The organism is Bradyrhizobium sp. HKCCYLS3070, from assembly GCF_051167575.1.
In the GTDB taxonomy this organism is placed as follows: Bacteria; Pseudomonadota; Alphaproteobacteria; order Rhizobiales; family Xanthobacteraceae; genus Bradyrhizobium.
Map to the genome: position 1 here is coordinate 112,877 of NZ_JBNPTI010000014.1, position 44,477 is coordinate 157,353.

General features: G+C 66.4%; 35 protein-coding genes and 1 pseudogene (1 of these 36 cut by a window edge). 7 read left to right on the top strand and 29 right to left on the bottom strand.

The window, feature by feature from the left end:
• Together ACQR03_RS29370 and ACQR03_RS29375 are read right to left on the bottom strand one after the other, a co-directional pair.
• Positions 1-204 carry the beginning of an alpha/beta fold hydrolase gene (locus tag ACQR03_RS29370; RefSeq protein WP_316175136.1) on the bottom strand. It extends 684 nt beyond the left edge of the window, so the window shows 204 of its 888 coding nt (coding positions 1-204); the start codon lies at positions 202-204; its stop codon lies off the left edge, out of view.
• A gap of 413 nt (positions 205-617) precedes the next feature.
• Positions 618-1,541 (bottom strand): division plane positioning ATPase MipZ, encoded by a 924-nt coding sequence (locus tag ACQR03_RS29375; protein WP_315718368.1) that lies wholly within the window; start codon positions 1,539-1,541, stop codon positions 618-620.
• A 262-nt stretch (positions 1,542-1,803) separates the two neighbouring features.
• On the opposite strand from ACQR03_RS29375, the gene panC reads away from it, so the two are divergent.
• On the top strand, positions 1,804-2,655 hold the full coding sequence (gene panC / locus ACQR03_RS29380) for a pantoate--beta-alanine ligase (protein ID WP_434842103.1): 852 nt from the start codon (positions 1,804-1,806) through the stop codon (positions 2,653-2,655).
• A gap of 146 nt (positions 2,656-2,801) precedes the next feature.
• Here panC and ACQR03_RS29385 read toward each other — a convergent pair whose 3' ends face one another.
• The 8 genes from ACQR03_RS29385 to mgtE form a co-directional block, all read right to left on the bottom strand.
• Positions 2,802-3,242, bottom strand: a complete 441-nt coding sequence (locus ACQR03_RS29385) for a DUF1489 family protein (protein WP_316171451.1) — start codon at positions 3,240-3,242, stop codon at positions 2,802-2,804.
• Positions 3,243-3,265: 23 nt separating this feature from the next.
• Entirely contained in the window at positions 3,266-4,258 is a 993-nt protein-coding gene (locus tag ACQR03_RS29390) for a hypothetical protein (protein ID WP_315827277.1), read from the bottom strand.
• A gap of 298 nt (positions 4,259-4,556) precedes the next feature.
• Complete coding sequence (locus tag ACQR03_RS29395) at positions 4,557-4,748, bottom strand: hypothetical protein (protein WP_315718364.1); 192 nt, start codon at positions 4,746-4,748, stop codon at positions 4,557-4,559.
• A gap of 239 nt (positions 4,749-4,987) precedes the next feature.
• Entirely contained in the window at positions 4,988-5,647 is a 660-nt protein-coding gene (locus tag ACQR03_RS29400) for a glutathione S-transferase family protein (protein ID WP_316171452.1), read from the bottom strand.
• Between the two features lie 163 nt (positions 5,648-5,810).
• Positions 5,811-6,683 (bottom strand): hypothetical protein, encoded by an 873-nt coding sequence (locus tag ACQR03_RS29405; protein ID WP_315753004.1) that lies wholly within the window; start codon positions 6,681-6,683, stop codon positions 5,811-5,813.
• Between the two features lie 146 nt (positions 6,684-6,829).
• Positions 6,830-7,648 carry an aldo/keto reductase gene (locus tag ACQR03_RS29410; RefSeq protein WP_315753005.1) on the bottom strand — a complete coding sequence of 273 codons (819 nt, stop codon included), beginning with the start codon at positions 7,646-7,648 and terminating at the stop codon, positions 6,830-6,832.
• Positions 7,649-7,724: 76 nt separating this feature from the next.
• Positions 7,725-8,000, bottom strand: coding sequence for a helix-turn-helix domain-containing protein (locus ACQR03_RS29415; protein WP_315718360.1), 276 nt, complete (start codon positions 7,998-8,000; stop codon positions 7,725-7,727).
• A gap of 81 nt (positions 8,001-8,081) precedes the next feature.
• Entirely contained in the window at positions 8,082-9,500 is a 1,419-nt protein-coding gene (gene mgtE / locus ACQR03_RS29420) for a magnesium transporter (protein WP_315718359.1), read from the bottom strand.
• 110 nt (positions 9,501-9,610) lie between these two features.
• On the opposite strand from mgtE, the gene ACQR03_RS29425 reads away from it, so the two are divergent.
• Together ACQR03_RS29425 and ACQR03_RS29430 are read left to right on the top strand one after the other, a co-directional pair.
• Positions 9,611-10,447 (top strand): polysaccharide deacetylase family protein, encoded by an 837-nt coding sequence (locus ACQR03_RS29425; RefSeq protein WP_434842102.1) that lies wholly within the window; start codon positions 9,611-9,613, stop codon positions 10,445-10,447.
• Positions 10,448-10,687: 240 nt separating this feature from the next.
• Positions 10,688-11,881: a polysaccharide deacetylase family protein gene (locus tag ACQR03_RS29430; protein WP_316171455.1), complete on the top strand. Its 1,194-nt coding sequence runs from the start codon at positions 10,688-10,690 to the stop codon at positions 11,879-11,881.
• A 56-nt stretch (positions 11,882-11,937) separates the two neighbouring features.
• On the opposite strand, the gene ACQR03_RS29435 is transcribed toward ACQR03_RS29430, so the two are convergent.
• The 4 genes from ACQR03_RS29435 to ACQR03_RS29450 form a co-directional block, all read right to left on the bottom strand.
• The gene (locus tag ACQR03_RS29435; RefSeq protein ID WP_315718356.1) at positions 11,938-12,312 is read right to left on the bottom strand and encodes a hypothetical protein; all 375 of its coding nucleotides are present in this window, start codon (positions 12,310-12,312) and stop codon (positions 11,938-11,940) included.
• Between the two features lie 233 nt (positions 12,313-12,545).
• The gene (locus ACQR03_RS29440) at positions 12,546-13,784 is read right to left on the bottom strand and encodes an NAD(P)/FAD-dependent oxidoreductase (RefSeq protein WP_316171456.1); all 1,239 of its coding nucleotides are present in this window, start codon (positions 13,782-13,784) and stop codon (positions 12,546-12,548) included.
• A 15-nt stretch (positions 13,785-13,799) separates the two neighbouring features.
• A complete protein-coding gene (locus ACQR03_RS29445; protein ID WP_315753009.1) occupies positions 13,800-14,150 on the bottom strand; it encodes a RidA family protein in 351 nt (116 codons plus the stop codon).
• 39 nt (positions 14,151-14,189) lie between these two features.
• Positions 14,190-15,686 (bottom strand): amidase, encoded by a 1,497-nt coding sequence (locus tag ACQR03_RS29450; protein ID WP_315827280.1) that lies wholly within the window; start codon positions 15,684-15,686, stop codon positions 14,190-14,192.
• Positions 15,687-15,892: 206 nt separating this feature from the next.
• Here ACQR03_RS29450 and ACQR03_RS29455 point away from each other — a divergent pair, with 206 nt between their 5' ends.
• A complete protein-coding gene (locus ACQR03_RS29455; protein ID WP_316194844.1) occupies positions 15,893-16,558 on the top strand; it encodes a helix-turn-helix domain-containing protein in 666 nt (221 codons plus the stop codon).
• A gap of 1,075 nt (positions 16,559-17,633) precedes the next feature.
• Here ACQR03_RS29455 and ACQR03_RS29460 read toward each other — a convergent pair.
• From ACQR03_RS29460 to ACQR03_RS29510, 11 genes are all read right to left on the bottom strand, one after another.
• Complete coding sequence (locus ACQR03_RS29460; protein WP_434842101.1) at positions 17,634-20,222, bottom strand: ATP-binding protein; 2,589 nt, start codon at positions 20,220-20,222, stop codon at positions 17,634-17,636.
• 213 nt (positions 20,223-20,435) lie between these two features.
• The gene (locus ACQR03_RS29465) at positions 20,436-21,944 is read right to left on the bottom strand and encodes a glycerol-3-phosphate dehydrogenase (protein ID WP_315827283.1); all 1,509 of its coding nucleotides are present in this window, start codon (positions 21,942-21,944) and stop codon (positions 20,436-20,438) included.
• Positions 21,941-22,687, bottom strand: coding sequence for a class II aldolase/adducin family protein (locus ACQR03_RS29470; RefSeq protein WP_315827284.1), 747 nt, complete (start codon positions 22,685-22,687; stop codon positions 21,941-21,943). Before ACQR03_RS29470 ends, ACQR03_RS29465 begins: the two co-directional genes overlap by 4 nt.
• A gap of 18 nt (positions 22,688-22,705) precedes the next feature.
• Positions 22,706-23,746 (bottom strand): 2-hydroxyacid dehydrogenase, encoded by a 1,041-nt coding sequence (locus ACQR03_RS29475; protein WP_315718348.1) that lies wholly within the window; start codon positions 23,744-23,746, stop codon positions 22,706-22,708.
• The gene (locus tag ACQR03_RS29480) at positions 23,739-25,319 is read right to left on the bottom strand and encodes an FGGY-family carbohydrate kinase (RefSeq protein ID WP_316202712.1); all 1,581 of its coding nucleotides are present in this window, start codon (positions 25,317-25,319) and stop codon (positions 23,739-23,741) included. The genes ACQR03_RS29475 and ACQR03_RS29480 overlap by 8 nt, the downstream gene beginning before the upstream one ends.
• 2 nt (positions 25,320-25,321) lie before the next feature.
• Positions 25,322-26,431 carry an ABC transporter ATP-binding protein gene (locus ACQR03_RS29485; protein WP_315718400.1) on the bottom strand — a complete coding sequence of 370 codons (1,110 nt, stop codon included), beginning with the start codon at positions 26,429-26,431 and terminating at the stop codon, positions 25,322-25,324.
• A 15-nt stretch (positions 26,432-26,446) separates the two neighbouring features.
• Positions 26,447-27,550, bottom strand: coding sequence for an ABC transporter ATP-binding protein (locus tag ACQR03_RS29490; RefSeq protein WP_316202713.1), 1,104 nt, complete (start codon positions 27,548-27,550; stop codon positions 26,447-26,449).
• Positions 27,551-27,556: 6 nt separating this feature from the next.
• The gene (locus ACQR03_RS29495; RefSeq protein ID WP_315718345.1) at positions 27,557-28,414 is read right to left on the bottom strand and encodes a carbohydrate ABC transporter permease; all 858 of its coding nucleotides are present in this window, start codon (positions 28,412-28,414) and stop codon (positions 27,557-27,559) included.
• A 12-nt stretch (positions 28,415-28,426) separates the two neighbouring features.
• A complete protein-coding gene (locus ACQR03_RS29500) occupies positions 28,427-29,353 on the bottom strand; it encodes a carbohydrate ABC transporter permease (protein ID WP_315753025.1) in 927 nt (308 codons plus the stop codon).
• Positions 29,354-29,458: 105 nt separating this feature from the next.
• Positions 29,459-30,898, bottom strand: a complete 1,440-nt coding sequence (locus ACQR03_RS29505) for an extracellular solute-binding protein (protein WP_315718344.1) — start codon at positions 30,896-30,898, stop codon at positions 29,459-29,461.
• 38 nt (positions 30,899-30,936) lie between these two features.
• Positions 30,937-31,926 (bottom strand): sugar-binding transcriptional regulator, encoded by a 990-nt coding sequence (locus ACQR03_RS29510; RefSeq protein WP_315718398.1) that lies wholly within the window; start codon positions 31,924-31,926, stop codon positions 30,937-30,939.
• Positions 31,927-32,106: 180 nt separating this feature from the next.
• Between ACQR03_RS29510 and ACQR03_RS29515 the strand changes: the two genes are divergently transcribed.
• The 3 genes from ACQR03_RS29515 to ACQR03_RS29525 are packed head-to-tail and all read left to right on the top strand — an operon-like array spanning position 32,107 to position 35,296.
• Positions 32,107-33,381: an FGGY-family carbohydrate kinase gene (locus ACQR03_RS29515; protein ID WP_434842100.1), complete on the top strand. Its 1,275-nt coding sequence runs from the start codon at positions 32,107-32,109 to the stop codon at positions 33,379-33,381.
• Positions 33,378-34,247 carry a TIGR01459 family HAD-type hydrolase gene (locus tag ACQR03_RS29520; protein ID WP_315718342.1) on the top strand — a complete coding sequence of 290 codons (870 nt, stop codon included), beginning with the start codon at positions 33,378-33,380 and terminating at the stop codon, positions 34,245-34,247. Before ACQR03_RS29515 ends, ACQR03_RS29520 begins: the two co-directional genes overlap by 4 nt.
• A gap of 14 nt (positions 34,248-34,261) precedes the next feature.
• Positions 34,262-35,296 carry a class II aldolase/adducin family protein gene (locus tag ACQR03_RS29525; RefSeq protein WP_315718341.1) on the top strand — a complete coding sequence of 345 codons (1,035 nt, stop codon included), beginning with the start codon at positions 34,262-34,264 and terminating at the stop codon, positions 35,294-35,296.
• Between the two features lie 12 nt (positions 35,297-35,308).
• On the opposite strand, the gene ACQR03_RS29530 is transcribed toward ACQR03_RS29525, so the two are convergent.
• The 4 genes and pseudogenes from ACQR03_RS29530 to ACQR03_RS29545 form a co-directional block, all read right to left on the bottom strand.
• Complete coding sequence (locus ACQR03_RS29530) at positions 35,309-37,165, bottom strand: tetratricopeptide repeat protein (RefSeq protein ID WP_434842099.1); 1,857 nt, start codon at positions 37,163-37,165, stop codon at positions 35,309-35,311.
• 558 nt (positions 37,166-37,723) lie between these two features.
• Positions 37,724-39,001, bottom strand: a complete 1,278-nt coding sequence (gene hemA, locus ACQR03_RS29535) for a 5-aminolevulinate synthase (RefSeq protein WP_315827292.1) — start codon at positions 38,999-39,001, stop codon at positions 37,724-37,726.
• Between the two features lie 20 nt (positions 39,002-39,021).
• Positions 39,022-42,288, bottom strand: coding sequence for a hypothetical protein (locus tag ACQR03_RS29540; protein ID WP_434842098.1), 3,267 nt, complete (start codon positions 42,286-42,288; stop codon positions 39,022-39,024).
• Positions 42,288-44,477: pseudogene (locus ACQR03_RS29545) on the bottom strand (hypothetical protein); the annotation flags it as partial. The gene ACQR03_RS29540 and the pseudogene ACQR03_RS29545, both read right to left, overlap by 1 nt.

Sequence of the window (44,477 nt, forward strand, 5' to 3'; positions counted from 1 at the left end):
CGCGACCGGCAGCTTGATCATGCCGGCTTCGGCCTGCATCTCCTTGTCGCGCCGGACGGCCACGGCGACCTCGACCAGCCGGTTGTCGCGCGAGGCGTCATAGAACCTGATGGTCTCGTGCCGGATAGCCCACTTGCTCGCGGTGAAGTAGCCGACCGCCGCCAGCACGCTGACAGACACAAGAACGGTTATTCCACGCTTCATGTTCGTCCCTCGGGAGCACAATCAAAGGTAGTTTTGAACCTGTAAGACTCTCGCGACCCGTTCTGTTTAATATATGTAACGGCGCTGTGACAGGAAGACCAAATGTTGTGTATCCGTCGCCCGTTCGTTGTGCGCCGCACCTAGTTGCTGTGCAGCATAGCTGGGTTCCGCCGCCCGTCTCTTGCGATTTGAGCCCTGAACGTCAGGTTCAAATCAGTCATGAATTTGACGGTAATCTAGCGAAATTGGCGGCTGCGGCGTTGACCTGAGACAAATCTTCCTCCGTCCGCCCCCAAAACAGGCCGGATGCGCCGTTACCCGCCACCGCTGTCCGCAGATTGTTTAACCAAGCCGGGCGCACGTTCAACGCGCACAATGTCTCAGGCGAGGTCTCACCCGAATGCGGACGGTATTCAGGCGCTGATGATGTCGTGCAGGTCGAGTGGCTTGTCGACCTGGGCGAACCATTCGGCGCGGTTCGCGGCGCGGCGGCGGCCGCGCTCGTCCAGCGGCAGCTTGAGCTGGCGCAGCAGGCTGGTGACCTCCTCCCGGGCCGTGACGTGGCCGAGATTGGGGCGGGTGCCCAGGGTCGCCTCGTCGATGTCGTCGAGCGCGGTCAGTCCGCGCGGGAAGAACTCACGGTAGACGACGCGTTCGGCAAAGCCGTCGATGGCGCGAAAGCCGAGCCGCAGCGACAGGTCCTTGAGGCCGTCGGCGACCAGTTGCTTATTGCGGGAGCCGAGCATCGACAGCCGGTTGCGGACCACGATCCAGTCGGTCATCGCACCGTCCACCTGGCGGCGCTTGCGCCGGACGTCACGCACCATCTCCGCATAGTGGCTCTCGCCGGTCACGGCATAGGTCGCGGGATCGACCGTTCCCAGCACGTCGAAGTCGAGGAAGCTGTCGTTGATCGGCGTGACCAGCGTATCCGCCATCGAATGCGCCAGGCGCATCAGGTAGCTGTCGTTGCCGGGCGTATCGATGACGATGAAATCGAACGAGCGTTCGACGGCGCTCACGGCCTCCATGAACTGCTGGAACTCGGTGTTCTCGTTCTCGTCGATCTGCAACGTCCGGCCGAGCTGGATGCAGTAGTGCGTCGGCAGTTCGAGGCGCAGGCCGGTGCGGCGCGCCCAGGCGCTCCGGTTGTTGATGTAATGGGTGAAGCTCTGCTGGCGGCAATCGAGATCGATCGTGGCGACACGCTGGCCGGCCTTCAGGAGTGCCACGGCAATGTGCAGGGCGGTGGTCGACTTGCCCGACCCGCCCTTCTCGTTTCCAAGCACAACCACGTGGGCCGAGCCCGATTGTCCTTGGCTAGTTTGCACCAGCATGTTGTCGACCTCTTACGATCATCTTCGAGTCACGGTCGTCTGCGGTCAAGTGAAATGCATCGTCATCGTGAATCCCACGGGGGACGCATCCTCCGCTACTACTTGACGCGCGCGTTTACCAACTCCGCATCGGACGCGGAGACGTGCTAACAGGCGTATTCAAGTATGCTGAGCGGCGTGTCGCGTTCTTGTTAAGGGCAGTCGCCCGAGCGTCAAGGCCGAACAGTGCAACCGCAATTTTTCGCTGTGAGATCGAGCAAAAATGTCACGAAGCCCGCGCGTCGCCCGCACCGTTTCCGCCCTCCGCCGCGAGCTCGACAGCTTGCGCGCGAGAAAAGCCAGCATCGCGCTCGTGCCGACCATGGGCGCCCTGCATGAAGGGCACATCTCGCTGGTCCGGCTGGCGAAGCGCCGCGCCCACAAGGTGGTCGTCTCGATCTTCGTCAACCCGACTCAGTTCGCGCCGACGGAGGATTTCGGGTCCTACCCCCGGACCTGGAAGGAGGATGTTGCGAAACTCGCGGCCGAGCGCGTCGATCTGATCTGGCATCCCGACGCGAAGGCGATGTATCCGGACGGCTTCGCGACGCGGATCGTGCCGGAGGGCGCGGCATTGGCCGGGCTGGAGGATCGCTTCCGTCCGCATTTCTTCGGCGGGGTCGCGACCGTGGTCGCCAAGCTGTTCACGCAATGCCGGCCGGACGTCGCGATCTTCGGCGAGAAGGACTATCAGCAGCTCCGCGTCGTCGCCCAGATGGCGCGCGACCTCGATCTCGGCGTCCGTGTCGTCGGATCCCGTACGGTGCGCGAACGCGACGGACTCGCGATGTCGTCGCGCAATGTCTACCTCACGGCAGACGAGCGGCGGGCGGCGCCGACGCTGCACCGTGTCCTGAAGGAGCTGGCGGCCCGGCTGCGCGCCGGCGACGACATGCAGGCGGCCATTGGGGATGGCGCCGCCGCGATCACCGAAGCCGGCTTTGCCTTGGACTATCTCGAGGTCCGCGACGCCGAGACGCTGGCGCCCATCGCCCCGAACGAGTCAGGACCGAAACGCATCCTGGTCGCGGCCAAGATCGGAACCACGCGACTGATCGACAATATCGCCGCGTGAGCCGCCGGGAGACCAGCCGTCCGCCAACACCGTGAGCGCGCCCTCGCCCGCAAGGCAGAGGCAAGGACAACTGACGCCGCGTCGAGCGTACGCCCGGCCCTTGCGAGCGAGGCTGACTTCCGCCTCGCGTGAGGCTCATCGAAGTCCTACAGCAGGCCGAGATCGCGCAGCTCGCGGCGCAGCGGCTCGGGCATGGCTTCGACGCCCGCCGCACTGGACTTGCCGAGATCGGCCGGCGCATCCTCGGCCGTCAGATAGCGCCAGCCCTGGAACGGACGCATCGGCCGCGGCGACACCGCGATCACCTTCGGCTGCATGATGATGCGGCACCGCCCGATGCCGTCGCCGTCGCGGAACGGCTCGATGCCGACGATCTTCTCGCGCGCGGCGACCTCACCGCGAATCACCCAATACAGCGAGCCGCCGGCGAGGATGTCCTCGACCCGTTTCGGCGTCATCCGCGTGACATGGACGTGCTGCTGCGGCAGGCCCTTCTTCTTGGCCGCGAGCATGCGCTCGGCGATCCACTCCTTCAGCTCTTTCACGGACTCGCAGCCGACGGCGAGCTTGATCAGGTGCAGAGGCATGATGGCGGTTCGACCAGCGGGATCTATTCGTTGTTGGCGGCCGGCTCGGCGGCCTCAGGCGCCGCTTGAGGCGCCGCAGCGGCCGGCTTCGGCTTCGGCGCGGCCTTCTTGGCCGCCGGCGGCGCCTGGGCGTGGCTGGCAGCCACGGTCGGTGGGGCTGCGGGCGGCGCAAGCTGCGTCGGCGGTTTCGGCGCGGCGGCTGCCGGGGCGACCGAGCGCGTCGAGGCCGTCGGCTCGGGATTCATGATGCTGACCGGCGGGGTGTTCGCCGAGCTGGGAAATTCGGCGGTCGTCGGCTTGCCGTTCGGCGCCGACGGCGCCAGCCCTGGAGGCGCCAATCCCGCAAAGGTTCCAGCGGCCGGTTGGCCCGGCGCCGCATTCCACTGCGAGGCGTAGCGCGTCACCAGCCCCTCATAGGTCCGCCCTTCCATGTTGTTCATCAGTTGCTGGCGATCACCCACGGCACGGAACATCACGCAATCGCTAGGCGTACAGCGGTCGCGTGTCAGCAGCACATAGGCCATCAGGCCATAACGATCGCGCTCGACGGCGCGGCGCAGCGCCAGCAGCTCCGCGGTCATCACCTTGTTCGCGCTGGCGACGTCGCCCACCTGGGACAGCCGGCTCAGCATGCCCGCCGCATAACTGACGGCCGCGGCGGTCATCTCGGCCGATCCGAACAGGCTCTTCTCGCAATTCGCGAGCACCAGATCGCCGGCGAGATCATCCACGCAGGCCAGCGCGGGTGCCGAGAGGCCGACGGAGGCGGTCACCGCAGGATCGCCATTGGCGCCACGCGGGGTCGCATCCTGGCTCCGCATCATCGACGCCACCGCAATCCCGACCGCCAGCAGCGTGATCACCGTCAGCGCGCCGTTGGCGACCGATTTCTCGGCCCTGAGCAGCGTCATCAGCACGACCAGTGCAAAGAAACCCGCCGCGGCAACGGTGAGCCACATCGGGAACGCCGGTGAGTTCAAGAGCTGATCCAACGAGGAAGGCCAGGTCGAGTTCATGCGCGCTTGTTCCTGACGCGGGCCAGCGAAAACGGCCCCGATGGCGTCCCTACATGGGACGGCCGTGAAACGATCATCAAATTCAAATGATCACCCGATCGATTGCGGCCCCACCAAGACAATAAGACGATTCCATACGCCTGCGGGCGCCGGATGGTGTGGAGCTACCCGCTATCCCCAAAGGGATCGCGCAGCAATCGTCATCGCCTCGCGCCACGGCTCCCGAACGCGTGGCAACTCCCCCTCTCGCTTCGGCCATGTCTCCGGCGGCCGCGTCCGCCGACGCGGCACGTCATCTTCAAGACAAGGCCAATTGGCTCTCTCTGGCAACCCGCTCGAAGGCTTCCGTCGAGCTTTTGATCCGATACTGGCAGTCGTCGTCTTCCGTCGGAAGCTGGCGGATGATCTCGTAGGTGCCTGTGGCGGCCGGACGCGAGACGTTGCTCGCGGTGAAATAGACGGTCGCCCCAATGGGGAACTTGTGTTTCAACGCCCTCTCCTGCTCGCATGCCGGCAAGAGCCCCTGGTCCCGCTGCCCGGGCCGGCGTGTCTTTATAAATATCGCGCTTATATCACGCCGCCGCCCGCCCTGACCAGCGACCTCACGACATGGCAAACGCGGAGATTGCGAGAGTCTTCAACGGGATGGGCCCGCAAACGGTATTCTTGGACGAGCGGGTCGGGGTTCGCTCGTCCACCACGGACCAAATCGCGAACGGACGAGACCGCTCAGATGTTCTCGACCCGCTCGATGACCCAGTCCTCCGCCAGGCCGTCCTTCACCCAGGCCGCGAAGGCCGGCATCGCCATCATCATGTCCATGTAGGCGCGGGTTTCGGCGGCGACCGGAATGGCGAAACTGTGGAAGCGCGTGACCACCGGCGCGAACATGGCGTCGGCGGCGCCGAAGCGGCCGAACAGGAACGGCCCGCCATGGCCGTAGCGGGCACGGCAGTCGCGCCAGATGTCCTCGATCCGGGCGATGTTGGCCTTGGCATCGGCAGACAGCTCCACCGGCCGCACCGGCCGGTGCAGGTTCATCGGGCATTCGTTGCGCAAGGCCGGAAAGCCGGAGTGCATCTCCGCGCAGACGGATCGGGCATGGGCGCGCGCAGCGGCATCGGCGGGCCACAGCCCCGCCTGCGGGAAGCGCTCGGCGAGATATTCGATGATCGCGAGCGAATCCCACACGCTGATCGCGCCATCGATCAGGATCGGCACCTTGCCGGCCGGGGAATGCTCAAGGATGCGCGCCTTGTCGGCGGGATCGGCGGTGTAGAGCGGGATCACGATCTCATCGAAGGCGATGTCGCAGCCGCGCAGCGCCAGCCACGGCCGCATCGACCATGAGGAATAGTTCTTGTTGCCGATCACCAGCTTCAGCGTCATGTCGCACCGTCTCCGTGTTGGGCGTGGACGGCCCGCGCAGCCGCGCCGTCGACGCTCATGCTATGGGCGACGCATACAGGATGATCGGCCGCTGCGTCGACACACAAGCGCTACGCCCCAGACCACGCGCCCGTCACCGTGCCGTCGCCGGCCGCAGGGTAGATCAGCGGGCGAAATCCTGCGGCGTGAACGACATCTCGATCACCTTCCACTCGTTGTAGCGATCGGGAGGCAACATCGCGTAGGGCTGGCAGGCATTCAACGCCTGGACCGCGCTCTCCTTGAGCTGGATCGCCTTGGAGGCTGCGACGACCTCTATGACCTCCGGCTCCGTCGCCAGCCGTCCATCCGGTGTCATGCCAAAGCGCAGCCTGATGAGCACGTTGTCCGACAGCGACAGCGACGCCGGCAGCCGCGCGCAGCTCCTGACCTTCTGCCTCAGGGCCGCTTCCAGATTGGCGGCGAGGTTCGTCGTCGCGGTCGGCCCGGCGTCCTTGCCGTCCTCCGGGCGGCCGGGACGCGGCAACGGTGACAGCGGCTCGGGTAGACCGAGCATGACCCCATACTTCACCGTGAGATCCGGTTCGGGAGGCACATAGGTCGACGCGGGTGCCGGCACGGGTGGCGGCGCCGGCTTGACGGCGGATTTGCTCTCCGCCTTTGCGGCCGTCTTCACCGCCTTGGGCGATGCAGCCTGCGCCGGCTGTTTTGCCGCCGGCGCAGGCTGCATCGGAGGATTGGGGGCCTCCCTGGCGTCCTGCGGGGGACTGGGCGGTGGCGGTGCGGCGGCCGCGGGCAAGGCGCTCGGGTCCGGCTGCGGCAGCACCAGATCCGGCGTCGGGGATGGCGATGGCGTGGCGACGGGCTCGGGCGTCTTCTGCGGCTCGTCAGCGTCGACGATGTTGACCTCGATCTCGTCGCTCTTGGGCAGCTCGTAAGGCCGGACCGAGGTCGAGACCACGACCCCACCGGCGATCAGGAGATGCGCGAGCACGGACGCGGCGATGCCCCAACGGATGAACTGCCAACGTTCCATGCTGCTTCACTACGCCCGCGCATGAGCGAAGGCGCGGGCGCGCCATCGCTCTGATCATCGGCAGGGAATGCGGCAGCCGCCGTCGTGCGGCCCGCCGGCCGCTCCCTGTCATGTCAGGCTGTAGCACAAATGCGCGGGCGCCGCCCTCAATCCCATTTCGGCGCAAAGGCGAAGTTGGTCATCCGTCCTTCGGGGCTGCCCATCGCGAAGATGTCGGCCATGTCCTGCTCCGAGAGCTCGAAATCGAACACGTCGAGGTTCTCGGACAGCCGTTCGATCTTGGAGGTCCGCGGGATCGGCACGACGTTCTGCTGCACCAGCCAGCGCAGGCAGATCTGCGCCGGGCTCTTGCCATGGGCGCGGCCGATCCGCGTCAAGGTCGGATCGTTCTTGATCCTGCCCTTGGCGATCGGGCTATAGGCGACGAGCGCGATGCCATGGCGCGCGCAGGCCTCGCGGACCTTGGTCTGATCGAGATAGGGATGATACTCGACCTGATTGCACACCAGCGGCTCCGGCGATGCCGCCACCGCCTCGTCGAGCAGACCGACCGTGAAATTGGACACGCCGATATGGCGTGCGAGCCCGAGCGTCTTGGCATGGGCCAGCGCGCCGAGCGTCTCGGTCAGCGGCACGTGCGGATTGGGCCAGTGCAGCAGCAACAGGTCGACCTCGGAGACGCGCAGCCGGACCAGGCTCTCCTTGGCCGAGCGCTCGAGATCGTGCGGCGCAAAATGCGTGGTCCATACCTTGGTCGTCAGGAACACCTCGTTGCGCCGGACGCGGGACGCACGCAGGCCCTCGCCGACCTCGTGCTCGTTCTCATAGACCTGCGCGGTGTCGATGTGCCGGTAGCCGAGAGTGAGCGCCTGCTCGACGATGCGGCTGCAGGTGCGGCCACGCAGCTCCCAGGTTCCGAGACCCAAGGCGGGAATCCTGGCACCATTGGCCTCGATCATCAGCATGGCCGTGCACTCCAGAGCGCGTGCAACATTATGTAGGCACACGCTGGGCGTTGCCAACGCACGATCCGTGGTGGGCTTAAGTCTTGGCTAAAGCCGCGAAGACCGTCTCGGGCGCGTGCGCGATGACGGTGAGCAGCGCGCGCGCCGGGCCGCGCGGCATGCGCTTGCCCTGCTCCCAATTGCGGATGGTCTCGACGGGCACACCGAGCTTGGCGGCGAATTCCTGTTGGGTCAGATGCACCCGCCGCCTGAGATCGCGCACTTCGAGCGGAGCCGCGGGCGCCAGCGGAATCTCCTCCCCGTCGCGCAGCTCCACGATCCGTCCATCTGCCTTCAGCCGCAAGCGTTGCATCGTCCGACTCCGTGTCGAGCGACAGTCTCGCCGAACCACGTTAAGGCCGGATTAACGATATAAGTCGTTCAGGCGCCGGGGTTATTTCAGGCCGAACCAGAGCGTGGCGATGCCGAGAAACGAGAAGAAACCGACCACATCGGTCACCGTCGTGACGAAGGTTCCGGAGGCGACGGCGGGGTCGGCGCGGACCCGTTCGAGCACCATCGGGATCAGAATGCCGCCCAGCGCACCCGCGACGAGATTCGAGATCATTGCAAGCCCGATGACGATGCCGAGCCCGGGCATCTTGAACCACGCCACGGCGGCGATGCCGGTGACGAGCGCAAAGGCCAGGCCATTGACGAGCCCGACCAGCCCCTCGCGCATCACCACCCGCATCGCATTGTTCGCCCCGAGCTCCCGCGTCGCCAGCGCGCGCACCGCCACCGTCATGGTCTGGGTCGCGGCATTGCCGCCCTGACTGGCGACGATCGGCGCGAGCACGGCGAGCGCCACCATCTGCTGCAACTGGTCCTCGAACAGGCCGAGCACCGATGACGCCAGGAACGCGGTGGCGAGATTGATCAGCAGCCAGTTGAAGCGGCCCTTGGCGATGGTCCAGACGCTGTCGGACAGTTCCTCGTCGCCCGACACGCCGCCGAGCGCCTTGAAATCCTCGTCGGCCTCCTCCTCGATGACATCGACCACGTCGTCGATGGTGATGACGCCGGCCAGCCGGTTCTCGGCATCGACCACGGGGGCCGCGACCAGATTGTACTTGCCGAACAGCCGCGCCACCTCGGCCAGATCGTCGGTGACGGTGACGCGACGGCGGTCCTCGTCGATCAGATCGGCCAGCGGAACCGGACGGCGGGCGCGCAGCAGCGTATCGAGCGACACCGCACCCTGCCAATGCCGTGCGTCGTCGACCGCATAGATCTCGTAGAACCGCTCGGGCAGATCCCGCGTCTCGCGCATGTAGTCGATGGCCTCGCCGACCGTCCAACCCAGCGGAACCGCGATGAACTCCCTCTGCATGCGGCGGCCGGCCGAGCCCTCGGGATAGTCGAGGCTGCGCGCGAGCGCGTCGCGCTCGGACGGCGGCAGGCGTTCGAGGATCTCCTCCTTGTCCTCCTCGTCGAGGCTTTCCAACAGCTCGACGGCGTCATCGGATTCGAGCTCCCGCACGCCCTCCGCGACGGTCGCGGGCTCGAGCTCCTCGAGGATCTCCTCGCGGACCGCGTCATCGACCTCGTTCAGCGCGGAGAAGTCGAAATCGGTGCCGGTCAGCTCGACCAGCCGGACACGGTCGTCCGGTGCGAGCGCCGCGATCAGGTCGCCGAGGTCGGCCTCGTGCAGCTCGGCGACCTCGGCGCGCAGGAACGCCTCGTCCTCGGCGGCGATGGCCGCCGTGATGGCCGCGATGAATTCGGCGCGAATCTCGCCGGATTCCGTGCGCATCGGCGCGCGATCGCGTAGAGTTGCATCAGCATGGGCAACGTCCGATGTCTCGTTCATGACGTGCCTCACGCGCTTGATTTCAGAGCAAATGGTCTGATTTGTGCTTTCACGCATTACATAATCGGCAACAGCGAGCGCAACGGGAAAAGATGCGGCCTTGGCGATCGATGACAGGATGGGTAAACGCGGCCGGCGTCGTGGCGGCGCTGCTCGCGGCTGACGTCACCGCGGCCGCGCCTGCCGCATGCCCGCACGAAGGTACGCTCGGCACGTCGCGCATTCTCACCGTCGACGCCGCGACACATCCGCGCGTCGGACTGAAGAGCTTCCCGGACACGCTGCCGCTGCATGACGGCGAAGTGGTTCTGACCTTCGACGACGGCCCGTCGCCGCCGATGACCGACAAGGTGCTGGCCGCGCTCGCCAGGGAATGCGTGCGCGCGACCTTCTTCCTGGTCGGCGAGCCTGCGTCGCGCCGCGCCGCGTGGGTGCGGAAGATCGCGGCCGAAGGCCACACCATAGGCCATCACAGCTTCACGCATGCGAATCTCGCGCACATCACGCCGGAACAGGCCGTCGATGAGATCGATCGCGGCATCGCCGCCGACGAGAAGGCGCTCAACGGCGCGGAGACGACCACGCCGTCGACGCCATTCTTCCGCTTCCCCTATTTCGAATCGACACCGGCGACGCTCGACCTGCTGCAGTCGCGCGGCATCGTCGTGTTCGGGGCCGATCTCTGGGCCAGCGACTGGAACCCGATGTCACCGCAGCAGACGCTGAAGCTGCTGACCGCCCGGCTGAGCCAGGCGCGCAAGGGCATCATCCTGCTGCACGATCCGCAGCCGCGCACGGTCGCCATGTTGCCCGCGTTCCTGCGCTACCTGAAGAACCACGGCTATCGCGTGGTCCATGTGGTTCCGAAGCAGCCGGCGGATGTGCATCATGAGCAGCGTAGCGAGCGCCCTTCAGCTGCGCCGACGCCGCCGCACGAAGGTGGTTAATCCGTCGTTCAGGGCCGCTGTCTACGCTCGACGGCAGTGATCGCGGCGATTTCTGCCGCTTGCAATCCGGCAACAGCCGCGCGCAAACCGGAACCCGGAACGATGTCATCTCGCGACAGCCGAACATCCCTGCTATGTCTTGGCGGTCGCTTGCGCCTTCCGCGCGGCTGCGACACATCATCGAGCGTCGAAGACCCTGGCCGAAGGCGTCGGGACGGTGAAGGGAATGTGAGCAGCGTGATGCGTGATCGTCGGTGGGCTTGCGTCGGACGGCCAACATGGCTCGCAGTGCTGTTGGGCACCGTCGCCTGCTTCGCCTCCAGTGTCGGATCATCGGCGGCATCGGCAGCCGATTGCCCCGGACATCCCAACGCGCTCGGCACGTCGCGCGTCCTGGTGGTCGATCCGCGCGAGCATCCGCGCATCGGCGCGATGCAGTACAAGGAGACGCTGCCGCTGAAAGATCACGAGGTCGTCATCACCTTCGACGACGGCCCGCTGCCGAAATACAGCAATCAGGTGCTGCAGATCCTTGCCGATCAATGCGTCAAGGCGACGTTCTTCACCATCGGCCGCCAGGCCAAGGCCGATCCCGAGGGCGTGAGGAAGCTTGCGGCCGCCGGCCACACCATCGGCACCCACAGCCAGAACCATCCGCTGAGCTTCAACAAGATGACGCTCGACCAGGTCAAGCCCGAGGTCGACCAGGGGATCGCCTGGACGACCGCGGCGCTCACCGATCCGTCGGCGCTGTCGCCATTCTTCCGCGTGCCCGGCCTGCTGCGCGGCGACGCCGTGGAGAGCTACGCCGCCTCGCTCGGCCTGCAGGTCTGGAGCGCCGATTTCCTCGCCGACGACTGGCGCAACATCTCCGGCGCCAAGGTCTACGAGCTCGCGATGAAGCGGCTGGAGGCGCGCGGCAAGGGCATCCTGCTGCTGCACGACATCCATGCGCGCACCGCCACGGCGCTGCCGAAGATCCTCGCCGAGCTCAAGGCCAAGAACTACCGCATCGTCCACGTCGTGGCGGCGACACCGGACCGGCCGGCGACGCCGACCGAGCCCGAGGACTGGCTGGTGCACCGCCCGTCGGACGAGACCCCGGTGGCGCATTGGCCCAAGATCGCGCCCGTCGATCTCGCTGGCGCCGATACGGGGGCCCGCGCCAGGCTGGACGATTTCGGGATTCTCAACGTGCCGGCGGCCGTCGCGCGTGTCGCGCAGAAGCCGGCATGGCCGCGTCCGCCGCTCGCGCGGGGGCTTGCGGCGCCGGCCTTGGCAGCGCCGGCGTCCGATCTGTTCGCATGGCCGCCTGTCGCGCCGCTGTCGGCGCAGCGGCGCCAGCTGGCCCGGCTCGAGAGCCCGGCCCCGAAGGCTGTGGCCGCCAAGCCGGCGCCGCGCCCGGTGCGCCTCGCCAGCCTCAGGCGGCGCTGAACATTCGCAGATGTTGCAGGTGAGGACGCGGGACAATTCGCCCGCGCCGCGCGCGATCAGCTCGAGACCAGCTTGCTGACGCAGAGGATGACGGTGGCCGCCAGGAAGAACAGGTCCATGTAGGACTTCTTCTCGCCGTCCTTGCGCAGCGATCCGACGTCGGACACCACCTGCCTAGAGACCACCTGCCCCACCGGCCCGTCGCCCAGCATGCCGGCCAGACGGCGAACGTCCGACTCCATCTTCTCGATCCGTCCGAAGAAGTGGAAGGTGCGCACCACCGTGACGGCGCGCATGCCGGCATAGATCAGCACCACCAGCGCCAGGACGGCGCGGTTCTGGTACTTCTCGACGTAGTTCAGGCTGAGATAGACGGCCGCGAGAAATACGAAATTCGAGATGAAGCGGTACATGAGGCCCGTGAAGTTCATCTGCTCCCCCACATGATGTTCGGATCACTGGCCGACGACAGAACTCACGAAACGCGTTTCGCCCCCGCGTCCTGGTCCAACCGGCGTCACCCTAGGAGAGCGGGCTTGCGAATTCGTGAAGTGGAAATTTTGCAGCGCCAGAACGGCCCAGAACAGCCACGCTTGGTAAACAAGGGACTGCCCGGCGGGCGCCGCTGCAGCCTGCAATTGCAGGGCTGCAACGGCGCTCGCAGCTATGCGCCGAAACGCGCCGGCGCGCAGGCGGCGACGTCGACGCTCGGCGCTTCGCCGCTCATCAGCTCGGCGAGGATGCGTCCCGTCGCAGGCCCCAGCGTGAAGCCCTGGTGGCCGTGGCCGAAATGCAGCCACATGCCCTTGTGACGCGCCGCCTGGCCGACGACCGGCAGCATGTCGGGCATGCACGGCCGCGTGCCGATCCACGGCTCGGGCTCCACCGGCCTGCCGAGATCGATGAGCTGGCGCGCGGCAGCCTCGGCCTTGCCGAGCTGAACCGGGGTCGATTTCGCATTCGGCGATGACAGCTCGGCACCGGTCGTGATGCGCACGCCGAGCGCCATCGGGTTCATCAGATAGCCGCGCGCCGCATCGCGCAGCGGCAAATCGAGCGGCGCGCCGCCGGTGTAGTGACGGTGATAGCCGCGCTTGCGCACCATCGGGATGTCGTAGCCGAACCGCGTCAGGAACTCCGGCGACCACGGCCCGAGCGCGACCACCACGGCCTCGGCCTCGATGCGTCCCTCCGCGGTGGTGACGGCCCAGCCGCTGCCCGCCTGCGCCAGCGTGGTCGCATCGCCGCGCAGCAGCTTGCCGCCGCGGCGCGTGAACAGCTCGGCATAGGAGGCGACCAGGCTGCCGGGATCCGACACGGTCCACGGCTCCTGCCAGTGCAGGCCGCCGATGCCGCTGTCGATCAGCGCGGGCTCGGCCTGCTTGAGCTGCTGGGCGCTGAGCAGCTTGAACTTGACGCCGAACGCCTTGCCGACGGCTTCGGCCTCCCTCGCCTCCTTGTCGAACTGCGCCTGCGTCCGGTGCAGCACGCGAAAGCCGTCGCGGCGCACGAGATTGCCGGCGCCGGCCGCGAGGATCAGCGGCTCGTGCTCGGGCGCGGCGCGCGCGATCAGTTGCGCATAGGTGCGCGTCAGCACCTCGTGGCGCGCCGGGAACGAATTCCACCAGTATTGCAGCAGCGGCCGCACGTGATAGGGCAGCGCCGCGAGGCTGTAGTGCACGTCGTTGGTGCGCGCGAGCGCGATGTCGAGCACGCCGGCGATATCATAGGGCATCGCGTAGGGCCTGACGGCCTCGCTCTGGATGATGCCGGCATTGCCGTAGCTGGTCTCGCGTCCAGGCTCCCTGCGGTCGACCAGCGCCACTGACCAGCCACGGCTCTGCAGGTGCAGCGCCGTGCCGACGCCGACCATGCCGCCACCGAGAACGATCGCGCTTTGCATCGTCATCACTCCTGCTTAGGTCCGCGCCGCCGCGACGACGGTGACCTCGATCTTCACATCCGCGATCATCTGCGCCTGCACCGTGGTGCGGACCGGCATCGGGTCCTTGAAGTGCCTGCGATAGGCCTCGTTGTAGGCGGCGAAATCCGCCTTGTCGGCGAGGTGCACCATGCAGGACACGATATCGTCGAGCGTCAGCCCCTCGCCGGCCAGCGTTTCCGCGATGTGCTTGAAGACGAGGTCGGTCTGCGCCGCGATGCCCTCGGGGATGCTGCCGTCATCGGCGACCGGAATCTCGCCGGACAGGAACACCAGGCCGCCGGCGCGGCGCACCAGCGAGAACGGCCATGAAGGGGCGTCGGACATCGTTAGTCGCTCCAAGATGTAGTGATCATGAGTGCCGCCTCAATCCCACGCCAAGAAGCCGGGCGTCTGCGCCAGCGGCGGCAGCGACGCGAGCCTTTCGAGATCGGGCCGGGGACGGCGCAGCTCGGCATCGTCGGCGAACGCGGCCTCCAGCGCCGCGGCAACGCCGAGCACCAGCGCGTCGCCGCCGCGGGGACCGACGATCTGCAGGCCGAACGGCAGGCCGTTGTCGTCGAGGCCGAGCGGCAGGCTCAGCGCGGGATGTCCGGCGAGGGTCACCGCGTAGGCGAGCGCCAACCAGTGGAAGTACGACCGCGTCGGCACGCCGTCGATCTCCGCCGGATACAGCTCCGCCCACGGCCGCGGGCTCAAGGTGATGGTCGGGCTGATCAGCACGTCGTGGCGTGCGAAGAAGCCCTGATAGGCGCGATAGATGCGGGTCTGGTTGGCGCTCGCACGCGAAAAATCCTCAAGGCTGTAGCCGAGCCCCTCCTCGACATTGGCGCGCACGTTCGGCCCGAGCATGTCGGGCCGCTCGCGAAAATTCTTGCCGTGCTGGGTGAGGAACAGCGAGGCGCGCAGCACCGCAAAGGTCTCGTCGGCGCCGCTGCAATCCGGTGCGCCTTCCTGCGCGTCGGCAAACAGCGGCGCGATGCGCGACACCCGCGCGCGGAAGGCGCGGCGGATCAGTTGTTCGGTCGGCGCAAAGCCGAAATCCTCGGTGAAGGCGAGCCTGAGCTTGTTGAGTTCGACCGCCGGCGGCACGGCCCAGCGCGATGGCGCGCCGCGCACGGCCTCGCCCGGCAGGGTGTAGGCGAGCGGATCGCGCGCATCGTCGCTCGCCATCACCGACAGCATCAGCGCGGTGTCGGCGACATCGCGCGCCATCGGCCCGTCGGTCGACAGGCACGACCAGCCATGGGCGCGCTTCTCGCTGGCGACGAGGCCGTAGGAGGGGCGCATGCCGACGATGCCGGAAAAGCCGGCCGGATTGCGCAAGCTGCCGCCAGTGTCTGACCCCGAGGCGAGCGGGGCCATGCCGCAGGCGAGCGCGACCGCCGAGCCGCCGGAGGAGCCGGCGGCCGAGCGCGCGGGATCGAACGGGTTGCCGGTGGCGCCGAACACGGGATTGCGGGTGTTGCCGCCCGCCGCCCATTCCGGCGTGTTGGTCTTGCCGAAGATGATTGCGCCGGCGGCGCGCAGCCGGCCCACCGAGGCCTGGTCGACGGCCGGGACGTTGTCGGCCAGGATCGGGCTGCCATAGGTGGAGCGCATCCCGGCGGTGTCCTGGGTATCCTTGATCAGCACCGGCAGGCCGTGCAGCGCCCCCCGGTCCTCGCCCCTCACGATCTCGGCCTCGGCGACCTTGGCTGTAGCGCGGGCGGCCGGCTCGTCCAGGGTCACCACCGCGTTGACGGCCGGGTTCACCGCCGCAATCCGCTCCAGGCACGAGTCGAGCAGCGCGACCGGCGAAATCGCCTTTGTTTTCAACAGCTTGACTAGCTCGACGGCGGTCTTGTCGCAAATCGATTCCACGGGGCTTCTCTTTTCCGTTTCGGAAAACTATTTAGCATATAGGAAATCGAATGCACGACCCGAAAACGCATTGTTCCACCGCTGTCCACGCATGACCTTCGGACATTGGAGCACCCGATTGAATTTCCTGCTCTATGGGCCGAGATTGTCCGGGCTGCTCGGCTCTCGACACGCCTGATCCGCTAACGGATTTTCCGGAGATCGCTTTGACAGACACCGCCATCAGCGCGTCGACCGAAGGCCCCCACTCCCAGCTCGGCCAGTGCCTGAAGGCCGCCCGGCAGGCGCGCGGGCTGACCCTGAAGCAGGTCGCCGAAAAGACCGGCATGGCGCTGTCAACGCTGTCCAAGGTCGAGAACGGCCTGATGTCGCTGACCTATGACAAGCTGCTGCAGCTCACCTCGGGCCTGCAGATGGACATCGCCGAGCTATTCAGCCCGGCTTCGCCGCGTCCCGAGGCGGGTCGCCCGGTGACCGCCCGCCGCAGCGTCAGCCGCGCCGGCCAGGGCCAGATCGTCAACACCAGGTTCTACACCTACACCTATCAATGCACCGACCTGATCGGAAAGCGCATGGTGCCGATGATCGCCGAGGTGCGCGCCCGCACGCTCGAGGAGTTCGGCCCCCTGCTCCGCCACAGCGGCGAGGAGTATTTCCTCGTCACCCGCGGCACCATCGCCGTGCACACCGAATTCTACGCCCCGGAGATCCTGCACGAGGGCGACGGCATGTATCTCGACAGCACCATGGGCCACGCCTACCTCAACGCCGGCGATGCCGACTCCGCGCAGGGTGTGTGTCTCTGTACGAGTGAGCAGGCCGATCTGTTCGAGCAGCTGCACCGGATTGCGAAGAAGGATGCGGTGGAGTGAGGTGAAGCCTCCGGCGTAACCCAGCGCACTCGCTGGGGCCCACAACTGAAAGTGCCCTCAGCAGCAGAGCGACTTCCGCAAGCTCACGACAGACGGCTGATGCTTCTCCACTCCCACCGAGCAGCGGAGGTGCGAAAGACCACAGCTACTAAGCCGGTCGGCACCGGCTCGTTCGCGGGACCTGTCATTGGGTCCAAACGATCGCGAGTGGCTCGCGAGCCTGCCAGAAACCGTTCGCACCACAACCGGTGCGCCGATCTCTTTCCACAAGCGACTGATGCGCGCCTTGTCAGCGCCCGGCTCGACATCGACCCGCACGTAGAACGCGCCCGTCTCGTCTCTCGATATACCGACGGACTCGACCTCCGAAGCGCTGCAATCATCCGATGGACGACTGTCTCAAGCCCAAGTCCCGACCCGACGGGCGACTCGGCCCTTGCCTCCCCACGCCCTGGGCCCCCAATCATGGGCCAAGGTCGATGCGCGGAGATTCTCATTTCACGAGACGCCTCAAGCACATCACCCCTGTCCAGTCCGTCCGGCGAAAATATTCCGCTTTCTCATTTTCAGAAATCATGATTGAGTGCAGCCGTCCCGCCTCGGCACGAGGGGCGTATCGCGATCGTCACGGCACGCGGGGTGGGATGCGGTGGGCGCGGCGGTTCGCAGCATGACGAAGGTCATGCGGACGAACGAAGCCGTTGCGCCGGCGAAATCGTAGGGTCCTGGCCTCCCGATGCTGAGGCCAAGCTCGCGACAACGCGTTCGCGTTGCGCGGGTGACGGGGGCAAGACAGCCGGTCCCCGGGGAGAGGACGTATAAGCCGGAAAACCATCGCGCGGGGAATGCCGGGATGTCTCGGCTGAACCTGTGGTTCCTGCCGCCTGCATTCTTGTTCGCAGGCGGTCCATGGGTGCGGCCAGCACCCGGCATTCCCCGCGCCCTCGTCGTCGAGAGGGCGAAACGACCGGCACAGCTCGGGCGCCCTGCGCGCCGCGAGGCGGAAAGGACTTGCCCGGACGGCGCTGTCGATCGGGGCGAACACGGGATCGCTCACCGCATGATCGCTGAGGGCTCACGTCGCCTTCCTGCCGGCCAGGGCCGAGACGATCGCCTCCGACAATTGGCCGAGCCGGAACGGCTTGGCGAGCAGCCTGCTCGTCGCGCGGAAATCTTCCGGCACCAGCGAGGGGTCGGCGAAGCCGGACATGAAGACGATCGGCAGCTCAGGCCATCGGCGGCGCACCTCGCGCGCCAGGTCGATGCCGGTCATGGCATCCGGCAGCAGAATGTCGGTCAGCAGCAGCGCGAACGGGTCCGACCGCTCCAGCGCGGCGATCGCGGCTGCCGCATGGGTGACGACGACCGGGCTGTAGCCCATCGACGTCAGCATGGTCGATGCCATCGCGCCGACCAGCGGATTGTCCTCGACCACCAGGATCCGCTCGCCGGTCTGCGGCCGCGCCAGCCGCGCCGCACCGGCGCGCGCGCGGCCCGTGGCGCCCGGCCCCGCGCTCGGCAGATACAGCGTGACGCAGGTGCCTTCCGCCACCCGGCTGTCGATCAGCACCGTGCCGCCCGATTGCCGCGCAAAGCCATAGACCATGCTGAGGCCGAGGCCGCTGCCCTTGCCGAATTCCTTGGTGGTGAAGAACGGCTCGAAGGCGCGGCGCGCGATCTCGGGCGGCATGCCGGCCCCCAGGTCCGACACCGCGATGGTCACGTAGTCGCCGGGCATGATGCGCTCGTCGCCGTCGTCGAGCGGCTGGTCGAGCACGGCATTCGTCGTCGCGATCGTCAGGCGCCCGCCGCCGTCCATCGCGTCCCGCGCATTGAGCGCCAAATTGAGCAGCGCGTTCTGCAACTGCGTCGGATCGATCAGGCAGTGCCACAGCATCGGGTCCTGCGCCAATTCGATCTCGATGTTCTCGCCGAGCGTCCGCTGCAGGATGGTCGTCATGCCGTTGACGAGCTGGTTCACGTCGGTGACCTGCGGCTGCAGCGCCTGCTTGCGGGCGAAGGCGAGCAGCCGACGGTTGAGATCGGCGACCCGCTCCGCCGCCTCGATCGCCCGCTCGACCATGCTGCGACGGTAGCTTTCGCCGGGCGTGAGCGCGTCGAGCAGCAGATCGAGATTGCCGAGCGTCGCCGCCAGCATGTTGTTGGAGTCGTGCGCGATGCCTCCCGCCAACTGGCCGATGGCCTCCATCTTCTGCGCCTGACGCAGTTCGTCCTCGATGCGCTTGCGCTCGGTGATGTCGACCGACAGCACGAAATAGCCGCGCACCGTGCCATCCTGGCTGCGATCCGGCACGCGAATGGTCTCGCACCAGCGTTCACGGCCGTCGGGAAACGCGATCTTCTCCTCACCGCCCGCGGTTCGGCCGGCCAGCGCGGCCTCGATCTTCGGCCTCACCTCGTCTCGCCGCGCGGGGTCGATGTAGTCGTCGATCCGCCGGCTGCGACCGACCCCGCTGGACGGCTGCGCATACCATTCGCGCGCGACGCGGTTGGCATAGCGGATGTCACCATCGGCGCCGACCTGGACGATCAGCGCGGGCACGTTCTCCGTGACCAGCAGATGCTGCTCGAAACTGTCGCGCAGCGCCTGCTCGGAGGCCGCGCGCAGCCGCCATTGCCGCGCCAGGACGAGGCCGAATCCGGCGATCAGCAGATTGAGGCCGGCGGCGATGGCGCTGTAGTACAGCGCATTGTTCTTCCAGCCGGCCAGATACTCGACCGGGTCGCGCGCCACGGTCACCACCAGCGGCAGGCCGGCGACGCGCCGATAGCTGATGCTCCGCGACGTCCCGTCCGTCATGCCGCTGCCCTCGAAGCTGCCGTGAGGCGCCTGCGGGAGATAGAGGCTGAACAGGCGATTGGACCCGACGTTGCGGCCGGCGAAATCGTCGGCATGCGGCGAGCGCAGCAGGATCGTGCCGTCGTCGCGATAGAGCGTCACCGTTCCGCGCTGCCCCACGTTCAGCGACAGGAAGAACTGCCGCAGATTCTCGTAGTCCACCGCCACGACGATCACGCCGGCAAATCGTCCGTCCGGCATCATCAAGGCGCGGCTGACCGCGATGAACCGACCCCTGTTCACGCGCGAGGCCACCGGCACGTCGATGAAGAGACCGCGGCCGGGGTCATCGCGCTGGACCTTGTAATAGGCCCGATCGGCGAAATTGTTCTCACGGCCGGGAACTCCGTTGCCGGCGCTGTCGCCGAGCAGATTGCCGTCCGCATCCAGCACGACGATGCCGCCCGCGGCGGGGTACGGCACCACCCTGCGCTTCAACTCGCCGATCAGGGCCGGGTTGCCGGCAGTGAGCAGCGATGGGTCCTGCTTGAGACTGTCGATCGTCGTGTTCAAGAGCACGTCGACGCCCTGGATGTTGCGCAACATGTATTCTTCGAGCGCGCGGGCGAGATCTCCGTTGGCCGCCTCGGTGGTCCGATAGGTCTCCCGATAGTTGACGGAAAGCATGTGGGCCACGAAGGCATCACACAGCAGCGCCAGCACGAGGCCACTCAGCACGATGATCCACGGAGTCCAGCGCCGGTCCATCCAGGAGCCGGACGCGAACCTCGTCCAGGCGTCGACGATGCCTTCCTGCCGCGGACCGCGCCGATGGTCGGCTCTCGCTTTGATCTGGTCCGGCATGGCGTCGAATTCAGGAGGTCGTCGGGCGGTTTGATTGTGAATCGATCGGCGCAGGGGGCATCGGCGAAGGTCCGGATTGTGCCGAATTCCGCGTCTCCTGGCGCGTCGCGATCCATATCGCGGGCGCTCGATAGCACGGTTTGCCGGGGCGTGTCATCGGCGCCCGCCAAGCGCTGCGGCGGTCGCGGAGGGGCTCGACGCGTCAAGGCGCGATCAAAGCTGGTGCTCGAACGCCTCGCGCTCGGCGCGGCTCAGATGCAGGCCATGCTTGGTGCGCCGGTCCAGGACGTCGGCGGCCGTGACGGCCCACTCCTGCTCGCGCAGGAAAACGAGCTCGCGCTCATAGAACGAGGCACCGAAATGGCGGCCGAGATCGCCGACGTTGCGGGACGCTCCGAGCAGATCGCGCGCACGGGTGCCGTAGAGCCGCGCATAGTGCGCCACTACATCGCGCGGCAATCCCGGATAGGCGCCTGCGAGATCGGCGAGGAACTGATCGAACGGCACGCCGAAATCGCCGCCCGGAAGACGCGCGCCCGCCGTCCATGCCGGCGCCATCTGCGGAAACCACGGCGCGAGACGTTCCATTGCCTGCTCGGCGAGCCGGCGAAACGTCGTGATCTTGCCGCCGAAGATCGACAGCAACGGCGGCTGTCCGGGCGCACCATGCATCTCGAACACGTAGTCGCGCGTCACCGCCGACGGATTGTCGGCGTTGTCATCGTAGAGCGGCCGCACCCCGGAGAAGGCGTGAATGATATCCCCCTTGCCCGGCGCGGCCCGGAAATAGCGCTTGAGCACGGCGAGCAGATAGTCGATCTCGGCACCATCGACAGCGACGTCGTCTGCGCGGCCGTCATGCACGATGTCGGTGGTCCCGATCAGCGCCAGGTCGGTCTCATAAGGATTGACGAAGATCACGCGGCGGTCGGTGTTCTGCAGCAGATAGGCCTGCGATCCGCTCCAGAATTTTGGCACCACGAGATGGCTGCCTTTGACAAGCCGCACATTGTGCGCGGAGTTGAGCCCGGCGACACCCTGAACCACGTCCTGCACCCAGGGACCTGCGGCATTCACCAGCGCCTTCGTTCGGACGATCTGAACCTCGCCGTCTTCGGAGCGCATCTCCAGACGCCAGGCATCGCCCTCACGCCGTGCGCTCACGGCGCGGGTGCGCGGCAGGATGATGGCTCCCTTTTGCGCGGCATCGACGAGATTGAGGATCACCAGCCGGGCATCGTCGACCCAGCAGTCGGAATATTCGAAGCCGCGCCGGAACTCGGGGCGCAGCGGCGCGCCCTCCGGCTCGTGCGCGAGATCGACGTTGCGGCTCGCCGGCAGCTGCTTGCGGCCGCCGAGATGGTCGTAGAGGAACAGCCCTGTGCGCACCAGCCAGGCGGGACGCTGCTCCGGCGAGTGCGGCAGCACGAAGCGCATCGGCCAGATGATGTGAGGCGCCGAGGCCAACAGCACCTCGCGCTCGATCAGCGCTTCGCGCACCAGGCGGAATTCGTAGTACTCCAGATAGCGCAAGCCGCCATGGATCAGCTTGCCCGATCGCGACGAGGTGCCTTGCGCAAAATCGTCCTTCTCGCACAGCAGCACCTTCAGGCCGCGGCCGGCGGCATCACGGGCGATACCAGCGCCATTGATGCCGCCGCCGATCACGGCGAGGTCCAACAGACCGTGATCGGTTCCGCTGCGTGAGACCGTCGCATTCATCGCTTGCTGCTGCGCTTCTTCTCTGGCTTGCTGCGCGCAGCGGCACGCGCCTTCGTCGCAGCCTTGGCCGGCTTTGCCGCTTTCGCCTTCGGCTCCTGCAGGCCATAGGTCGAAAAGCCCTGCGCCGTCTCGGCGATCTCGGCGTCACCCAGTATGTGCGGCTGGCCGAGGGCGAGCGACAGGTAGTATTGCTTCGCGATGGTCTCGAGCTCGACCGCAAGCCACATCGCCTTGTCGAGATTGGCGCCGACCGCGATCATGCCGTGATTGGCCAGCAGGCAGCCGTTGCGGCCTTCCAGCGCCTCCAGCGCAAGCTCGGACAATTCGGCCGTGCCGAACCGCGCATAGCCGGCGCAGCGGATGTCGGTGCCGCCGAACGCCGCCATCATGTAGTGGCAGGCCGGGATCGGCTTGCGCGCGATGGCGAGCACGGTGGCATAGGTGGAATGCGTGTGAACGACGCCGCCGACATCCGGACGGCCGCGCATGATGTCGAGATGAAAGCGCCATTCCGTCGAGGGCTTCAACGGCCCCTCCCAGGAACCGTATTCACCCTCGAGCGGCATCGAGGCGATCATCTCCGGCTTCATCGAGTCATAGGGCGTCGCCGAGGGCGTGATCAGCATGCGGTCCTTGTAGCGGGCGGAAATGTTGCCCGAAGTGCCCTGGTTCAGCCCCGACGCATTCATCCATCGGCATTTGGCGATGATGTTCTCGCGGATCAGCCGTTCCTCGCGATTCATGTCGAAAACCTTTCGTCGTCAGCAGGGATTGAGCGGCGGCTCGCCGGCCAGATAGCGGCGAACCTCTTCGGCCGCCTGGTCGGCGGCAAAGGTGACGGTGCGCACGGATGCGCCGGCGATGTGCGGCGTCAGCGTGACATTCGGGAGCTGCAACAGCGGCCAGTCCGGCGGCACCGGCTCGACCGCAAAGGTGTCGAGCATCGCGCCGGCCAACCGTCCCGAGCTGAGCACCTCGAACAGCGCCTTGTAGTCGACCAGCGGACCGCGCGCGGTGTTGATCAGGATCGCCCCCGGCTTGATCTTCGCCAGCGCCTCGCGATCGATGAAGCCGGTGGTCTCCGGCGTCACGCGGGCATGCAGGCTGATGACGTCGGCGCGCGCCAGAAGATCGGCAAGCGCGACGTGCTCGACACCGTCGTTGCGGTCCTGTGCGCTGAGCTGGACGTAAGGGTCGGTCACAAGGATCCTGCAGCCGAACGCCTTGAGCAGCTTCACGACGCGCGTGCCGATCGCGCCATAGCCGACGATGCCGACGGTCATCTCCCCGAGCTCGCGTCCGGTCCGGTCGGCGCGATAAAGATCGCCGCGCCACTCCCCGCCCCGCATCGACTCGTGACCGCTCCTGATCAGACGGGTCTCCGCGAGCATCGCGCCGATGGTGAACTCCGCCACCGCGCTGGCATTTCGTCCGGGCGTGTTGACGACCAGCACGCCATGATCGCGCGCCGCCTGCATGTCGACATTGACCGGACCGCCGCGCGACACCGCGATGAACTTGAGCCTTGGCAGCCGCTGCAGCATCGCGCGCGAGATCGGCGCGAGATGCGTCACCAGCAGCGGCGCTTCGCCGATGAATTCGGCGAGCTCATCCGGATCGCCCATGAACTCCTTGAGACCATCGAGCTTGGAGCCGGCATAGCCATGCTCCATCGGCTCGTCCGGCCAGGGCTGTTCGAGCATGCGGATGTCGACGCCGTCGCCGCAGATGGCGGTGATGCGCTCGGCGAACACCGAGGGCAGCATGAAGCGGTCGCCGATGATGGCGATGGAGCTAGACATGATTGGCTCCTGCACGCTGGGCCGCAAGCTGCTTCCACACCGGCCGCGCCGCGAGGCGGGCCTCGACATAGGCCGGAAACAGCTGCGCATAGCGCTCCGCCAGCGCCGCATCCGGCGCCTGCGGCTCATCCAGATACGGTCCCACCCATTCCTCCGCGCAGATCATCATGTCCGGGTAGAGCCCGGTCGCGACCGTGGCGATCATCGCCGCCCCCGACGCGCCGGCTTCCTCGCGACGGCAGACTCGAATCGTGCTGCCGAGTGCCGCGCCAAGAATCGCGCCGAGCGCGCGGCTGCGTGCCGCGCCTCCGGTCAGGCGAATTTCCGTCGGCAGCGGTCCCATCGCCGCGTAGCAGTCGCGTGCGGCGAAGGCCAGTCCCTCCATCACGGCGCGCATCAGATCCCAGTAGCCGTGACGGGTGCGCAGGCCGACCAGTTGCGCAGACGCCTCGTGGGACACGAATGGTCCGCGCTCGCCAGCATCCGAGATGAAGGGATGATAGAGCAGCTCGCCCGCCTTCGCCGCGAGCACGCGCTCGTCCAGCCGCCGGATCAGATCATTGCGCGACCGGGCGATGCCTTCCATGGCGAGCACGCCTCGCGCGACATCGAGCAACCAGTCGATGTTCAAGGTCGCAGCCATGGTCGACTGCATCTGGGCATAGTGGTCCGGCACCGGGAACGGCATCGTATAGCCGGTCGCCTCGGCATTCAGCTTGACCGCGTCGGCGCTGTTCGCCAGCCGCATGTGCATGCCGGTCGAGCCGATGATGGTGCAGCCGACGTCGGGTGTGGGATCATATAGCCCACCACCGAGCGCATTGCAGATCACGTCGACATAGCCGAGCGACACCGGCACGCCCTCGGGCAAGCCCGTCTCCGCCGCGGCCGCCGCGGTCAAGCCATGCGTCGTCGTGACACCATCGACGACATCTGGAAACAGGCGCGCGGAACCAGCGATGCCGATGAGACGCGCCGCCTCGCCGTCGAAGCCGCGCTTGCGAAAGTCGCCGCAGGAGAACGTCGCCTCGGACGGGTCCGTGGCCCGCTCACCGGTCAGCTTGAAGTAGAGCCAGTCCTTGCAGTGGAACGCCGTACCCGCGCGTCCCAGCATCTCTGCGTCATGCGCCTGCAGCCAGGCCAGTTGCGCCCCCTGCTGGCAAGCGTTGAGCCCCGATCCGGTGCGCTGATAGTGCGCGGCATTGCGCTCGCCGCCGCGGAAGGCTTCGACGAACCCTGCCGCGCGCGAGTCGAGCCACAGCAGCGCGGGCGCGACGGGATGGCCGTCCGCATCGATCAGCCAGGTGCCGTCGCCCTGCCCGGTCACGGCGATCGCGGCGACGCGACGGGACAGATCCGGCAGCGTGCCGCCCAGGCCGCGCAAGGCCGCGACGGTGTCGGTCCAGGTCCGCGCCATGTCCTGCTCGACGCGGCCGCCCGGCAACGTCGCGTAGCTGTTGGGAATCGCGAAATCCCCGAGCTGCCGTCCATCCCGCGCAAACGCCACCGCCTTGATCACCGAGGTCCCGGCGTCGATGCCGATGATCACGTTGCGGATCGCAGCCGAGGTCATGTTCAGCGCGCCTCCGCGTGGCGGACGCAAACGCCGTCGGCGCCGAAAATATGGAGATGGCGTGACTCCAGCGCGCAGGGCACGACGTCGCCCGGTCGCGCCGCGACCTTGCTGGATGTCACGCCAACCAGCAGATGACCGGCGCACTCGCCCGCAATATGCGACTGATCGCCGAGCCACTGGTTGGAGACCACGCGCAGCCTCGCCTCGCCGCTGCCGATCGCGATCCGCTGCGGCCGGATGCCGACCTTGATCCGATCGGCTCGCACCAGCGTCTGCTGTCCCGCCGCGTCCAACGTCTGCCCGGGGATGTGAAAGGCAACATCGGAGCCCACAGACAGGCGGAACCCGCCTTCCTCCTGCGTCACCACAGCCTCCATCAGGTTCATCGGCGGCTCGCCAATGAAGCTCGCGACGAACAGATTGGCCGGGCGGTTCTTCAGCTCCCGCTCGCTGGCGAACTGCTGAAGCACGCCGTCTTCCATGACGGCGATGCGATCGGCAAGTGCGCTCGCCTCGGTCTGGTCATGGGTGACGAAGATCGCCGTCATGCCGCGCTCGGCGAGCAGACCCTTGATGCGGCCGCGCAGCACGGCACGCAGCTGCGGCTCCAGTTGACCCATCGGCTCGTCGAGCAGATAGAGGTCGGCATCACGCACCAGCGCTCGGGCCAGCGACACCCGCTGCTGCTGTCCGCCGGAAAGCGCGTGGGGATGATGATCGAGAATGTCCTCTATCTCCACCAGGCGGGCAATGCTGACAACGCGTTGCGCAATCTCGGCGCGCGACAATTGCCGCGCCTTCAGCGCGAACGCAATGTTCTCACGCACCGTGAGCGGCGGGTACAACGAATAGCCTTCGAACGCCATCGCCACCTTGCGCTTCGCCGGCGCCAGATCATGGATCGTCCGCTGCGCCAGCGCGATCGACCCCGAACTCACGCTCTCGAAGCCGGCGATCATGCGCAGCGTCGAGGTCTTGCCGCAGCCGGAAGAGCCGAGCAGCGCGACGATCTCGCCGGCCTTCACCTCCATATCGAGCGCGCGCACGGCATGAACCGGCGGCTTGCCCCGGCTGTGATAGACCTTGTCGACGTTGCGGATTTCGAGCATGCCCATCCCCGATCCTCACGCCGCCTGCCGCCGCGGCGCCAGGCCGATGCGCTCGCCCGTGGCGTGGTCGAACAGCAGCGCCGCTTCCGGCGCGAACCGCACGAACAGGTCCTCGTCGGCATGCGCCTCCAGCGCCTCGGGCGCCTGCGCCGCCAGCCACTCCGATCCGTCGGCGAAGCGCAGCAGCACCACGGCGCGCTCGTGGATCGGCGTGACCGCGACGATCCGCGCCGGGATCACACCCTCGCCGCCATCACGCGTCACCACGACATCGTCGGGCCGGACGCCAAGCCAGCAACGCTCACGCATATTGGACGGCACGCCGTCCGCATCGAGCCGGATCAGCGTCCCGGCAACAGATGCGGTCAGCCGCCCCTGCTCCGCCACCGGCGTGACCTCGGCAAGATTGATGCTGGGATCGCCGAACAGCCGGGCCACGGCGACCGACGCCGGCCGCGCATAGATCTCCTCCGGACGGGCCACCTGCACCAGGTGGCCATTGATCAGCACGGCAATGCGATCGGCGATTGCCATCGCCTCACGATAGTCCTGCGTCACGTAAAGCACCGCCGCAGAGCTCCTGCGCAGCAGGCTCGGCAGCTCCAACCGCATCTCATAGCGCAGCTTGGCATCGACGTTGCGCAAGGGATCGTCGAGCAGCAGCACCCCGGGATTGCCGATCAGCGCGCGCGCCAGCGCGGTGCGCTGCTTCTGGCCGTTGGACAGTTCACGAGGCTTGTGGCCGAGCACGTGCTCGATCTTCAACAGCCGACTCATTGCCGCAACCTTCGCCGCAATGTCGGCCGCGCCCGTCGCGCGCAGCCCGCTGGCGATGTTGTCGCGCGCGCTCATGTGCGGAAACAGGGCAAAATTCTGGAACGCCATGCCGATGCCGCGCTGCTCCGGCGGCGCGTCGACGATCGAGCGGCCGCCGACCAGGATGTCGCCGCCGTCAGGCTCGAACATGCCGGCAATCATCCGCAGCAGCACGGTCTTGCCGCTGCCGGACGGGCCGAACACCGCGACGATCTCGCCGGGCTCGACCGTCAGCGACACGCCCTTGGCGCAGCTTGCGGCGCCGAAGCTCTTGTCGACCGATTGGAGTTCGAGACGCGCCATGTATCCTCAACCCTTCACTGCACCGAGCGAGAGACCTTCGACCAGATAGCGCTGCGCATAGAGCGCGAGCAGCAATGTCGGGGTGACCGACAGCACGATCGCGGCGGCGATCTGGCCGTATTGGATACCGGACGCCGTCACGAAGGCCAATGCGCCGACCGTTACCGGCTGCTTGTCGGCCGAGGCCAGGATCAGCGCAAAGACGAAGTTGTTCCAGCAGAAGATGAAGGACAGCAGGCCCGCTGCGGCGATGCCGGGCCCGGCCAGCGGCACGGCAATGCGGGTGAACGCCTCGCGCCAGGAATGCCCCGCGAGCCGGTAGGCGTGCTCGATGTCGGGACTGATGTCCTCGAAATAGCCGCGCACGATCCACAGGATCAGCGGCAGCGCGATCAGCTGGTAGACCCAGACGATGCCAAAATAGGTGTCGTTGAGGCCAAGCTGCTGGTAGTACAGCGACAGCGGAAGCAGCACCAGGAGCGGCGGCGCGAAGCGGAACGACAGCAGCGTGAAGGCGATGGTCTCGCCGAGCCGGAACTTGAAGCGCGCGAACGCATAGGCCGCGGGGACGCCGAGCAGCAGCGCCAGGATCACCGACGCGCTTGACAGCACGAAGCTGTTCATCAGATTGCGCATGAAGGTGAGCTGCAGATTGCCGGCGGCGGTCTTGAGCTGGCCCGAGATCAGCGCCTCATAATTGGCGAACGTCGGCTCGAACAGGATGCGCGGCGGGATGCGCAGGATCTGCTCATTGGTCTGGAACGACATCAGGAGGATCCAGACGATCGGAAACATGAAGAACAGAAGCACCAACGCCAGCGCGATGCCGCGGAAGATGCGCCCTGCCAGACTGGAGTGATCCATGATGTCTCTCCCTCAGGCGTGACCGTGGGCGCGTGCGCGCAGCCGCAGCCAGTTCTTGATGAAGATGTTGGACAGGATGTTGGTGATCAGCCACAGGATCATCAGCAGCGCCGCCGAGCGTCCGACATTGGTGTACTGGAAGAACTCGAGATAGGCCTGGACCTGGAACACCATCAGCCGGTCGCCGGGGCCGCCTTGCGTCATCGCGTAGACGATGTCGAACTGCTGGATCGAATCGAGCAGCCGGAACAGCGAGGCGGTGATGATGTAGGGCGCGAGCATCGGCAGGGTGATGCGGAAGAAGACGAAGCTCGCCGGCACGCCGTCGAGCGCCGCCGCCTCGAACGGCTGCCGCGGCAGCGAGCGCAGACCAGCCAGGAGCAGGATCATGATGAACGGCGTGTAGACCCAGACGTCGACCAGGACGACGGTGAACAGCGCGGTCGACGGATCGGATGCCCATTTGAAGTCGTGCACGCCGAGCAGCCCGACCAGATAGGACAGGATGCCGAAGCTCGGATTGGTCATCAGCTTCCACATCAGGGCTGCGATCGCCGGCGCCGTCATCAGCGGCAGCAGCAGCATGATCGACACGGCATTGTGAAAGCGCGTGGGACGTCGCAGCAGCAGCGCGATGCCAAGGCCGAGCAGCAGCTCGGCGATGACGGTCACCGCGGTATAGACCAGCGAGATGCGCAGCGTGTTCCAGAACGCCGGATCGGACAGGAAGTCGATATAGTTGTCGATGCCGATGAAGCCGCGCAGATACGGCAGATTGAGCCGGTAGCGCTGCAATGAATAGACCGCAGCGGTCACGAACGGCACCAGGATGGCGATGCAGACCAGCAGCGCCGGCAGGCTCAGCAAATACGGCAGCAGCCGGCCGCGCCAGCGTTTCGTGCGGCGCGGCGTCGCCTTGGTCTCGACAAGTTGGGCCATGCTCATGACAGGCGTGATCACATCAGCGCGGGATGGGGCGGGCCGACCCGGACGCTGTGGGGAGCGTCCGGGCCGGCAGGCGGTCATGGGAGATGGGGCGCGGCCTCAGCCGAGGCCGGCCTGCTTCAGCTGACGGTTGATGCTCTCGGCAAGCTTGTCGAGGCCCTCATCGACGCTGATCTCCTTGGCCACCATCTTCTGCAGCGAGGCCGCCCACTCCGTCGTGAGGTCGAAGAACAGCGGCTGCGCCGTGAAGTAGATCTTCGCACCGGGCGCCGAGAGGTCATGCTGCTCGAGATAGCCAGGATAGGACTTGGCGATGCGGTCGCGGAATTCGCCGTCCTTCCACACGGAGGCTCGGACCGGATTGACGAAATCCATCTTGCGGGCACCGAACAGATCGTGCTCGACGGAGGCCGCCCACTGCATGAAGGTCCAGGCCGCATCCTTCTGCTTGGAGAAGCTCGACATCGCCAGCGACCAGATCCAGACGTTCGGCGTCGGCGCCTTCGCGGCCGGATTGGCCGCGAACGGCGCGTAGCCGAGATTGCCGCGCTCCTTGTTCTCGCCGCCGTTCATGAAGTAGCCGAGAATGTCGGCGTCGAAGATCATGCCGGAGGCGCCGGCGCCGAGGTCCGTGCCGACCTGATACCAGGTGTAGGTCGACCAGTTCTTCGGACCCGACCCCTGGATCATCCTGACCCATTTCTCGTGGAAGTCCTTGGAGGCCTTGGTGTTCATCGCGGCCTTCAGCTTGCCGCCTTCCATCACGAAGTCCTTCTGGCCGAAATTGGCGTAGGCCGAGAGGAAGCCCGGATGGATGGTCGCCCACGAGCGCGAACCGCGCACGCCGACGCCATAGGGGCCGCCAGCGTCCTTGGTGATCTTGGCCGCGACCTCCAGCATGTCGTCGAGATTGGTGGGCGGCTTGACGCCGACCTTGTCGAAGATCTTGCGGTTATAGGTGATGTTGTTGAGCTCGTAGCCCCACGGGATGCACCATTGCTTGGCCTTGCCGGAGCCGAGCTCGGAGCCGGCGACGCCGTCCCAGGCGGTGGAGGAGCGCAGGCCCGGCAGCACATCGTCCCAGGCGAACGCCGGATTGGTCTTGGCCGGATCCTTGATGTAGGCGTTGAGGTCCTCGATCCAGCCGGCCGGACCGTAGGTCCAGGTCATGTAGGCGCCGGTCATGAAGGCGTCGTACTGATCGGACTTCGACGACAGCGCCGCCGTCACCTTGTCGAAATAGACGTCCTCCGGGAAGATGTCGTAGGTGACGTTCATGCCGGTGAGGCTCTTGAACGCCTCGATGTCGCCGATCATCGCATCGACGTAAGGATGCTTGTTCAAGAGCAGCTTGACGGTCTTGCCGCTATGGGCCTTCCAATTGAAGTCAGCGGCCATCGCCCTCGACATCGCCGAGGCAAAGGCGGCATTGGCGGCGACACCGGCGATGCCGAGCTTGGCAGCGCCGTCGAGCAGATCACGCCGGCTGATGCGCTTGCCGGCATAGGCCGCAAAGAGATTCTTCTCACGATCGTACATTCAACCCTCCCTTTGTTTTTTGTAGAGACGTGTTCGCGTTACCTGCCCTTCCGACTCTTGTTCTTGGAGTTGCCGGATGTTTTCTCCGGCTTGTCGGTCGCCAATGCCTGAGCGGTTACCTCATCGATGATGAGACCGTTCAGGAAGCCGCTGCGCAGCACCGCGCGCAGGGCCGTGATCTTTGCCTCGCCGCCGCCGATGGCGACGATGCGGTGTTTCTTCAGATCGGCAGCGGCCATCGAGGTGGCGCGCGCCGAAAGATCGAGATCCAGCAGCTCGCCCTGGGCGTTGAAGAAATGCCCGAGCAGATCGGCGCAGGCGCCGGCGCGCTTCAGCTCGACGACCTCATCCGGCTTGATCATGCCGCTCGACACCAGGAAGCCGTCGGCATGGATCTGGCCGATGCCGACGAACAGCAGCGACGCCCGCTGCGCCAGCGCGAACACGTCCGATATGCCGAACTGCTGCATCAGCACGCGGCGATCGGCGACGGAGTTGGCGAACACCGGCACCGGCAGCAGATAGGCTTCGGCGCCGGTGCGCTCGGCCAGGCGATGGATCACATCGAACGGGTTGGCGGCGAATTTGCGCGTCAGGCCGCCGAGCAGCGACACGAACTGCACGTCGCGCGCCGGCGTCTGCGGCAGTTGCGCCACCACCGCCGCAAGCGTGCGACCGTGGCCGACGCCGATGATCTTGTCGTCGCCGCGCTCCAGCACCTGGCGCAGGAAGCTCGCGCCCTCCAGCGCCAGCGCCTTCAGTGGCAGATCGCCCTCGCCGAGATCCGGCGCGACGCGGCAGAAGTCGAGCCCGTAGCGTTCGGCCAGCGCGTTCTCGAGTGCGACGCATTCGGCGACGGGACCCTCGACGAAGACACGGATCATGCCCTCGCGGCTGGCCCGCGCGATCAGGCGATGCGCTTTGGTGCTCTGGATGTTGAGGCGGTCGGCGACCTCCGACTGCGTCAGCCCGGCCGCGAAATACAGCCAGGCGGCGCGCGTCGCGAGCGAGGCCTCGCCGTCCACCATGGGCGCCCTGTCGGAAGCTGTCGTCACGCCTGAATGCCTGCTTGCAAAATTCTTCACACCTTGCAAAAAATTGCAGACGCCGGTCCGGCCGTCAATCCCCCAAACGTGCTGCAGCGCGTCAGGGATGACGCGCCGGGCGAGCACAGCCATGCTCGCCGGCGCACAACGGGATGAGGTCGCATGACGGAGTTGTTTGTCGGCATCGACGTGGGCACGAGCGGTGTGCGCGCCTGCGCCGTCGATATCAGCGGCGAGATCAAGGGCGCAGCCGCCGTTCCGCTGGTCGCGCCGCGTCAGGACGGCAACGCCATCGACCAGGATCCCGAGCTGTGGTGGCAGGCGACGGTCGCGGCGCTCGACAAGCTCGGCAGGATCGTCGATCTCGGCGCCGTCGCGCGCATCGCGGTCGACGGCACCTCCGGCACCTTGCTGCTGATCGACGCCGACGGGCGGCCCCGCTCGCTCGGCCTGATGTACAATGATGCCCGCGCCGTCGACGAGGCCAGGCGCATCGCCGCAATCGCGCCGCCCGAGAGCGGTGCGCATGGCACGAGCAGCCCGCTCGCCAAGCTGTTGCATCTGCTCGCCTCCACGAGCGGCGCGCGGCAAGCCGTGCACCAGGCCGACTGGATCGCCGGACGCCTCGCCGGCCATCACGGCGTCAGCGATGAGAACAACGTCCTGAAGCTTGGCTATGACCCCGTCAGGCGCGAATGGCCGCGCTGGATCGATCAGCTCGGCGTTCCCCGCGGCGTCCTGCCGAGCGTTCTCGTGCCGGGCACGCCATTCGCCGATATCGATCCGTCGACCGCGCGCGCGCTCGGTCTGTCGCCGTCGGCGCGCATCGTCGCCGGCACCACCGACGGCGTCGCCGCCTTCATCGCCACCGGCGCCGATGCGCCGGGCGATGCGGTGACCTCGCTCGGCACCACGCTGGTGGTGAAGCTGATCGCGACGCAGCCGATCTTCGCCGCCGATCAGGGCGTGTACTCGCATCGTCTCGGCGACAAATGGCTCGCCGGCGGCGCATCGAACTCCGGTGGCGCCGCGCTGCTTGCGCATTTCACCGCCGCCGACATGGACCGCATGACGCCGTTGCTCCGCCCCGACGAGCCGACCGGGCTCGACTACTATCCGCTGCCCAAACCCGGCGAACGTTTTCCGATCGCAGATCCCGCGCTGGCGCCGCGGATCACGCCACGTCCGGCCGAGGATCATCGCTTCTTCCAGGCGCTGCTCGAAGGAATTGCCGGCGTGGAAGCGCTGGCCTATCAGCGTCTTCACGCGCTCGGCGCGCCGGCGCTACGGCGGGTGATCAGCATCGGCGGCGGCGCCCGAAATGATGCCTGGACCGATATCCGCCGGCGCATCGTCGGCGTGCCCGTCAGCGTCGCCGCGCAGACCGAAGCGAGCTACGGCACCGCGCTGCTGGCGCTGCAAGGACCGCCACGATGACGGCGGCGGCGTGCGAGATCAGCGGCCTGTCTGCCATCGCCGACAGGTTCGATCACGTCCTGCTCGACCAATGGGGCACGTTGCATGACGGCAGGACGGTGCTTCCCGCCGCGCATGACTGCGTCCTGCGGCTGCGCGAAGCCGGCAAGCATATCCTGGTGCTGTCGAACTCCGGCAAGCGCGCGAGCGCCAATGCCGAGCGCCTCGCCCGGCTCGGCCTGCCGCGCTCGACCTATGACGGCATTCTCACCTCGGGCGAGGTGACATGGACCGGCCTGCGCGACCGCACCCGCGAACCCTTCACCGATTGTGGCAATGCCTGCTTCCTGATCACCCGGGGCGGCGATTGCTCGCTGATCGACGGGCTCGACCTCGTCCTCGTGACGGATATGCGTGACGCCGACTTCATCCTGCTCGGCGGCCTCGATGACGACCTCGCCGAGCCCGACCTCTGGCGCGATCGATTCACCGGCGCGGCCGCGCGGGGCGTGCCGATGATCTGCGCCAATCCCGACCTGATGATGTTCGGTGCGGCCGGCCTCGTGCCGGCGCCCGGCACGCTGGCGCGCGCCTATGAGTGGCTCGGCGGCCCGGTGAGCTTCGTCGGCAAGCCGCATGCGCCGATCTTCGCGGCGGCGCTGGAGCAGCTCGGCGATCCGGACCCGCACCGCGTGCTGATGATCGGCGACTCGCTCGACCATGACGTCGCCGGCGCCCGTGCTGCAGGCCTGCAAAGCCTGCTGCTCGGCGATGGCGTGCATCGCACGACGCTGGCCGGTGCGCCCGACCTCGCTGCGGCAACGCGCAAGCTCGCAGCTTCGCCCGGCCGCATGCCGAATTGGACGATGCAGCACCTGGTGTGGTGAGAAGGAGACGCGAAATGCGCGAGCCTGCCGAGCTTGATGATTTGCGCCGGATGTCGGCGCGGGTCGGCCGCAACATCGAGCTGGTGCAAGGCGCCGGCGGCAACTCCTCGCTCAAGCAGGATGATGTGCTGTGGGTGAAGGCGTCCGGCACCTGGCTGGCCGACGCCGACGCGAAGGACATCTTCGTGCCTGTTCTCCTGCCTGCGGCGCGCGATGCGCTCGCCGCTGACGACGAGCGCATTCCGCTGGCCGCTCCCGGCCCCCTGCGCGCCTCGATCGAGACCGCGCTGCATGCGCTGCTGCCGCACCGGGTCGTGCTGCACGTGCATGCCGTCAACACCATCGCCTGGGCGGCGCGGCGCGATGCGCGCGATGAATTTGCGGCGCGGCTGGACGGGCTCGCCTGGCGCCATCTCGACTACTTTCATCCCGGACTGCCGCTGGCGCGCGCAGTGAGCACCATCGTCGCGCGCGACTGCATCGACGTGCTGATCCTCGGCAATCACGGCCTCGTCGTTGGTGCCGAAAGCTGCGATCAGGCCGAGGCGCTGGTCCATGACGTCGAGCGCAGGCTGGCGCTGCCGGTGCGCCCGGCGCCCGCTGCCGACGCCGCGGCCTTGCGCCGTCTGTGCGCCGGCACCGCCTATCGCCTGCCGCACGATGCTGGTAGCCACGGCATCGCCACCGATCCGTTCAGCCGCGCCATCGCGACCGGCGGCTCGTTGTATCCGGACCACGTCGTGTTTCTCGGCCCGGGCCTGCCGACGATCGAGAGCGCCGGCGGCCTCGCCACGCTGCTCGCACGGGCGGACGCGAGCCGCCTGCCCGCGCCCGTCGCGGCCCTCGCGCCGGGTCTCGGCGCCCTCATCCGCAGCGACGCCAGCCCGGGCGCCGAGGCCATGCTGAGCTGCCTCGCGCTCGTGACCAGCCGCCTGCCGTTATCGGCCGATATCGGCTATCTCTCGTCTCAGCACGAGCAGTTGCTGCTCAACTGGGACGCCGAACGCTACCGGCAGCAGCTGACGGCAAGCCGCCAGCCGTCGAATTGAAGCGGCGACGGATCACGCGATCGCATCGCTCGAGACCGGCGGGGACGGCGCCCTCGCCCCAACCAGTTCGTGAAGCGCATCTCCGACCTGATCGATGACTTCGCCCCAATCGCGCCTTTCGCGCTGACGGAACAGGCGCATGCGCGGATACCAGACGCTGTCGTCACGATCGAGCAGCCAGCGATAGTCCGGCGTGTACGACAGAAGCGTCCAGGTCGGACAGCCAAGCGCGCCGGCGAGATGAGCGACACTGGTATCGACCGTGATCACGAGATCCAGACATGAGATCAGCGCGGCGGTATCGGCGAAATCGGCAAGTTGACCCGTCAGGTCCACGATCCCGCTCGTCTCCTGGAGCACGGCCTTGTCTTCGGCCTTCGGCTCCTTCTGCAGGCTGACAAACGCCGCATCCGCGCCGAGCAGGCGGGACAACGTGCGCAACGGGATGGAGCGATTGTGGTCGTCGAGATGATTGGGGTTGCCTGACCAGACCAGGCCGACGCGCAATTTCTCGGGCGTGCCAAGGCGCTCCTGCCAGAGTTGGATCCGATCCGGATCAGGCGCCTGCAAATAGGACACCGGCGCTGGAATCGTGGCCAGTGTCGTCCGAAAGGCAAACGGCAGGCTCATGATCGGACAATGGACATCCACCCCCGCAAGGTCGGCGGCCTCCGAGACCGGAATACATTGCGAAATGCCTGGCATGTTCGACAACAGTGGAAGCAACGGCTTTTGAACGGCAAGGATGACGCGCGCGCCCAACGCTGCGACCATCGGCACGTAGCGGACAAACTGGATCGTATCGCCCAGTCCTTCATCGGCGGCGATGACGATGGTTTGTCCCGCGATGCCATCCTGGCCGAGCCACATGGGTCGCCGGAAGCGCGGATAAGAGCTCGGCAGGCTCCAACGGGCCTCCCGGCCAGACCAGCCCGCGTCGAGATTTCCCAACAACAGGTTCAAATGAGCCGTTCCAAGATCGGCCAGCGCGTCTCTCGGATCGGCCCCCTTCAACTGCCTGTAGATCTCGAACGCCTCGTCGAACCGACGGAGCTTCGTCAGCACGGAGGCCTTGTCGTGCAGCGCATCCCTTGAACCCGGCTGCAGAGCCAGGGCTCGCTCGAACCATTCCAACGCGTCCTCGTCTCGGCACATCGTCCGCAACACGATGCCGGTCTTGACGCAGATGTCGGAGTTTTCCGGTTCGATGGCGTGAGCTCGCTGGCAGATCGTCAGGGCCTCGTCGAAGCGCTTCAAGCCGTTCAGAAGCGCGCCACGCATCAAGAGTGTCGGGACATGGTTGGGCCGCAAGACGTCGCTCAGATCGAGATAGGTAAGCGCGTCGTCGATCCGCCCCAGCCGTTGAAGCGTGATGCCGCACTGGTTGGCGGCATCCCAATGCCTGGAATTCAGCTCCAGCACACGTTGGAAGCTCGACACGGCGTCGGCGAGCTGCTGCTGGTTGACGAGGGCATTCCCCCTCAGCATCCACAGATCGGCGCTTTCGAGACCGAGCGCCGTCGCCTTGTCGACGACCTTCAGCACCTCATCCGAGCGTCCCAAGACCTGCAGCACCGTGCCAAGACTCAGGAAGTACTGCGGCTGAACATCCTGCTGGAGCGCGCGGGATACCCACTGCAATGCAGCTTCATACTGCTGCCCCTGCAGGGCAAGGATGCCCAGCAAGTTGAGGGTCGGCGCATGCCCTCCGTCGATCGCAAGCGCCATATGGCAACACCGTTCGGCATCCGCATGTCGGCCATCGGCGACATCGCGCAAAGCAGCGTCATAGAAGAGCGCGGCACCATCGGGCTTGACAGGTTGGAGCTTCACTTTAGCGGGTGAAGCTCGGCGCTCGCGACGGTTCATTGCTGCATATGGTCCAGGTTGCGTCGTTAAAGTAGTTGATTCTCATTCAGGCTGACAGCCGCAATTCTATCTCCGGCTGTGGTGAGGGCCGCTCCGATTCTGGCTGCATTCCCTAGCATAATTGCGCGGAAGACAACGATCCGATGACCACTTCGTGGAAGTCAAATTCAGCGCAACCATCGCGGGCACGATCAAATCGGCGTGCAGGACAAGGGTGAGGACTTCTTCGGTGGTTACGCCTATATGAGGTCGGGCCATCCGCCCGACCCTCGAGATCATCATCAGCGAAACGCCGGCGCATCTGCGCAAGTTTCACGATCCGGACTCGGGCCTGGCGCTGATCCGGCCGGATGCCTGACATGGGCCGTCGGACAGCTCGGGCTCGTCGCTGGACACGGCCATCCGCACACAGATCGGAAACGGACTGGAAAGGAGGGAGAGGTTGGATGGTGCGCTCGGAGAGGGAGAACACGTGCGTTCGTTCAGTGGCTGAAGCACGACCGCCTTTCCGCACACCGGCCGGACGCCGATTTCTGATCCAATCTTTCGCCGGCAGCGCTATGGCGCTTCATGCCCACGCGTGAGACCGCTCTCCCGGCGGTAACAGAGATGGAGCCTGTCCCACACCTTCATCATCGCATGGACCAGTTGGTCCATGAGCGCGTCGTCGTGATAGGGCGTCGGGGTAAGACGCAGGCGTTCCAGTCCTCGCCGGACAGTGGGGTAATTGATCGGCTGGATGTAGATGCCATGCTCCGACATCAGCAGGTCCGAAGCCGCCCTGCACTTCTCGGGATCGCCGACATGCACCGGCACGATATGGCTCTCGCTCGGCATCACCGGCAGGTCTGCTGCCGTCAGGACCGACTTTAATCGCGCTGCGCGATCCTGATGCCGGACGCGCTCCGCTGTCGAGGCTTTCAGATGCCGGATTGCAGCGGTCGCGGCTGCGCAGACCGGAGGCGGCAATGCCGTCGTGAAGATGAAACCGGGGGCGTAGGAGCGCACCGCATCGATCAGGTTCGCCCCAGCCGCAAGATAGCCGCCGAGACAGCCATAGGCCTTTGCCAGCGTGCCCTCAACAATGTCGATCCTTTCCATGACCCCGTCGCGCTCAGCTATGCCGCCGCCGCGCGGGCCATACATCCCGACCGCGTGCACCTCGTCGACATAGGTCAGAGCGCCGTAGCGCTCGGCCAAGTCACAAATTCGATGCAGAGGCGCGACATCCCCGTCCATCGAGTACAGGCTCTCGCACACGATGAGCTTGGGCCTTTCGGGATCTGCCGCCCGCAGCAGCCGTTCGAGATGCTCAGGATCATTGTGCTGCCAGATCTGCTTCTCAGCACCGGCCTTGCGAACCCCCTCGATCATGGAGTTGTGGTTCAGCTCGTCGGAAAGCAGCAAACACCCAGGCAGCAGCTTGGCGATCGTCGATATCCCCGCCTCGTTGGAGACGTAGCCGGAGGTAAACACCAGCGCGGCTTCCTTGCCGTGGAGATCAGCCAGCTCCTGCTCGAGGGCGACGAGCGGATGGTTCGTTCCCGCGATGTTACGGGTGCCGCCCGCGCCTGTGCCCATGCGCGCTGCGGCATCGATCATGGCTCCTATGACATTCGGGTGCTGGCTCATGCCCAGATAGTCGTTGGAGCACCAGATCACGACCTCACGCTTGCCTTCCTCCGAATGCCAGATCGCATACGGATAGCGCCCCGCCAGGCGTTCGAGGTCCGCAAAGACACGGTAGCGCCGTTCCTGATGCAGTCGATCCAATGCACCGCGGAACATCGCGTCATATTCAGGGAGAAGGCCGAACGGCCGCATCTGGTAGTTCATGATTGGACGACTCCAGCAGACTATCTTGCCCGATTGAACTGGTAGGAGCCCTGGAGAAACACGCCATAACGCTCCGTCGTATATCGCAGCACCTGATTGAACGAATCGACCGCATTGGTGCTGAGATGCCACCAGCGCCCACCGATGCCGATGCGGAAATTGTCGGTCAACTGGTAGTTCAGCACGGTCTCGGCCTGGAATCCGGATCCTTGTCCCGAGGCGGGATCGCGCCCGAAGGTGAAATAGTGCGTGTCGATCGCATTCTGCGAAGTCCAGACATAGGCGGCCTCCGCCTGCCAGCTCAGCCGGTCCGACAGCCGCGTGTCGAGTGAGACACCGGCCCGTCCGCTATGCCAGCGATCCTGCTCGGTCACAACCTTCACGCCTGCCCCAAGCGCCGGACTGCAGATCGTCGGATTGCCACCCACCTGGGTGCAGCCCCGCGCGTCGACCGTTTCTGTCCAATATTGATAGCCGACGAAGGCGCCGAGCCGGAAGCGGTCCGTCTCCAGCAGGTTGAAACCGACATCGAGATTTGCGTATTGCAGCCGCCCGCCCACGCTGCTGACGGTCTTGGACGACGGATTGACGAAGGGCGCAAAGTCCTCGTCGACGAGCGTGCCCGAGCTGATCTTGCCCGCTCCGAAATAGCCCTTCAGAAACATGTTGGTGAACGGGCCGTCGAGCGCATCGACCCTGAAGAACATCTCGCCGCTGTGCCCGGTCATGCCGCCATAGGCGAGCCGGGAGACCTGAAGCGTCGCAGCCTGATCGGCGAAATAGCGGTATCGATTCTGCCCGGAGCTGAACCAGTAGCGCACTCCGGTCTCCAGCATGTAGGACGGCAGGATCGACGCGCGCGACCGCAGCGGCATATCGCCCGAGCCCGCCCCCTGGCCGCCCTGCAGCGCCGCAGGCCTGGCCCAGGCGCAACTGACAATCGAGGCGTTGCACTTCGTGACACCGTCGGCGTTGAAATCGCGCCGCAACGTGACCGTCGCGAACAAGTCCTTGGTCGTCGTCTTGACGTTGGCCAGCGTGCTGTCGACGAACCGGTAGCCGATCTCCGTTTCCAGGCTGATCTCCTTCGACCAGAGATAGCTGACCAGCAGCGACGGCAGAATCGTGTACTCCTTCAAGTCGGTCTTCGTCCCGGACCTGTACCCCGCCCGCAGCCGCGGGCTGATGGCGAGATCCGGCGTGATCGGATAGCGCGTGGCGAGATCGAGCACGTAGAACTTCGAATCCGCCAGGCTCGCGTACCGCAGCGCGCCCATGAACAGATCGCCCGGCTTGATGATGCCGTTCCCGGTCAGTTGAGCCGACAGATAATATTCGAGACCGCTCGCCGGCGTGCCGTCGACTCCTCCGGAGGGCAGCGTGCCGGTCAGATTGGTCACCGTGGCATCGGCCGCGACCTGCCAGGTCTCGTTCAGGGGCCGCGAATAGCTCACCATCGCCGACTGGAACGTCGGCGTGCGGTCGATCGCGAGTTGCCTGATCTCGCCGGCCGTATTGAACTTCATCATGTCGTAGAGCGTGAGGAACGGCTGCCCCTGCAGCGCATTCCACGTCGAGAGAAATGGCACCCTTCGATAATCGAACGAGGCGTTGACGACCGACTTGTCCTCGAACGTATAGGTTCCGGAGAATACGGCCGCATTGAGCGCACGGAAATGCGTGTCGTAGTCGATCAGGCCGAGCAGCGACTTGTTGGTGTCGAAATAGCGGAATTCGGCTCCGATGGCCTGGCGGTCGACGATGTTGCGGTCGTATTGCGTGATCAGATAGACCGTGGTCTCAAGGCCGCCCAGGATCTTGCCGAAGTCGATGCTCGCGCCATAGAGCGTCTTGCCATCCTTGAACGGTGCGTCGAAACGGCTCCAGTTCGGCGAGCCTGCGAGCACGTTCAGGCGCAGCCCGGGGCTCTTCTGCCAGCTCAGCACCGCGCCGTCGAAGCGGCCGATCACGCCGCCGGTGTTGCGGGACTGCCGTCCGACGCGCAGCGTCACGTCGGCCTCCTTCAGCGTGTAGTCAACCTGGGCGGTCGAGACGCCGTATTTGTCGTTTCCGGTATCGAACTGGCGCTCATGGGTGAACGCCAGCCTGAACTTGGTCCTGATGCGATCGTTGTCGGCGGTGCCGAGAAAGTCGAAATTGGTCAGCAGCGTGTTCTGATGCACCCGGTGCGCGTCGGGATCCGCATTCGGGTTCGGCGCAATCGCCCTGTCCTTGACGGCGCTGGTCGTGTCGTTCGTGATGAAGGTGGTCGAGAGGCTGCCCGACATCGACCAGCGGGTGTCGCCGTTCGGCCCTGCCGCCTTGGTCGGCATGCCTGTCCCCATGTCTCCGCCCTCGGGCGTGACAGAAGACATGTCGCGCGGCCGCGCCGGTGCGCTGCTGGTCGCGGTGAGAAGCGCAGCGAGCCGCTGCCTCACCCGCTCGGCACCCTCGCCGCTCGGATAGCGGCGCAGATAGTCTTCATACTCCGCCTGCGCGGCAGCCGTCTGGCCAGCCTTCTGCCGCGCCACGCCGAGCAGCTCCTGCGCCTCGGCGCTCGAGCCGTTCTCGGGGAGTTTCAGCACCTTTCGCAGGAGATCCATCGCGGCGCTGAAATTGCCTTTCTTGATCGACGCGCGAGCCTCGTCCATCGAGGCCTCCGCAAACCGGATGTCCGCCGCGGACGCCTGCTGCATCGTGCGATTGTCGTTGCGGACCGACGCCGCCGTGCCGGGGATCGCAACCGGTTTCGGCGCATCCGGAGCGGCTACGCTCGGCACCAGGGCTTTCACCTTGCACGCCGACACCGGACCCTTTCGGGCCACCACGATCGCCACCTGCTCGAAGCTGCCGGATTGGACGATCTGATAGCTGAACTCGCCGGCAAACTGGACGACGAGGATCGGTCCCCTGTTCTGATCGAGCGTCAGATAGACGTCCTGGATGCCGGAGCCCTGGGCGTTGTCGACACGCACGCCTTCGCGCCTGACCAGGCGGCGCGCCATGATTGCGTCCCGATCGACCAATTGCAGCGAGACGCTGAGCTGGCTGCCTTGGTCGAGCGGGAAATGCCCGGTGTAGCGGACACGAACGTGAAAGTTGACCCGCAGAAGGCTGCAGTTTCCGATCGTCGTGGCATTTGCATTGGCGACGAACTGATCGATGACCGGCTGGGCCGGTGCAACGCCAAAGGCTCCGTCGAGCAGGATTGCGAGCAAGCCGGCCAGCAGACTGATCAGCCATCCCGCCGACCTCGCCGCCGCTGCTTGTCCGAAGCAGCCGCGCATCACCAGCCGCCTCCATTGACCCGGTGCTGCCGCTGGCGGCGGGTGATGATGGTGGTCTGCGATTTGTCAGCATAGATATGGCATGCGCCGGTGCAGTCCTTGAGCTCGGCGACGGTGTAGTCCATCGGCGCCGGCTTCACGAGCTTGGCGTGCTGCTGCGGGCGGAAATCACTGGCGTGGCAGGCGGCGCAGTCGGGCTTGTAGGCCGCGAACTTGAACACGACGGCTTGCGAATTGCCGCTGTGGCAGGCGGTGCAGCCAATGGCGGCGCTATGGTTCGGATAGCTTGCCGACATATGCCGGTAATTGACCGAGCTCCAGCTCATCGTCCGGTGGCAGCTCTCGCAGGGGACGTTGGTCACGAAGTGCTTCGGCGACTTGCCGGTAGCATTGGAGCCGTTGTGACAACTGGCGCACGGCGCAGTCAGGCTGGTGTGATCCATCCGCGCGCCCGAGAACGACACGGTGTTCTTGTGGCAGCTCTCGCATGGCGCGCTGGTGACCACGTGCTTCTGCGGCTTGCCGGTCGCGGCCATGCCGTTGTGACAGCTCGCACAGGCCGCCATCGTGCCGGTGTGGCTGAACCGGGCGCCGCTGAACGTCGTCGTGCTCTTGTGGCAGGTCTCGCACGGCGCGCTGGTCGCGACGTGCTTCTGCGGCTTGCCGGTCGCGGCCATGCCGTTGTGGCAGCTCGCGCAGGCCGCCGTCGTGCCGGTGTGGCTGAACCGGGCGCCGCTGAACGTCGTCGTGCTCTTGTGGCAGGTCTCGCACGGCGCATTCGTCGTGACGTGCTTCTGCGGCTTGCCCGTCGCGGCCATGCCGTTGTGGCAGCTCGCGCAGGCCGCCGTCGTGCCGGTGTGGCTGAACCGGGCGCCGCTGAACGTCGTCGTGCTCTTGTGGCAGGTCTCGCACGGCGCATTCGTCGTGACGTGCTTCTGCGGCTTGCCCGTCGCGGCCATGCCGTTGTGGCAGCTCGCGCAGGCCGCCGTCGTGCCGGTGTGGCTGAACCGGGCGCCGCTGAACGTCGTCGTGCTCTTGTGACAGGTCTCACATGGCGCAGCGGTTGCGACGTGCTTCGGCGGCTTGCCAGGCGCGGTCATTCCGTTATGGCAGGATGCGCATGGCCCTTGCGCCGTCATGTGATTGAATCTGGAGCCGGCCTCCGTGGTGCTCGATCCGGCAAGCCCTGCCCTTGGATTGAACGTCGGCAGCAGCGACGGAAGCCGACCGGCATTCTTCGCTTCCGGCGAGTCGCTACCAGTATCGGTCGGGGGCAAGAGCCTGCCGCGGGGATCGTTCGGCGAGAGTGGTGATGTCGCGGATGTCATTCGGGACGGCGTGCTCAACGGTTGCGGCACGGACGTCGTCGCGCCGCCAGCTTTGACCGAACTGTCGGGCTTGGAGGAACCGGACGAACTGGCGGAGGCCCCTGCTTCGGACCCCGCTGTCGGAGCCGTCGACGTCGCAGCCGTGTTCGCCAGCGGCTTGCTGCTGAACAGGAGCGTCGAACTGGATGGCGCAGCGGGCTTGGCGGCAGCGCCGGCCGCAGCAGCGGCCTGAGATGCAGCCGGTGCGGCGCTGGTACCGGGTGCTGCATCGGGATTCGTTGCTGCCGTCATCGTGCGGTTGGCGGTCGAGGCCGGCGTCACCGCCTTGACGGCCGGGGCCTGAGCCGGAACCACCGACCGCGCCGTCGTGGAGCAGCCTGCTGCCGGCTTCTGCGGGTCGTCGTCCCAGGTGGAGAAGTTGGCGGCGGCGCGCACGTGGCAGCATCCGCAATCCTGCGTCTTGGCGCTGTGATCCGGCCCCTGCGCACCTCTGCGGCCCTGGCTGCGATACGAGCCGTTGTGACAGCTGTCGCAGCGCGTGGCATGCACGGCAGCATGGCTCATCGTGTAGGTCGCGAAGCTCGCCGCCGTGTTGCTGTGGCAGTTCGAGCACTGCACGCCCGTCACCGGAATATGCGGCGGGGTGGTCAGGCCTTTCGCGCTCGAACCATTGTGGCAGGCGGAGCAATTGGTGTTGGCCGCAGAGTGGGTGAACGCCGCGCCGCCCCAGCTCACATATCCGCCGCTGGCCGCCTTGCTGTGACAGCTGACGCAGTCGGCGCCACCGGTGGCGACGTGGTTCGGGTACGACGCGGTGCCCATGGCGCCCTTGGTGCCCTGGCCGGTGAAGGAGCCGTTGTG

Excerpts from the sequence above, each read along its gene's own strand:
- ACQR03_RS29375 (WP_315718368.1), bottom strand. The coding sequence starts at position 1,541 with ATGCTGGTGCAAACTAGCCAAGGACAATCGGGCTCGGCCCACGTGGTT.
- panC (WP_434842103.1), top strand. The coding sequence starts at position 1,804 with ATGTCACGAAGCCCGCGCGTCGCCCGCACCGTTTCCGCCCTCCGCCGC.
- ACQR03_RS29385 (WP_316171451.1), bottom strand. The coding sequence starts at position 3,242 with ATGCCTCTGCACCTGATCAAGCTCGCCGTCGGCTGCGAGTCCGTGAAA.
- ACQR03_RS29390 (WP_315827277.1), bottom strand. The coding sequence starts at position 4,258 with ATGAACTCGACCTGGCCTTCCTCGTTGGATCAGCTCTTGAACTCACCG.
- ACQR03_RS29400 (WP_316171452.1), bottom strand. The coding sequence starts at position 5,647 with ATGACGCTGAAGCTGGTGATCGGCAACAAGAACTATTCCTCATGGTCG.
- ACQR03_RS29405 (WP_315753004.1), bottom strand. The coding sequence starts at position 6,683 with ATGGAACGTTGGCAGTTCATCCGTTGGGGCATCGCCGCGTCCGTGCTC.
- ACQR03_RS29410 (WP_315753005.1), bottom strand. The coding sequence starts at position 7,648 with ATGCTGATGATCGAGGCCAATGGTGCCAGGATTCCCGCCTTGGGTCTC.
- ACQR03_RS29415 (WP_315718360.1), bottom strand. The coding sequence starts at position 8,000 with ATGCAACGCTTGCGGCTGAAGGCAGATGGACGGATCGTGGAGCTGCGC.
- mgtE (WP_315718359.1), bottom strand. The coding sequence starts at position 9,500 with ATGAACGAGACATCGGACGTTGCCCATGCTGATGCAACTCTACGCGAT.
- ACQR03_RS29425 (WP_434842102.1), top strand. The coding sequence starts at position 9,611 with ATGACAGGATGGGTAAACGCGGCCGGCGTCGTGGCGGCGCTGCTCGCG.
- ACQR03_RS29430 (WP_316171455.1), top strand. The coding sequence starts at position 10,688 with ATGCGTGATCGTCGGTGGGCTTGCGTCGGACGGCCAACATGGCTCGCA.
- ACQR03_RS29435 (WP_315718356.1), bottom strand. The coding sequence starts at position 12,312 with ATGAACTTCACGGGCCTCATGTACCGCTTCATCTCGAATTTCGTATTT.
- ACQR03_RS29440 (WP_316171456.1), bottom strand. The coding sequence starts at position 13,784 with ATGCAAAGCGCGATCGTTCTCGGTGGCGGCATGGTCGGCGTCGGCACG.
- ACQR03_RS29445 (WP_315753009.1), bottom strand. The coding sequence starts at position 14,150 with ATGTCCGACGCCCCTTCATGGCCGTTCTCGCTGGTGCGCCGCGCCGGC.
- ACQR03_RS29460 (WP_434842101.1), bottom strand. The coding sequence starts at position 20,222 with ATGCCGGACCAGATCAAAGCGAGAGCCGACCATCGGCGCGGTCCGCGG.
- ACQR03_RS29465 (WP_315827283.1), bottom strand. The coding sequence starts at position 21,944 with ATGAATGCGACGGTCTCACGCAGCGGAACCGATCACGGTCTGTTGGAC.
- ACQR03_RS29470 (WP_315827284.1), bottom strand. The coding sequence starts at position 22,687 with ATGAATCGCGAGGAACGGCTGATCCGCGAGAACATCATCGCCAAATGC.
- ACQR03_RS29475 (WP_315718348.1), bottom strand. The coding sequence starts at position 23,746 with ATGTCTAGCTCCATCGCCATCATCGGCGACCGCTTCATGCTGCCCTCG.
- ACQR03_RS29480 (WP_316202712.1), bottom strand. The coding sequence starts at position 25,319 with ATGACCTCGGCTGCGATCCGCAACGTGATCATCGGCATCGACGCCGGG.
- ACQR03_RS29485 (WP_315718400.1), bottom strand. The coding sequence starts at position 26,431 with ATGCTCGAAATCCGCAACGTCGACAAGGTCTATCACAGCCGGGGCAAG.
- ACQR03_RS29490 (WP_316202713.1), bottom strand. The coding sequence starts at position 27,550 with ATGGCGCGTCTCGAACTCCAATCGGTCGACAAGAGCTTCGGCGCCGCA.
- ACQR03_RS29495 (WP_315718345.1), bottom strand. The coding sequence starts at position 28,414 with ATGGATCACTCCAGTCTGGCAGGGCGCATCTTCCGCGGCATCGCGCTG.
- ACQR03_RS29500 (WP_315753025.1), bottom strand. The coding sequence starts at position 29,353 with ATGGCCCAACTTGTCGAGACCAAGGCGACGCCGCGCCGCACGAAACGC.
- ACQR03_RS29505 (WP_315718344.1), bottom strand. The coding sequence starts at position 30,898 with ATGTACGATCGTGAGAAGAATCTCTTTGCGGCCTATGCCGGCAAGCGC.
- ACQR03_RS29510 (WP_315718398.1), bottom strand. The coding sequence starts at position 31,926 with ATGGTGGACGGCGAGGCCTCGCTCGCGACGCGCGCCGCCTGGCTGTAT.
- ACQR03_RS29515 (WP_434842100.1), top strand. The coding sequence starts at position 32,107 with ATGACGGAGTTGTTTGTCGGCATCGACGTGGGCACGAGCGGTGTGCGC.
- ACQR03_RS29520 (WP_315718342.1), top strand. The coding sequence starts at position 33,378 with ATGACGGCGGCGGCGTGCGAGATCAGCGGCCTGTCTGCCATCGCCGAC.
- ACQR03_RS29525 (WP_315718341.1), top strand. The coding sequence starts at position 34,262 with ATGCGCGAGCCTGCCGAGCTTGATGATTTGCGCCGGATGTCGGCGCGG.
- ACQR03_RS29530 (WP_434842099.1), bottom strand. The coding sequence starts at position 37,165 with ATGAACCGTCGCGAGCGCCGAGCTTCACCCGCTAAAGTGAAGCTCCAA.
- hemA (WP_315827292.1), bottom strand. The coding sequence starts at position 39,001 with ATGAACTACCAGATGCGGCCGTTCGGCCTTCTCCCTGAATATGACGCG.
- ACQR03_RS29540 (WP_434842098.1), bottom strand. The coding sequence starts at position 42,288 with ATGCGCGGCTGCTTCGGACAAGCAGCGGCGGCGAGGTCGGCGGGATGG.